This is a genomic window from Rahnella woolbedingensis, from assembly GCF_003602095.1.
In the GTDB taxonomy this organism is placed as follows: Bacteria; Pseudomonadota; Gammaproteobacteria; order Enterobacterales; family Enterobacteriaceae; genus Rahnella; species Rahnella woolbedingensis.
The window spans coordinates 1-57,671 of record NZ_RAHH01000009.1; the positions used below are offsets into that span (position 1 = coordinate 1).

Sequence of the window (57,671 nt, forward strand, 5' to 3'; positions counted from 1 at the left end):
ATGCAAGGGAAGTGAGAGAAAAAAGGTCGAAATATCCTTTAAAAAACAATGCTGGTCACCTTAAGTGACCAGCATTACCCGTTATGGGAGCCGTTATGGAATACACATTCACGAAATTATTCGTCCAGCATCACTACCTTGCCGACATACGGCAGATGGCGATAGCGCTGGGCGTAGTCGATGCCGTAGCCGACAACGAATTCGTCGGGGATCGGGAAGCCGACGTATTCGACTTTTACATCCACTTCGCGGCGTTCTGGTTTATCCAGCAGGGTGCAGATGGCCAGAGATTTCGGGCCGCGCAGTTGCAGGAGTTCACGGACTTTACTCAGCGTGTTGCCGGAGTCGATGATGTCTTCAACGATAAGCACATCTTTGCCACGAATGTCTTCATCGAGGTCTTTGAGGATCTTTACGTCGCGGGTGGTGGACATACCGTTGCCGTAGCTGGAGGCGGTCATGAAGTCGACTTCGTGCGGCACATCCACGGCGCGGCACAGGTCAGCCATAAACATGAAGGAACCGCGCAGCAGCCCAACCAGCACCATCTCGCTGCCGCTGTCGCGGTAGTTTTCGGTGATTTCACGGCCCAGCTCGGCAATTCGGGTTTTGACTTCCTGTTCGGAAATCATGACGTCAACACGATGTTTCATATAAAGACTAACCACCTGATTTAAGAATATTTATCGCCACTTTTAAGCAAAATGGCGACCATATAGTGGAAAGGATTATATCAAAGAACCCGGCGACGGGTCACGCGCCGGGGCTTTTGCAGGCAGGATTATCACGCGGATACTGTAAACCCAAGCATCATGCCGGTGTCTTCGTGTTCCAGTAAATGGCAGTGCGCCATGTAGGCATGTTGTTTTTCGGCCAGATGATTAAAGCGCACCAGCACTTCGCTGCGGGCCCCTTCAACGCGCACGATGTCCTTCCAGCCCTGACGATGTGGTGGAACCGGCTGACCGTTTTCAGAAAGAATGCGGAACTGCGTGCCGTGGATATGGAACGGGTGCAGCATCATGTCGCCTTCGCCTGAAATGGTCCATTTCTCGTACTGGCCCTGTTTCACATCGAATGCGGGCACATTCATGTCATAGGCTTTACCATTGATTTTATTGCCCTGCATGAAGTCATAGCCGCCGGAAGATTTGCTCATGTCCATGCCCGCCATGCCGCCGTGACCGTCATGTTCTGAACCGGACATTCCCGGCATCGCCGCCATATCCCCTCCGCCGTGATCCATACTCATTCCGGCCATCGCATTGTGACCATAACGCTTCATCAGCGCGGCCATGCCCTGCTGATCCAGTTGCGGATCCATCATCAGTTGCAGCCAGCGGGTCGGCAGATTATCGACGGACACCAGCGCCGGAAGCGGCACCAGCGTATCCGGCAGCGAACTGCCACTTTGGGTCAGCGTCGGCTGAATGCGCAGCACTGGCAGCGGTTTGTCGAACGGTGCCAGCGTCATGCCCATTTGCTTCACCGGCAACGTCACCAGATCAAACGCTTTGCCGTCGCTGCAATCGATCAGCACTTCAAAACGCTCGCCCATCAGCAAAGATAAATCGCTGACTTTCACCGGCTCAGGCAGAAAACCACCGTCGCTGGCAATCACATACATCGGCCGCTGGTCACTGGTAGCAATATGCAGCGAGCGCGCATTACAACCGTTGAGCAGACGAAAACGTACCCAGCCGCGGGAAATGCCGTGCTGCGGATAGACCGCGCCGTTGGTGAGCATATGCTGCCCGAACCAGCCGATAGCGGCGGTCATGACGTCCATCTGGTAATCAATCTGCCCGGCGTCGTTCAGGCGTTTATCCTGCAAAATGACCGGGATATCGTCCACGCCCCAGCGTTTGGGGATCTGCAACAGTTCGCTGGCTTCATCTTCGATCAGCACCATGCCCGCCAGCCCCATCGCTACCTGATAACCGCTAGTCTGATGCGGATGCGGATGAAACCAGCAGGTTGAAGCGGGTTGATCCAGCGTGAAACTGACTTTGCGCTTCTCACCCGGTGCGATCAGAGCCTGAGGGCCGCCATCGACTTCACCGGGGATTTCCAGCCCGTGCCAGTGAACGGTGCTGGCGACATCGAGCCGGTTATTGACGGTGACATCCACCTGTTTGCCGCGGCGGATGCGCAGCGCAGGACCGAGAAGATTGCCGTTGACGCCCCAGGTTTCGGTGCTGACGCCGGGCAAAAACGGGCTCTGGCCGCGCTGTAACGTCAGCATAATGGCATTGCGAATGTCCGGCTCAAGCAGCGCAGGAATGGGCAATGCCGGGCGGTCTGCGGCGAGCGCGAAGCGGCTCCAGCCGGGCAGCGTACTGGCGGCACCCATCAGGGTCGTCCACTTTACGAAATCACGACGGTTCATTTTTCAGTCCTTATGAGGGGGCAATTGCCTGACGGATGGCGTAAGCGTGCCATAATTGTACGACAGCCTACCCCTTCCCCTAAGGGGAAGGTCAAGTGGCTCAGCGGGAAAAGAAATTTGGTGCCGCTCAGTGCAAATATGGTAACGTCCTTTTAACTGTTTGTGAGCCAAGTCTTTCTGACTTTCTATCTAAAAGAACAAGAACACGCCGATGAAAAAAACAACATTGTGTTTGCTATTACTGTCGCTGCTTGGCTTTTCCTCTGCCAGTCAGGCGCTGAGTGAATCAGAAGCGGAAGATCTGGCGGATCTGACCGCAGTCTTCGTGTATCTGAAAAATAACTGCGGCTACGAACAACTGCCGAATACCCAAATCAAACGGGCTATCGTGTTTTTCGCCCAGCAAAACCGCTGGGATCTGAGCAACTACAACAGTTTTAATATGCAGTCGATGGGCGAAGACAGTTATCGTGACCTGAGTGGTATCGCTGTGCCTAAGCCGACCAAATGCAAATCTCTGGCGCGTGATTCCCTGAGTTTGCTGGCCTACACCAACTAAATTTTTCAGCCTTTTCACAGGCTCTGTGCTCCGTCATTTTGTTGCCGGAGCCGCTTCCTTTCCCCTCTGTTATCCGCGTCACGCCTGCCTCGGCTACACTTAATCTAAATTGATTTGTCTGAAATTCAACCGTGCATGGACCGGCAGAGTTAGCTATCATGTGTGCCCATTTTTATGGCTGCGATTGATCAGGAGAAACAACAACATGTCCCAGAGCTCGTCATCCAAAGAAATATGGTATGAGACGCTGCACGCCCATTTTGGCCAGTATTTTAGCGTCGATAAAGAGTTATACCGTGACAAAACCGAGCATCAGGATCTGGTGATTTTCGAGAACGCCGCGCTGGGTCGCGTGATGGCGCTCGACGGCGTGGTGCAAACCACCGAACGTGATGAATTCATCTACCACGAAATGCTAACCCACGTGCCCTTGTTCGCCCACGGCAACGCCAGAAAGGTGCTGATCATTGGCGGCGGCGACGGCGGAATGCTGCGCGAAGTATGCCGTCACCAGGGCGTGGAATCAGTGACGATGGTGGAAATTGATGCCGGTGTGGTGGAGTTTTGCCGCCAGTATCTGCCTAATCATAACGCCGGTGCCTATGACGATCCGCGTTTCAAACTGGTGATCGACGATGGCGTAAATTTCGTTAATCAGACTGCTGAAACCTTTGATGTGATCATCTCCGACTGCACCGATCCGATCGGTCCCGGAGAAAGTCTGTTTACGTCCGCATTCTATGAAGGCTGTGCCCGCTGTCTTAAACCGGGTGGCATTTTCGTGGCACAAAATGGCGTCTGTTTCCTCCAGCAGGATGAAGCGGTCAACAGCCACACCAAACTGAGCCACTATTTCAGCGATGTCAGTTTCTATCAGGCCGCGATCCCGACCTATTACGGCGGCATCATGACCTTTGCCTGGGCGACCAACAGCCCGGAATATCGCCAGATTGACGGCAAAACCTTGCAGGCGCGCTTTGACGCCGCAGACATCACCTGTCGCTATTACAATCCGGCGATTCATCACGGCAGCTTTGCCCTGCCGCAATATTTACTGAATGCCCTGTCAGCCACGCGCTGATACTGCATCCATAAGGGGGTGAACTAAATTGCAAAAGCTGAAACTGCATGGCTTCAATAACCTGACCAAAAGCCTGAGTTTTTGTATCTACGATATCTGCTATGCCAAAACCGCAGACGATCGTGATGGCTACATTGCCTACATTGACAAAGAATATAACGCCAACCGTTTAACGGAGATCCTCACCGAAACCTGTTCGATCATCGGTGCCAATGTCCTTAACGTGGCGCGACAGGATTACGAACCACAGGGCGCCAGCGTCACGATTTTAGTGAGCGAAGAGCCGGTCGATCCGCGTGATGTGGATACCACCGAGCATCCTGGCCCGTTACCTAATTCCGTGGTCGCGCATCTGGATAAAAGCCATATCTGCGTTCACACCTACCCGGAAAGCCATCCCGAAGGCGGTTTATGTACCTTCCGCGCTGACATTGAAGTGTCGACCTGTGGTGTGATTTCACCGCTGAAAGCGCTGAACTATCTTATCCACCAGCTCGAATCCGACATCGTCACCATCGATTACCGCGTCCGCGGTTTTACCCGCGACGTGAACGGCGTGAAACACTACATCGACCATTCCATCAACTCGATTCAGAACTTCATGTCGCAGGATATGAAAGCGCTGTACGACATGATGGACGTTAACGTGTATCAGGAAAATATCTTCCACACCAAGATGTTACTGAAGGAATTCGATCTCAAGCATTACCTGTTTAATGCCAGCCCGGATGAACTGAGCGCGCAGGAGCGCAAAGAAATCACCGACTTGCTGTACAAGGAAATGCAGGAAATCTATTACGGCCGCAATCTGCCGTCGGTCTGATCAGGGCTGAATAAAGATAAGGCCGGGCATGAGTAAAATGTCCGGCCTTTTTTTGTATAGACAAATTCTGATATTGAATATTCCCCCGCCTGAAACTCAATAAGCATTACTTAAGTAAAATAACTTTGCCGGTATCAAAACCGGCTATACTCCTTAAGACAAATTAATATTTAAAGACTTATTAAATTCTTATTTAAGTCAAATTAATCGCCAATCGATCTAACAACTAAGCCAAATTCCAAAAACAATGCACAGCCTATAAATCAAATATAATTCACATATAACCAATAATTTAGCTTACGGCCGATCAAAAGATCGCTTTTTTCTTAAAAACAGATAAATCCCTTTATATATCCCCGCCCGACCTTTAGCATCGCGTTATTGCTTACTAAGCAAACAGCTCCATCCACCTGCAAGCAGAAATATAAAATGACGATGAGTAAATTAAAGACCGTATCCAGCCTGCTGGTCACGAGTTCTTTATTGGTTTCCGGGGTTTCCCGGGCCGGGGAAAGTTTGTTAGGCAGCAATACTGAAGGGATGCGGCACTATGTGAGTTATGGTGCTGAATATTATAAGTGGGACGAATCCGTCGATAATATGGACGGTAAATATGTTGCTGAACATGGCCCGCGCCTGCGCGTTAATTTCGGATCCAATAATTACCTTGATGCACCCAGCGGCTTATTAAAAGCCTGGGACATGAGCGTGATGTTCGGGATCGTCAGTTATAAAGGCAGCACGCTTGACGATCAGGCCAACGTACCGAACGGATCGCTGAAAGGCAAAACCTATTACACCGGCTACAGTGCGGACATAACGCGCGGTTACCGTTACCGGGCATCCGACAGTGTTTCTTTCGATATGAAAGGCGCACTCGGCGGCCAGGCGTGGTTGCGAAACATCCGCTCTGACGATGTGTATATTGCCTCACAGGACAGAACACGCCAGTACACCGCCGTGGAAGTGACTTTGCAGCCTTACGCCAAAGCGTCCCTGGGCGCGAACTGGCAGATGACCTCAAATTCACGTCTGAGTCTGGAAGGCGGCGCGTTATATCCGATTAAAACCTGGACGCACAGCAATCAGGGCGCGGTTTGGCTGGAGCCGAAATCTAAGCTCTCGCCGTTCACCAGCCTGACCTGGAACATCAACAACGATGTCTTCGTGAAAGCCAGTTATGTGCACCAGAAATACGGTAAGTCAGACGAGAAACAAGGTGATCTGAACGGCAGCACCGTCGGCTATTATCAGCCTGCGACAACCACCTCGACGATGGGTCTGGAAGTCGGTTTCTACTTCTGATGATGTCAGAAAATAAGCGCCTCAAGCGGATTGTTCCGGTGTAAATCACCGGGACAATCGCTTATCTTAAAAGCCTCCTTTTCCAGAGGCTTACCTTTCTTATGGATCGTTTCGCAACGCTGTTCGGCGTTCTCGCCATTTTATTGTGGAGCATGAGCGTGGCGCTCACCCGCAGTTTGTCTGAATCTCTGGGGCCTTTTGGTGCGGCGGCGTCTATTTATACTGTCAGCGGAATTATGGTCTGGATGGTGGGCGGCAAGCCGACGCTGCGCGGAGAATCCCCCGCCTATCTCATCGTCTGCGGTCTGCTGTTTATCTTTTATATGGTGGCGTTTTCGCTGGCGATTGGACTGGCGCACAGCCGTCAGCAGACGCTGGAACTGGGGCTTATCAATTATTTGTGGCCGAGCCTGACGCTGCTGTTTGCGGTGCCGTTGCTGAAATTACGCGTGCGCTGGTGGATCTGGCCGGGTGTTATTCTGGCGTTTGCCGGTGTGCTGTGGGCCATCAGCGGCGGTCACGGGCTGGATATTCATCAGCTGATGCGCAATGTGCGCGGCAATCCGGTCGCCTACAGTCTGGCGCTTGGCGCTGCTATTTCCTGGGCGCTGTATTCCAATCTGGTACGGGTATTGTGTAAAGGCAAAGGCGTGCTGCCGCTGTTTCTGCTGGCAACCGGGGCGGTGCTTTGGGCGCTTTATTTCACCTATTCATCGAATCGCATCAGCCTGACGCTACCGGCAATTATCGAATTGCTGGCGATGGGTGCAGTGACAGCCATTTCGTATCAGTGCTGGGATATTGCGATGAAAAAAGGCAATGCGACGCTGGTCGCTGCGCTGTCTTATTTCACGCCGCTGTCATCGATTCTGATTGCAGGATTGTGGCTGCACACGTTGCCGGGCGCGAGTTTCTGGCCGGGCGTGCTGATGGTGGTCGGCGGTTCGCTGCTGTGCTGGACCGCCTCACGGGGCAAATAAACGTATCGGTCGGTCATAACCTTATCGATAGGTCGTGACGAAAGAGCGGTATTTGGCGAGGACTTGCAGAAAGTCCTCGACGCCGCAAAACGCCAGGCTCTCTTCGTCGTAGTAACTCATGCCCTCTTCAATCTCATCGCCGTCGAAATCCAGCTGATTGGCGCGGATCATAACTTCATCGTCGGCTAACAGCAGCGTATATTCATGGCCGACCATTTGCGTCTGGCGCTCACTGCCTTTCAGCTCACTCAGCGCCGCTTCGACTTTATCCAGTACGGTTAAATCGCCCTTCACTTCTTCATTGAGCCAGTGACCGAGCACTTCGTGGCCCATTGAGAAACGCACTTTGACCTCACCGGTGATGTCGCGCAAAAAATCGTAATCCATGGTGCTGTCCTCTGAAAAAATCACAATAAAAAAGGGAGCCGAAGCTCCCTTTTCAACACTGGCGCAAATATAACGATTTAGACTGCGGTTTGGAAGATCACGCCGTCAGCTTTATCCGTATATTCACTCAGCTTGTCGAAGTTCAGATAACGGTAAGTATCTGCCGCTGTCTTATCCACTTCAGCCATGTAACCCAGATACTCTTCCGGCGTTGGCAGACGGCCAAGCAGGGAAGCGACAGCCGCCAGTTCAGCCGATGCCAGATACACATTGGCACCGTTGCCCAGACGGTTCGGGAAGTTACGCGTAGAGGTGGAAACGACGGTAGAACCGTCTGCCACACGCGCCTGGTTACCCATGCACAGTGAACAGCCCGGAATTTCTACACGCGCACCGCTCTTACCAAAGACGCTGTAATAGCCTTCTTCGGTCAGCTGAGCCGCATCCATTTTGGTCGGTGGCGCAACCCACAGACGGGTTGGCAACGCGCCTTTATGGCTGTCGAGAAGTTTACCGGCCGCACGGAAGTGACCAATGTTGGTCATGCAGGAACCGATAAACACTTCGTCGATTTTGCTGTTCTGGACGGAAGACAACAGACGCGCATCATCCGGATCGTTTGGCGCACAAAGGATTGGCTCTTTGATGTCAGCCAGATCGATTTCGATCACCGCCGCGTATTCCGCATCGGCATCGGCTTCCAGCAGGTTTGGATTAGCCAGCCACTCTTCCATGCCTTTTATGCGGCGCTCGATGGTACGACGATCGCCGTAACCTTCAGAGATCATCCACTTCAGCAGCACGATGTTAGAGCTCAGGTATTCTTTGATCGGCGCCTGATCCAGTTTGATCGTACAACCTGCCGCTGAACGTTCTGCGGAAGCATCCGCCAGTTCAAATGCCTGTTCTACTTTCAGTTCCGGCAGACCTTCGATTTCCAGAATGCGGCCAGAGAAGAGGTTTTTCTTACCCTTCTTCTCAACGGTCAGATGACCTTCTTTGATCGCGTAGTAAGGGATCGCATGCACCAGGTCACGCAGGGTGATACCCGGCTGCATTTTGCCTTTGAAACGCACCAGAACGGATTCCGGCATATCCAGCGGCATCACGCCGGTCGCTGCGGCAAACGCCACCAGACCAGAACCTGCAGGGAAGGAAATCCCGATCGGGAAACGGGTATGGGAGTCACCGCCGGTACCGACGGTGTCCGGCAGCAGCATACGGTTCAGCCACGAGTGGATGATACCGTCGCCAGGGCGCAGTGAAACACCGCCGCGGTTCATGATGAAATCTGGCAGCGTGTGGTGCGTGGTCACGTCAACCGGCTTAGGATACGCAGCGGTATGACAGAACGACTGCATCACCAGGTCAGCAGAGAAGCCCAGACACGCCAGGTCTTTCAGTTCGTCCCGGGTCATAGGACCTGTGGTGTCCTGAGAACCAACAGACGTCATTTTTGGTTCGCAATATTCGTTCGGACGAATACCGGCAACGCCACAGGCGCGGCCAACCATTTTCTGTGCCAGCGAGAAACCTTTGTTGCTTGCGGCCACCGGTTTGGCAATACGGAACACTTCGCTCTGAGGCAGTTTCAGTGACTCACGGGCTTTGGTGGTTAAACCACGGCCAATGATCAATGGAATACGGCCACCGGCGCGCACTTCATCGAGCAGCACGTCGGTTTTCAGTTCGAAAGTCGCAATCACTTCGTTGGTTTCGTGGTTACGCACTTCGCCTTTGTACGGATAGATGTCGATAACATCGCCCATATTCAGGTCAGACACGTCCACTTCGATAGGCAATGCACCGGCATCTTCCATGGTGTTGAAGAAGATTGGCGCGATTTTACCGCCGAGAACCACACCGCCGCCGCGTTTGTTCGGCACATGAGGAATATCATCGCCCATGAACCACAGCACGGAGTTGGTGGCTGATTTACGTGAGGATCCGGTACCGACTACGTCACCAACGTAAGCCAGCGGGAAGCCTTTTTTGTTCAGTTCATCGATTTGTTTGATCGGACCAACGCTGCCAGGTTGATCCGGATGGATACCTTCGCGTTCGTTCTTCAGCATTGCCAGCGCGTGCAGCGGGATATCTGGACGGGACCAGGCATCCGGAGCCGGTGACAAATCATCGGTGTTGGTTTCGCCCGTCACTTTAAATACAGTCACGGTGATTTTTTCAGCCAGCTGCGGGCGCGCCAGATACCATTCGGCATCAGCCCATGACTGTAGAATTTTTTTCGCGTATTCGTTGCCGGCGTGTGCTTTTTCTTCCACATCGTAGAAGTTATCAAACATCAGCAGCGTATGAGACAGCGCTTTGGCGGCAATAGGTGCCAGCGTTGTACTTTCCAGTGCGTCGATCAGCGGATGAATGTTGTAACCGCCCTGCATGGTACCCAGCAGTTCAACGGCTTTTTCAGGAGTGACCAACGGGGAGGTAGTTTCGCCTTTGGCGACTGCGGCCAGGAACCCGGCTTTAACATAGGCGGCTTCGTCGACGCCCGGTGGAACACGATTAATCAGCAGGTCTAACAGAGTCTCTTCTTCGCCTTTCGGCGGATTTTTCAGGGACTCAACCAACGCTGCCATCTGTGAAGCATCAAGTGGCTTAGGGACGATGCCCTCTGCAGCACGCTCGGCTACGTGCTTACGGTATTCTTCTAGCACGACTTTCTCCTCGCTCTCATTGTCATTTATTATGCCTGGCTTCCCTCATCAGACCGGTAGTAATCCTGCAGGGACAGCGGAATATCGGATTGTCTGATGAGTCGGGGACACTGCGGGTATGATTGTTTCATTGTCGATATACGACACGTCCTGAACCGGAGCACAGTGTCTCTTAGCGCCGAAGCAGCATAGCAGGATTTTCAGGGGGTGTTAATCTGTTTACAAAAAAGCAACATTAAATTCTTGCTGAATCGTTAAGGACAAAATATTCCTTTCCGATATGGCATTCAGGCATCGGCTAACCACCTTGCGATGCGGGTAAAACCAGGCGTGCGGGAAAACATTTTAATGTTTATAATTCATCAACAAGCTTCTGGCCAAACTGTCCGGATGACGCAATGATCTGGCCCTCCGACGAGAAACTTATCTCCCATGAAGACAAACAATAATCTTTCCAGCAATGGCAAAAAATCGCCACCGGGTCAGAAACCTCTGGAGGCTATCACTCGCCTGGTTGAAGTCTGTTTACCCCACGCAACTGCCGTGGTGGCAGACGAGAAAAATATTCCTATCACCATGAATGCTGAAGACGGGAAGCAGCAAATCATTTTGCTGGTCGAAGGGGATATCAAAGGTTATCGCTCTTCTGACAACCTGCTGTACGGCATTGCCAGCGCGCCCGCCATGCTGGGGTTAATGACGTCAGAATACAGCAGCACCTCTTTCATTTTTAAAGCCAATAAGGACAGTAAGGTCTGGGTGTTGCCGCGCGATGTCGCTATCGACCTGATTGCCGAACACGGGCTGGTGAGAGAGCTTATCGCCTATACCACCAGCTTTACCGACTACCGCAGCTACCATTCTGATCTGATGATCAACCGCACCGCCTATGACATTATTTGCGGTTTGCTGCTCGAAATGGAGCGCTTACCGGAAGAATTTCGCCGCAAAAACAGCATGGCTAATTTCATTCTCGAGCGTTCGAATTTAGCGCGCAGTGGCGTCATGAAGATTCTGGCGGATTTACGCGTAGGTGGCTATATCGATATTCAGAACGGTAAACTGATTGCCATCAATAAGCGTCTGCCAGACGAATACTGATTTTCCGCACCGGATACAGGCAAAAAAACGGCCCCGCGGGGCCGTTTCTCTTATCTGCATCAGAAAATTACTGTCATCAGAAAGTTACTTCTTTTTCGCTTTCGGATTTGGCAGGTCGGTAATGCTGCCTTCGTAGATTTCTGCTGCCAGACCCACGGACTCATGCAGAGTCGGGTGAGCATGGATGGTCAGTGCGATATCTTCTGCATCACAACCCATCTCGATAGCCAGACCGATTTCACCCAGCAGCTCGCCGCCGTTAGTACCGACAATCGCACCACCGATTACACGATGAGATTCTTTGTCGAAGATCAGTTTGGTCATACCGTCTGCACAGTCGGAAGCGATAGCACGGCCAGAAGCTGCCCACGGGAAGGTGGCGGTTTCGTAGCTGATGCCTTTTTCTTTCGCTTCTTTCTCAGTCAGGCCAACCCAGGCAACTTCTGGCTCAGTGTAGGCAATGGATGGAATGACTTTCGGGTCGAAGTAGTGTTTCTTGCCAGAGATCACTTCGGCAGCCACGTGACCTTCGTGAACACCTTTGTGCGCCAGCATTGGCTGACCGACGATATCGCCGATGGCAAAGATGTGTGGCACGTTGGTGCGCATTTGTTTGTCGACGTGGATGAAACCACGGTCGTCAACTTCAATGCCCGCAGCGCCCGCTTCCAGCAGTTTACCGTTAGGAACACGGCCGATAGCCACCAGCACGGCGTCATAACGCTGTGGTTCTGCAGGGGCTTTTTTGCCTTCCATTGTAACGTAGATGCCATCTTCTCTGGCTTCTACCGCAGTTACTTTGGTTTCCAGCATCAGGTTGAATTGCTTGCTGATTTTCTTGGTGAAGACTTTCACCACGTCTTTGTCAGCCGCAGGAATAACCTGATCGAACATTTCTACCACATCAATCTGAGAACCCAGCGCGTGGTAAACGGTGCCCATTTCCAGACCGATGATACCGCCACCCATCACGAGCAGACGCTCAGGGACGGTTTTCAGTTCCAGCGCATCGGTAGAATCCCATACGCGCGGGTCATCATGTGGAATGAATGGCAGTTTGATTGGACGGGAACCCGCCGCAATGATGGCATTGTCGAAAGTGATGGTCGTAGGACCGTTTTCGCCTTCAACAACCAGAGTATTTGCGCCAATAAATTTGCCTAAGCCGTTCACGACTTTGACTTTACGGCCTTTCGCCATACCTGCCAGACCACCGGTCAGCTGGTTGATGACTTTTTCTTTCCAGACACGAACTTTGTCGATGTCAGTTTTCGGCTCACCGAAAACAATACCGTGTTCTGCCAGTGCTTTTGCTTCAGAAATCACTTTCGCGACGTGCAGCAGAGCTTTAGAAGGGATACAACCTACGTTCAGGCACACGCCGCCGAGGGTGGCATAACGCTCAACCAGAACAGTTTCAAGACCTAAATCAGCGCAACGGAAAGCAGCAGAATAGCCCGCAGGGCCAGCCCCAAGTACCACGACCTGAGTTTTAATTTCAGTACTCATCATGACCTCTTAATTTATGTCCGGCGGGTCTGACGTCATTTTTATGTCGCAACGCCCATCATCCACCGGGTCGTTCTATCCGCCCGCAGTTTACAAAATTGTTAACAAATTTGAAACAACAAACGGCATACGATTTGTGCTTAGCCCCGGAAAATCTCAAACAGCATGAAGAGATTACCAGAAAAAAGCCGGCCGATTGGCCGGCTTTTCACTTACATCACCAGGCGGCGAATGTCAGACAACACGTTGTTGATGATGGTGATGAAGCGCGCACCATCGGCACCGTCAATAACGCGGTGGTCGAAGGAGAGCGACATTGGCATCATCAGACGCGGTGCGAACTCTTTACCGTTCCAGACTGGCTCGATAGCAGACTTGGAAACACCGAGGATAGCCACTTCCGGCGCGTTGACGATTGGCGCGAAGTGGGTCGTCCCGATACCACCGAGGCTGGAGATAGTGAAGCAACCGCCCTGCATTTCGCCAGCAGTCAGCTTACCGTCACGGGCTTTCTTGGAGATAGCCATCAGCTCACGGGACAACTCGGCGATGCCTTTCTTGTTCACGTCTTTGAAGACCGGAACAACGAGACCGTTTGGCGTATCAACCGCCACGCCAATGTTGATGTATTTTTTCAGGGTCAGTTTCTGACCATCTTCAGACAGGGAACTGTTGAAGCGTGGCATCTGCTCAAGCGCTGCAGCAACGGCTTTCATGATGAAGACCACCGGGGTGAATTTCACGTCCAGTTTGCGTTTAGCGGCTTCATCGTTCTGCTGTTTGCGGAACGCTTCCAGCTCAGTGATATCGGTTTTGTCAAAATGCGTAACGTGCGGGATCATCACCCAGTTACGGCTCAGGTTCGCACCAGAGATTTTCTGGATACGGCCCAGTTCAACTTCTTCAATCTCACCAAACTTGCTGAAGTCCACTTTCGGCCAAGGCAACATGCCTGGCAGACCGCCACCCGTTGCTGCTGCCGGAGCGGCTTCGGCACGTTTGACCGCGTCTTTCACGTAAGTCTGAACGTCTTCGCGCAGGATACGACCTTTACGGCCAGTCCCTTTGACTTTCGCCAGGTTAACGCCGAATTCACGGGCCAGACGACGGATAACCGGCGTGGCGTGAACGTAAGCGTCGTTCTCAGCGAATTCGCCTTTGCTCGCGGCTGAAGCAGCAGGGGCAGTAGCTTTCTGTTCCTGTTTCGCAGGCGCAGCTGCTGCTTCTTTCTTAGCCGCCGGAGCAGCAGGCGCAGCGCCTTCTACTTCGAAGATCATGATCAGAGAGCCGGTGCTGACTTTGTCGCCCGCAGCGATTTTGATTTCTTTCACGGTGCCCGCGAACGGTGCCGGGACTTCCATTGAAGCTTTATCGCCTTCAACGGTGATCAGTGACTGTTCAGCACTGATTTTGTCGCCAACTTTAACCATGATTTCAGTGACTTCGACTTCGTCGCCGCCGATATCAGGTACGTTCACTTCTTTGCTGCCGGACTGAGCCGGTGCAGCAGGTGCTGCGTCTGATTTGGTTTCTGCTGCTGCGACCGGTGCGGCTGCACCAGAACCTGCAACTTCGAAGACCATGATCAGAGAACCGGTGCTGACTTTGTCGCCCGCAGCGATTTTGATTTCTTTCACTTTGCCCGCGAACGGCGCAGGGACTTCCATAGAGGCTTTATCGCCTTCTACGGTGATCAGCGATTGCTCAGCTGTCACGGTGTCGCCTACTTTGACCATGATTTCAGTGACTTCAACTTCGTCGCCACCGATATCAGGCACGTTCACTTCTTTGCTTTCGCTCGAAGCAGGGGCGGCGGCGGCAGGTTTTTCTTCTGCTTTCGCTTCCTGTTTCGCCGGTGCTGCATCAGCAGCACCGTCAGCGGCTTCAAAGATCATGATCAGTTTGCCGGTTTCGATGGTATCACCGACCGCAACTTTAATTTCTTTGACCACGCCAGCCTGTGGAGAAGGCACTTCCATAGAAGCTTTGTCGCCTTCAACGGTGATCAGCGATTGTTCAACAGAAACGGTATCGCCCACCTTCACCATAATTTCGGTGACTTCCACTGCATCTGCACCGATATCCGGTACGTTAATTTCAATAGCCATCTGTCTTTACCTCTTATGCCAGACGCGGGTTAACTTTTTCAGGGTTGATATCGAATTTCTTAATGGCTTCAGCCACTACAGACGTTTCGATTTCACCGCGTTTAGCCAATTCACCCAGCGCAGCAACCACAACGTAGGAAGCATCCACTTCGAAGTGGTGACGCAGGTTTTCGCGGCTGTCTGAACGACCGAAGCCGTCGGTACCCAGTACGCGATAATCGCTGGCCGGAACGTAAGTACGAACCTGTTCAGCAAACAGTTTCATATAGTCAGTAGACGCAACCGCTGGCGCGTCGCTCATCACCTGGGCGATGTACGGAACGCGTGGGGTTTCTGTCGGGTGCAGCATGTTCCAGCGCTCACAGTCCTGACCGTCGCGGGCCAGTTCAGTGAAGGAAGTCACGCTGTATACGTCAGAACCTACGCCGTAATCTTTGGACAGGATTTCAGCCGCTTCACGTACGTGACGCAGAATTGAACCGGAGCCCAGCAGCTGTACTTTACCTTTGCTACCTTCCAGAGTGTCTAACTTGTAGATACCCTTACGGATGCCTTCTTCCGCGCCTTCTGGCATGGCTGGCATATGGTAGTTTTCGTTCAGCGTAGTGATGTAGTAGTAGATGTTTTCCTGCGCGTCGCCGTACATACGAACCAGACCGTCATGCATGATGACAGCGACTTCGTAAGCGTAAGACGGGTCGTAAGAAATACAGTTCGGGATAGTCAGAGACTGAATGTGGCTGTGACCATCTTCGTGCTGCAAACCTTCGCCGTTCAGGGTAGTACGACCTGAAGTACCGCCGATCAGGAAGCCACGCGCCTGTTGGTCACCCGCTGCCCAGCACAGGTCGCCGATACGCTGGAAACCGAACATGGAGTAGTAGATGTAGAACGGGATCATTGGCAGATCGTTGGTGCTGTAAGAAGTTGCTGCGGCAAGCCATGAAGAAGCGGCGCCCAGTTCGTTGATACCTTCCTGCAGAATCTGACCTTTCTCGTCTTCTTTATAGTAAGCAACCTGCTCGCGGTCCTGCGGGGTGTACTGCTGACCGTTCGGGCTGTAAATACCAATCTGACGGAACAGACCTTCCATACCGAATGTACGCGCTTCGTCGGCGATGATCGGGACCAGACGGTCTTTAATGGAGTCGTTTTTCAGCATCACATTCAGGGCACGGACGAAAGCGATAGTGGTAGAGATCTCTTTCTTCTGCTCTTCCAGCAGTTGTGAGAAGTCTTCCAGTTTCGGCATTTCCAGCTTCTGAGTGAAGTTAGGCAGACGAGTCGGCAGGTAGCCTTTCAGCGCAGCACGACGCTCATGCAGGTATTTGGATTCTGCAGAGTCTTTGTCCAGAGTGATGTACGGCAGTTTTTCCAGATTTTCATCGGTAACTGGCACGCTGAAACGATCACGGATATAGCGCACGCCATCCATGTTCATTTTCTTCACCTGGTGAGCAATGTTTTTACCTTCGGCAGCGTCGCCCATGCCATAACCTTTAATGGTATGCGCAAGGATAACGGTCGGCTGGCCTTTGGTGTTCTGTGCTTTGTTCAGTGCAGCGAAGACTTTCTTCGGATCATGGCCGCCACGGTTCAGCGCCCAGATTTCGTCGTCGGTCATATCTTTGACCAGAGCGGCGGTTTCAGGGTATTTGCCGAAGAAGTGTTCACGAACGTATTTGCCGTCGCGGGACTTGAAGGTCTGGTAGTCGCCATCAACGGTTTCGTTCATCAGTTGGATCAGTTTACCGCTGGTATCTTTACGCAGCAGTTCATCCCAACGGTTGCCCCAAATCACTTTAATCACGTTCCAGCCAGCGCCTGCGAAGATGCCGTCCAGTTCGTTGATGATTTTGCCGTTACCGGTTACCGGGCCATCAAGACGCTGTAAGTTACAGTTGATGATGAAGCACAGGTTGTCCAGTTTCTCACGGGTGGCGATGGTGATCGCACCTTTGGATTCTGGTTCGTCCATTTCACCGTCGCCCAGGAACGCGTAAACGCGCTGCGCGGAGGTGTCTTTCAGACCACGGTGTTCCAGATATTTCAGGAACTTAGCCTGATAGATAGCACCGATAGGGCCCAGACCCATAGAAACGGTTGGGAACTGCCAGAATTCAGGCATCAGTTTAGGGTGCGGATAAGAAGACAGACCTTTACCGTGAACTTCCTGACGGAAATTGTTCATCTGGTCTTCTGTCAGGCGGCCTTCAAGGAAAGCACGTGCGTAAACGCCCGGAGAGATGTGGCCCTGGAAGTACACCAGATCGCCGCCATCTTTTTCATTGCGTGCGCGGAAGAAGTGGTTGAAGCACACTTCGTACACGGTCGCAGAAGACTGGAAAGAAGCCATGTGGCCGCCGAGTTCCAGGTCTTTCTTGGACGCACGCAGAACGGTCATGATGGCGTTCCAGCGGATAGCGGTACGAATGTTACGTTCCAGCTCCAGGTTACCCGGGTACTCAGGTTCGTCTTCAACAGCGATGGTATTGACGTAGTTACGGCTGGCTGCACCAGCAGCGACGCTCACGCCGCCCTTACGCGCTTCACTCAGAACCTGATCGATCAGGAACTGTGCACGCTCAACACCTTCTTCACGGATGACCGATTCGATCGCTTGTAGCCAGTCGCGAGTTTCGATCGGATCCACGTCATTATTTACACGTTCTGACATGGTGCTTTTCCTTATCTGTATCTAATACGTTGGTTTATCTGGAGCCTGTCTTCCTGCGCTCTTTCTAAAACGGTCTTGGTGATGAGAAAGCACACGAAGACAGGCCCGTCATGTAGTTGCCGTGAGCCCTCAAATGAAGGCTCTAAAAATTAACCTCGTGGGTTAACTTTCATCTTTTCGTTGCTGGAGTCGTCGTAAAGACCGATCCCGCCGGGTGTGTTCCCTGCTGAGATCCAGCAAAACTTCTTCAATGAACGCCAGGTGACGGTGAGATGCGGCACGTGCTATTTCTGGTTCCCGTGCAACAATCGCCTCGAAAATACTGGCGCGGTGGTTGCTAACCGTCGCCAACATTTCGCGGCGTGAGTATAGCAATTCAAAGTTCTGTCGAACGTTCTTCTCGAGCATCGGTCCCATACAGCGAACCAGATGCAGCAGCACGACATTATGCGCTGCTTCTGTTACAGCAACCTGATACTGCATCACCGCGTCGGCTTCTGCGTCCAGGTCCCCGCTGTCTTGTGCAGTCTGAATGACCACATGACAATCGCGAATGCGCTGCAAATCTTCCTCTGTGCCACGAAGCGCCGCGTAATAGGCAGCGATCCCTTCAAGGGCATGGCGTGTTTCAAGGAGATCGAATTGTGATTCAGGATGGTCGGCCAGTAATTCGGCCAGCGGGTCACTCACGCTTTGCCAGAGATTACTTTGTACGAAAGTACCACCACCCTGACGGCGCAGGAGTAGCCCCTTCCCTTCCAGGCTTTGAATTGCCTCTCTCAGAGAAGGTCGCGATACATCAAACTGTTTGGCCAGTTCGCGCTCTGGCGGAAGCTTTTCCCCGGGTCTCAAGGTGCCTTCGAGGATCAGGAACTCAAGTTGCTGCTCGATCACATCGGATAACTTAGGCTGTCGGATTTTGCTGTAAGCCATATATGTGCTGTTCTCTGCGAGTAGCGACTCTGTAAGTTGCCGGAGTCAATTGGTAATACCAATTTAAAAAACGTGGCCGTAAAGTAACAAAGTATTCACCTTGTGTCCATATGGCTACCCAGTAAATGCGTCGACCCCGCACATTTTAACAAATTCTTATCATTTATCTTTTTTACCCAGCCTCAGATCACATTTTTTAGATCCTGAACAATTTTCCAGTCAATTTGGCTATTTGTTATGCAAATGATGCATAAACCCCGTGCAAACTTTTGCGCATACCACTATTCTTGGCCGAACGGTAGATGATGCTGCTTTTTAGGCACAATCCAGCCGTAAATAATTAAATACAAAAAGTGTAATTATCGCCTTACATTCTTTCTAACACGCAGAATGTTATGGGTTTTGCCCCAATGACAGAGGACAGGTAAATGGTTGATCAACAACAAGGCGATGAGCTGAAGCGCGGTCTGAAAAACCGTCATATTCAGCTGATTGCACTAGGCGGGGCCGTCGGTACAGGGCTGTTTCTGGGCAGCGCTTCCGTCATTCAGTCTGCGGGGCCGGGGATTATTCTGGGCTACGCAATTGCAGGTTTTATTGCCTTTTTAATCATGCGCCAGTTAGGTGAAATGGTAGTTGAGGAGCCGGTTGCCGGCTCGTTCAGCCACTTTGCTTATAAATACTGGGGCGGGTTCGCGGGTTTTGCTTCCGGCTGGAACTACTGGGTTCTGTACGTGCTGGTGGCGATGGCGGAGCTAACCGCCGTCGGTAAATATATTCAATTCTGGTGGCCGGAGATCCCGACCTGGGCCTCTGCGGCAGTGTTCTTTGTCCTGATCAACGCCATCAACCTCACTAACGTAAAAGTGTTCGGTGAGATGGAGTTCTGGTTTGCGATCATCAAAGTGGTTGCCGTGGTGGCGATGATTTTGTTTGGTGGCTGGTTACTGTTCAGCGATACCGCAGGCCCGCAGGCCACTGTTCGCAACCTGTGGGAGCATGGAGGATTCCTGCCGCATGGAATGACGGGACTGGTCATGATGATGGCTATCATTATGTTCTCGTTCGGTGGCCTTGAGCTGGTCGGCATTACCGCTGCTGAAGCGGATAACCCGGAAATCAGCATTCCTAAAGCGACCAATCAGGTTATCTACCGCATCCTGATTTTCTATGTGGGCTCACTGGCCGTGCTGCTTTCCCTGATGCCGTGGACCCGCGTCGGGCCGGACACCAGCCCGTTCGTCCTGATCTTCCATGAACTGGGTGATGCACTGGTGGCGAATGCCCTGAACGTGGTGATCCTGACTGCTGCCCTGTCGGTCTACAACAGCTGTGTTTACTGTAACAGCCGCATGTTGTTCGGTCTGGCTCAGCAAGGTAACGCACCGAAATCCCTGATGAAAGTCGACAAACGCGGCGTGCCGGTGGCTTCCATCCTCGTTTCTGCCACCACCACCGCACTGTGTGTTCTGATTAACTACCTGATGCCGGGAGAAGCGTTTGGTCTGCTGATGGCGCTGGTGGTTTCCGCACTGGTGATCAACTGGGCGATGATCAGCCTTGCGCACATGAAATTCCGTCAGGCGAAACGTCGTGAAGGCGTGGAACCTAAGTTCAAAGCGCTGCTGTATCCGCTGGGTAATTACATCTGTCTGCTGTTTATGGCGGCGATTCTGGTGATCATGGCTATCACTCCGGGCATGGCGATCTCCGTATGGCTGATCCCGGTCTGGCTGGTAGTTCTGGGCATCGGTTACTGGATCAAGAATCAGCAAAGCGGGAAATCCGTTAACGCTTAAGCAATAGTGATTGTTTAAAATCCTCAGACGCCCCGGCTAAGTCACTTACCGGGGCGTCTTGTTATGTAGGTCACACTTTTTTTGAGATGACCAAATTGTCCATCTTCACGACTCTTACCTCCTGACTCATATTCCCTTCCTGAGCCAATACTCTGGGCTATCAAACAGTTTTTTAACAACTGTCCTTTTGACATCTATCCGGAGAGAACATCCATGAAGGAAGGCGGGCTGTCGTTCAAAGAGAAAGTAGCGTACGGCATGGGGGATGCGGGCTGTAATATGATTGGCGGCGCCATCATGCTGTTTCTTAATTATTTTTACACTGACGTTTTCGGTTTAGCGCCAGCGCTGGTCGGCGTATTACTGCTTTCAGTACGCGTCATCGACGCCGTCACCGACCCGATTATGGGTGCAATTGCTGACCGCACGACCACCCGCTGGGGACGGTTCCGCCCGTATTTGTTATGGGTTTCGGTGCCGTATGTTCTGTTCAGCGTACTGATGTTCACCACGCCGGAATGGACCTACAACAGCAAGGTTATCTATGCTTTTGTCACCTACTTCCTGATGTCCCTGACTTACACAGCCATTAACATTCCTTACTGTTCACTGGGCGGCGTGATTACTGCCGATCCGCATGAACGTGTGGCCTGTCAGTCTTACCGCTTCTTTATGGTCGGAATTGCGACACTGATCCTGTCATCGACTCTTCTGCCAATGGCGGACTTTTTCGGCGGCGCGGACAAAGCTAAGGGCTATCAGATGTCGATGGGCGTGATGGCAATCATCGCGCTGTTTATGTTCCTGTTCTGTTTCAGCTCGGTGAAAGAACGTATCCAGCCTGCGGTACCTTCTAAACACGCCCTGAAATCTGATCTGAAAGATGTATGGAAAAATGACCAGTGGGTGCGCATCCTGTTGCTGACATTCTGCAACGTCTGTCCGGGCTTCATCCGTATGGCAGCCACCATGTATTACGTCACCTGGGTGATGGAAAAATCCACGTCGTTCGCCAGTATGTTTATCAGCCTGGGCGTAGTGGGCATGATGATCGGCAGCGCGCTGGCAAAACCGCTGACCGATAAATACTGCAAACTGAAAGTGTTCTTCTGGGCCAACATTATCCTGACTATTTTCTCCTGCGGCTTCTATTTCCTTGATCCGCACGCCACAACGCTGATCCTGGTAGCGTATTTCATCCTGAACATCATGCACCAGCTCCCTTCCCCGCTGCACTGGTCGCTGATGGCCGATGTCGATGATTACGGCGAATGGAAAACCGGTAAACGCGTCACCGGTATCAGCTTCTCCGGCAACCTGTTCTTCCTTAAATGCGGACTGGCAGTCGCCGGCGCGATGGTCGGCTTCCTGCTCTCCTCTTATGGCTATAACGCCGGAGCAGCGCAGCAAAGTGACCACGCAATCAACGGCATTGTGCTGTTGTTCACCATCATCCCTGGCGTGGGATATCTGATTACTGCCGGTGTTGTACGATTACTGAAAGTGGATCGCGAAACCATGCGCACCATTCAGGCTGATCTGGAAATTCGTCGCCGTAATTACCGCGAGCTGAATGAATATCACGACGCAAAAAATGCACAAGATGCGGATATCGCCAGCGTCTCACTGAACAGCAAGGAGCTGAAACATGAGTAATTACCCTAACCCGCTGATTGAGCAACGCGCAGACCCGCATATCTGGCTGCACAGCGACGCAAACTATTACTTTATCGCATCGGTTCCTGAATATGACCGGCTGGAGATCCGCCGCTCGCCAACGCTGACCGGCCTTGCCAGCGCGCCAGCGACCGTCGTCTGGCATAAACCTGAAACCGGCCCGATGAGCGCGCTTATCTGGGCGCCGGAACTGCATTTTATCGACGGGAAATGGGTTATCTATTACGCCGCTGCGCCATCGCAGGAGATTGTGGACGGATTATTCCAGCACCGGATGTATGCACTGGTGTGCGAAGAAGCCGATCCGCTTACGGGAAAATGGCAGGAGAAGGGCCGCATCCAGACGCCAATCGACAGCTTCTCGCTGGATGCCACGCACTTTGAGCATCAGGGCAAAAGCTATTATCTGTGGGCCCAGAAAGACCCGGCAATTCGCGGAAACTCCAATCTGTATCTGGCTGAAATGGAAAACCCGTGGACGCTGAAATCACCGCCCGTGATGCTTACCAAACCTGAACTGGACTGGGAAATCATCGGTTTTTGGGTCAACGAAGGCCCGGCGGTGATTACGCATGGCGATAAAATTTTCATCACTTATTCCGCCAGCGCCACCGACGAAAATTACTGTATCGGTTTGCTTTGGGCAGATCTCAGCAGCAATCTGATGGATCCTGAAAGCTGGCATAAATCTCAGCATCCGGTGTTCACCACTCAGGCGCAGAACAAACAGTTTGGTCCTGGCCACAACAGCTTTACCCGCAACGAACAGGGCGAAGATGTGCTGGTCTATCACGCCAGAAATTACACGGAAATTGAAGGGGATCCGTTGTATGACCCGAACCGGCATACGCGCATCAAAGCCTTCCGCTGGGATGATAACGGGATGCCAGATTTCGGTGAACCCGTCGCCGATAACCGGCCGCTGACCTTACAAAAGCAGCGCGGATAAAAGCAAAAAAGCCCGGACACGAAAATGTACCGGGCTTTTTACTGATGCTTTGCATTGAAAAGAGGTGCAGCAAAATCTCGTTAAATCAGCGTGCCGTAAATCGTCAGAAGCGCAACAACGACCAGAATAATCATCGTCACTTTGCGTGCCAGACTCACCGCAGCGCGTGGCGTTTGTACCGGATCGGTATGCGGATCACGTGCCAGCGAGAACTGCGCCAGACGGGTTAACACCTGATACTGCGACGAGTGAATATCGCCAAGCGAAGCGAACCAGGCCGGCAGAGCTTTCTCACCGTGGCCCAGCAGTGCATAAGCCACACCCGCCAGACGAACCGGGATCCAGTCCAGAATATGCAGCAGAGCATCAACGCCGGATTGCGCACGTTTTAAAGGCGGCATATGGCGCGCCAGCCAGGTCTGATAACCACGCAAAGCCGCATATCCGCCTAATGCCACCGGCCCGAAAGGACCGCACACCACAAACCAGAATAACGGGCCGAGATAATAGCGGTAGTTTATCCATAACAGCGCATTTTGCAGTTCCCGCAGGCGGGCTTCTTCCGTGCAATCTGTCGGCAGGCCATGGATTAGCGCCAGTTCCTCAGCCATTTCGTTACAGGCGTCGGCATCGCCCTGACGGGCTGATTTAAGATAAGCGCGATAATGCTTACGTTTAATCCCTGCGCCAATGCACAACAGGCACAAAATCACCCACAAAATCAGCGTCGGTACACCAAAGAAGATCCCCTGTAGGGCACGCAGAACGCCCCAGATCACCGCCATCCAGATGACCATGATAGCCAGCGTTTTCACTAACGAAGTCTGCCGCCCGCGGCGAAATATCACCTCGAACCGGTGGTCCAGCTGCCAGTGTTCACCCAGTTTGAACAGCCGCTCCCAAGCCAGCACCAGCAGCAAAGTAAATAACGTCATCGATTGTCACTCTCTCTCAACACATCACAGGCTTAAAACACACACCAGAGGCCGCGTTAACTCACTGGTCAGAAGAACTATTCTGCCCTACCGGCAGCGCTATCAGCTTGCGATAAAATGCCCAGTCAAATTCAGGGCCGGGATCGGTCTTACGCCCCGGAGCAATATCACTGTGTCCGGTAATGGCATCAAGATTAATGGGATAGTGCTTAACTAACAACTCAGTAACAGCGGCCAGACTGCGATATTGCGCGTCAGTAAAAGGCTCAAAATCCGTGCCTTCCAGCTCAATGCCGATGGAGAAATCATTGCAACGTTCACGCCCCTGCCAGCTGGAAACCCCAGCATGCCAGGCACGTTTATCAAAAGGGACGTACTGGACAATTTCGCCGTCGCGACGGATCAGGCAATGCGCCGCAACACGCAACTGGTGGATCCCCTCAAAGTAAGGATCGTCCTGCGGATTCAGGGTACCGGTAAAAAGTTGATCAATATAAGGACCGCCGAATTTTCCGGGCGGCAAACTGATGTTGTGGACAACCAGCAATGAGGGGATTTCATCGTCAGGGCGGAGATCAAAATGGGGAGAAACGACCCGCCGGGCTTCGGCTATCCAGCCTTGTTCTAAGTGCATCAAAGACCTCAATGATGTGCTTGTGTGGTACTTATCACAGCAACAGGGTAGCATGTTTTTTTGTCCTTCTTATCCGCCATTTCGGAGTATTTGTATGTCTACCCGCAGCTACAGCCCTGAAAGTCGCCGCGCACAGTTACTCGAACGTATCCAGAATGATATTCCTTCTCTTGTGACTCAAGCCCTGGGCGAAGACCTCGGCGGCGAAGCTAATGCTAACAATGATTTAACGGCGCAATTGTTGCCGCAGGATAAAAACGCGACCGCCACAATCATCACCCGTGAACCCGGTATTTTTTGCGGGCAACGCTGGCTGGATGAAGTCTTTAAGCAACTGGCCGGGGATAAAATCACCGTCAGATGGCATGTTAAAGACGGCGACGCCGTTTCTGAAAACCAGACATTATGCGAACTTTCCGGCTCCGCACGTATGTTGCTGACCGGCGAACGTACCGCGCTGAATTTTGTGCAAACTCTCTCCGGCGTGGCAACCGAAGTGAATCACTATGTGAAGATTCTGCAAGGCACAAAAACCAAGCTGCTGGACACCCGCAAAACGTTGCCGGGTCTGCGTACTGCACTGAAATATGCCGTGCTTTGCGGTGGCGGAAGCAATCACCGTCTGGGTCTGGCCGATGCGTTTCTTATCAAAGAAAACCACATCATTGCCTGTGGCTCAATTAAAGCGGCAGTCGAGCGCGCATTGTGGATCCATGCCGACGTTCCTGTGGAAGTCGAAGTCGAATCCCTCGATGAACTTCAGCAGGCGCTGGATGCTAAAGCGGACATCATCATGCTCGATAACTTTACCGTACCAATGATGCGCGAAGGGGTGGCACTGACCGCCGGTCGCGCGCTGCTGGAAGTTTCCGGTAATGTTACGGAAGCAACGCTGCGTGAGTTCGCAGAAACCGGCGTGGATTACATTTCCGTCGGTGCGCTGACCAAACATGTCAGAGCGATGGATCTCTCCATGCGCTTTAGCTGATCGCAACGCTGTTGCCCCTGGCATCCTTTTCAGGGGCAACTCGACTTCTTCCGGTCTATTTCATCTTGCCGCACTACCCTCGCATTCTCACGGTCTGACTGCTATCCCCTTTTTCATTTCATCTTCATTGTTGCGGGACATCGCGCAAAAATTTTGCCGTCCGTAATGACATACATATTTATCCTGGAAGACATCGCGGAGAAGCCAACAACGGGGCTGGAGTCCGGTGATATCTGCGTTTAGTTTGCTGCCACAGCTTTACCCACGCAGTTTTACTCAACGGAGAACGCCATGCACCGGCAACAAGGATTTACCCTTATTGAACTGATGGTAGTGATCGCGATTATTGCGATTCTCAGCGCCATCGGCATACCCGCTTACCAGAGCTATATCCAGAAAGCCGCCATGACCGACATGCTGCAAACGATGGTGCCGTATAAAACCGGTGTCGAATTGTGTGTGATTGATGCCGGAACCCTGACGGGCTGCAACGCAGGGACTCAGGGGATCCCCGCCGCAACCAGCAGCCGTTACGTCAGCCAGGTACGCGTCAGCGCAGGGGTCATCTCGCTCACCGGGCAACAGGCGCTGGAAGGGCTCAGCGTCGTCATGACGCCGGTGGTCGATAATCTGGCAGGAGGGATCGTCTGGAATCGTAGTTGCACGAACGCCACCAATACTTCGATGGTTGATGCCTGCGAAAGCGTGTTCCGTTTTGACAGTCAGGGAGCCACTCAATGACCGATACCCCCCTGGATCCTGTGTCGCCGGTACGCAGCGAAAGGCAGCAAAGTGAAGCTTCGCTTGAAGCCCTGTGCCAGCGATATAAAGCCGTCATTTTACATCGAGACCCGCAGACCCTTCGCGTTGCCTGTCATGAAAGCGAGGCGGATACGGAATCACTGGGCAACGTGCTGCGTTTCGCCACCGGCTTGAAAGTGCAGCTTGAACGCTGGCCACAGGCGCGGCTGGAACAGGTAATGGAAAAAGGCCATTCCGGCTCGCAGCAAAATGCCGCCCGAGAGGAGTCAACCCCACCTGCTCCCCGTGATGAGAATGAACTAAACGCTCAAAGCGATGCACCGGTCATCAATGTGCTTAACCAGATCCTCAGGCACGCCATTACCCGTCGCGCCTCGGATATTCACTTTGAACCTTTTGAGCACAGCTTCCGGGTTCGCGTGCGGATTGATGGTGTATTACAGGAAATCCCCGGCCCTGAGTTTTCGATGGCCGCCAGCGTATGCGCACGCCTGAAAATTATGGGGCAGCTCAACGTGGCAGAACGTAGATTGCCGCAGGACGGACAGCTTTCAGTGATGCTGCAAAATCAGCGCTATTCGATGCGTGTCTCGTCCCTGCCGACGCTGCACGGTGAAAAGATTGTGCTGCGGATACTCCATATGACGCAGCAGGATCTGTCGATGTCACAGCTGGGATTCACGCCGCGCGATCTCGATTATTTCAAAGCAGCACTGAAACATCCGCAGGGATTGATTCTGGTCACCGGTCCGACAGGCAGCGGAAAAACGGTGACGCTCTACAGCGGCCTGCGCCATCTGAATGCCATTACCCGAAATATCTGCAGCGTTGAGGATCCGATCGAAATCCCGGTCAGCGGCATTAATCAGACGCAGATCAACAGCAAAACGGATCTGAGTTTTGCCGGTGTCCTGCGGGCATTATTACGTCAGGATCCTGATGTGATTATGGTCGGTGAAATCCGGGATAAAGAAACCGCCGAGATTGCTGTAAAAGCGGCGCAGACCGGCCATATGGTGCTTTCTACCCTCCATACCAATTCCACCTGCGAGACGCTGACCCGTCTTCGCCAAATGGGGATCGAGGGCTTTCATATAGCAGCCAGTTTGCGTCTGGTCATCGCTCAGCGACTGGTTCGAAAACTTTGCCCGCATTGTCGCAAAGCACATATGTCACTGGTCGAAAAAGGCCCTGATGGCCGCAGCAGCACAATGCCACTTTGGTTAGCCGCAGGTTGCCATCAGTGTTTTTCCGGCTACTACGGACGAACGGGGATTTACGAGACGCTCAATATTACCCCCCGGTTGCAGCAGGCTCTGGTCGCGGGGGCAGGCGTCACTGAACTGAGTAAAATCGCCCGCGAGCAGGGACAGAAAACCTTGCAGGAAGCGGGAATGTTGCTGGTTGAACAAGGTATTACCTCGCTTGAAGAACTCTACAGAGTCACCGGCGAAGACACCGGCTTATGAGCGAAACCGGGGCTGTTTCTAAAAAGTGGCGGCTTTATCAATGGCAGGCCGTCGATACGCTGGGCAGTATTCAGCAAGGCAACAGCATTGAAATAAATAAAGACGGCATTTACCGGCAGCTTTTTGCCGCAGGTTTACAGCCGGTAAATATCAAAATGAAGCAACGCCTGAGAAGGCAATTTTGGAAGAATCAGGAGCGCGTCGCCTTTGTCAGACAACTGGCGACGCTTCTCCAGGCCGGATTACCCCTGATGAATAGCCTGACGCTGCTGGGCAACGAACATACGAAACCGGCATGGAACTGCGTGCTGTTGAATATCGCCAGAGGAGTCCGCGAGGGAAAACCGCTTTCAGAAATGCTGGGACAGTATCCCGATACCTTCCCTGATATTTACCGGCAAATTATTTCAATAGGCGAACTGACGGGTCAGCTGGACAGATGCTGTCTGCAACTGGCAACTCAGCAGGAACAACAAGCTGAATTGAGAAGCAAAGTGAAAAAGGCTCTGCGTTATCCGCTTATCGTCAGCGCGATTGCCACTGTGGTTACCCTGCTGATGCTGACGCTGGTTCTGCCGGAGTTTGCGAAGATTTATGCATCCTTTGACGCTAAGTTGCCGTGGTTTACTCAGATGCTGATCAACACCTCGGAAGCGTTGGTCACAACAGGCCCGTGGGTAGCAGGAGCGCTTTTGCTAAGTTGTTTTGGATATCTGCAAAAAATGCATCCGCACACGCGCTGGAAACTACGTGAGCAAAAGCTTCTGCTACGGTTGCCCCTGACTTCGCGGCTGGTAACAGACAGCTGCCTCGGCCAGATTTTTCAAACACTGGCCATGACACAACAGGCGGGAATGACGTTAATTGCCGGGCTGGCGGCGGCCTCTGCTTCTGTATCTAATTTGCATTTTCAGGCGGCACTGAGCCAGATACGTGAGCAGATCATGCAAGGGATCCCCTTACACAAAGCGTTTGTTCAGTCACCGCTGTTTCCGACCTTATGCCATCAGCTGATTAAAATCGGCGAAGAGTCAGGTTCTCTCGATGAATTACTGCAAAAACTTGCGCAGCTGCATAACCATAAAGCGAATTCACTGGCGGATACGTTGTCGCAAACCATTGAGCCGGTGCTGATGGCAGTAATGGGGATCATTGTGGGCGGGCTGGTGATTGCGATGTATCTGCCGATATTCCAGCTGGGGTCGGTGATGGGATAGGAGAAAGGGTAAAGCAGAAGGTTGAGGAGCAGAAAGCGGCGAAAACGAGTCTCGCCGCATCAGACATAACTGACTTATTTGCTGCCGAACAGGCGGTTTTCCTGCTCCGCTACACGGATAAAGGTCGTACGTTTGGTCAGTTCTTTTAGACGCTCAGCACCGACATAAGTACAGGCAGAACGCAGGCCACCGAGGACATCACGTACGGTGTTTTCAACCGGACCACGCAGAGGTAATTTTACCGTTTTACCTTCTGCCGCACGGTATTGTGCAACACCACCGACGTGGCGTTTCATGGCAGATTCTGAGCTCATGCCATAGAAAAGCATGAACTTCTCACCATTTTCTTCAACGACCGTGCCTTCACACTCTTCATGCGCAGCCAGCATACCGCCGAGCATGACGAAATCAGCACCGCCGCCGAAGGCTTTCGCCACATCGCCGGGAACCGCGCAACCGCCGTCACTGACAATCTGACCGCCAAGACCGTGAGCGGCATCGGCACATTCAATCACGGCGGAAAGCTGCGGATAACCCACACCGGTTTTCACACGGGTGGTACATACCGACCCCGGCCCGATACCCACTTTAACGATATCTGCACCGGAAAGGATCAGTTCTTCAACCATTTCACCGGTGACCACGTTACCGGCACAGATCACTTTATCCGGGCAGGCTTCACGTACGCGTTGCAGGAAACCGACAAAATGTTCGGAGTACCCGTTCGCGACATCCAGACAAACAAATTTGAGCAGCGGCGAAAGAGCAAGGATTTGCAGAGTTTTAACGAAATCCGCTTCTGACGTTCCGGTCGATACCATCACATTGCGCAGAACGGATTCATCGGCTGAAGTGATGAATGCCTGCCACTGTTCTACGGTGTAATGCTTATGTACAGCGGTCAGAAGGCCGAAAGAAGCCAGAACGGTCGCCATACGGAATGTTCCGACGGTGTCCATGTTCGCGGCAATAATCGGGGTGCCAGACCAGCTGATACCAGAGTGTTTAAATGTGAATGTGCGTTCCAGTTCAACTTCGGAACGGCTTTTGAGAGTAGAACGTTTAGGGCGGATGAGTACGTCTTTAAAACCTAACTTCAAATCTTCTTCAATGCGCATGACGGGTTTGTCCTGGTTTGGCGACGGGTCGCTAGGGTGTACAGCAAATTTTTAGACACCCTTTCCAGTGACTTTATCATACACAGGAAAATGACAACGGCAAGATGGCTTTTGCAATTCACATCACAGACTTTTGATTGTGCTGCTGAATAATTTTCGCATGAAAAGCGGGACGACGACGGCTTGCACTTAATCACAATCTCTTTATCATTTACCTAACTAATTTTATCAGAGCATCAGCATGAGCTATATCGTTGCATTGACCGGAGGTATCGGGAGTGGAAAAAGTACCGTTGCCGAAAGTTTTGCCCGCCACGGTGTGAGCATTGTCGATGCTGATATTATTGCCCGTCAGGTGGTTGCGCCGGGGGAACCTGCGCTAAAACAGCTCCATCAGCGATTTGGTCACGAAATTATTCTTGCGGATGGCTCACTGAACCGCCCGGCTCTGCGGGAGCGCATTTTCAGTTATCCGCCTGATAAAGAATGGGTTAACCACTTACTGCATCCGATTATTCATGCCAGAACACAGCAGCTTTTTGCACAGGCTGATACGCCCTATGTGCTCTGGGTGGTGCCATTGCTTATCGAAAATGGATTACAGACGCGGGTAAATCGCGTACTGGTAGTAGATATTGAGCCTCAGATTCAGCTTTCACGCACCATGCTTCGTGACGGAATTAGTCGGCAGCAGGCTGAAAATATTATTGCTGCGCAGGTCACTCGTGAAAAACGGCTGGCCTGTGCGGATGACATCATTGATAACAGCGGTGACCCGAAATCTATCGAACCGCGTGTTGCCTTATTACATCGCCGCTATCTGGAATTTGCGGCATCAGTAAACAGACAGGATATTGCCAAGCATGACTGATGTAGCTGCAACCGTTCTTTTTGAACATCCATTGAATGAGAAGATGCGCACCTGGCTGCGTATCGAGTTTTTGTTGCAACAGATGCACTCTAATTCGCAAATCACTTCGATTGCTTCTGCCCTGTTATTTTTCCGAACCGCATCCGATTTGCTCGACGTTCTGGAGCGCGGAGAAGTCCGTACTGATCTACTGAAAGAGCTGGAACGCCAGCAACAAAAATTATCTCAGTGGAAAGACGTTCCGGGCGTGGACCTGTCAAGAATTGACGGACTGCGTGCCGACCTCAAACAGTGTGCGACCGTGCTGATGAAAGCCCCGCGTATCGGACAGGCGCTGAAGGAAGATCGCCTGATTGCCCTGGTCCGCCAGCGTCTGAGCATTCCGGGTGGCTGCTGTAGTTTTGATCTTCCGACGCTGCATATCTGGCTGCATCTGGCTCAGTCCCTGCGTGACAGTGAAGTACAAAACTGGCTCGAAACGCTGGCCCCGCTGAATAACTCGCTCACAATGGTTCTCGATCTGATCCGCCAGTCCGGCGTGTTTCGTAATCAGATCAGCCTGAATGGATTTTTCCAGGACAACGCCGAAGGCGCAGATCTGTTACGATTGCGCCTCTCGATGGAAAACCAACTTTATCCGCAAGTATCCGGGCATAAAACCCGTTATGCCATTCGCTTTTTACCCCTGGACAGCGAACATGGCGTGGTTCCCGCGCGACTGAATTTCGAACTTGCCTGCTGCTAGGAGTTGCAAATGAATCCTGAAATTATTGAAGTAAATTGCCCGACGTGTGGCAAAACGGTGGTGTGGGGCGAGCAAAGCCCTTTCCGCCCTTTTTGTTGCAAGCGCTGCCAGTTGATTGATCTCGGTGAATGGGCCGATGAAGAGAAACGCATCCCGAGCAAAGGCGATGTGAATGATCTGGATGACTGGAGCGAAGAAGAGATTTAAGTCAGAAACGGGCATGGAAAAAGGGGCTTTGCCCCCTTTTTTGTGTCTTTAAATTCAACATGTTATCAGTACTGATTGTTTTTTAGGGCAGTAACGATGACTTCGTTAGCCACAGGAAACTCTTCCTCTTTCAAATCAGACTGCGCAACCCAGCGCTTGGGCTGTCCTTCTTTGCCATAAGGTTCACCCTGCCACTCTTCTACCATGAAGAAATACAAAGTGATGATACGGTCAGGGAAACGATGCTCCAGCGTTTTCAACAGCACCGGGGACTTTGCATCTATGCCAACTTCTTCCTGCAACTCGCGGATCACCGCTTGTTCTGGCGTTTCACCTGCTTCGATTTTTCCGCCGGGAAACTCCCAAAAACCTGCCATGTGCGATGACGCATCGCGCTGAGTAATAAAGATTTCTTTCCGAGCATTACGAATAATGCCGACTGAGATATTCAGTTGATTGAGCATCACAATATCCACCTATCCGCTGACTGCAAAGACTGTCCTGTACGAACTTTTAGACAAAATTAAAGGCGGTGATTAGCCGCCTTTAAGATTAACACGATGACTTAGCCTGAGATCTTACTTTTGCAGGCGGCCATGGCATTGTTTGTATTTCTTACCGGAACCGCACGGACAGAGATCGTTACGTCCCACTTTGCGTTCACCAGATGCTGCCAGACGCGCCGCTTCGGCCACTTCGATTTCCTGCTGATCCTGATGGCTCAGGTGCTGCTGACGCGCCAGACGCTCAGCTTCTTCACGACGCTGAAGCTCCATCGCTTCAACTTCTTCAGGCATACGCACCTGAACTTTGCTCAGCACGCTGACCACTTCATATTTCAGGGATTCCAGCATCGCAGCAAACATCGCGAAGGATTCACGTTTGTATTCCTGCTTAGGATCCTTTTGCGCGTAGCCGCGTAAGTGGATGCCCTGGCGCAGGTAATCCATCGCTGCCAGATGCTCTTTCCACAGGGAATCGAGGGTCTGCAACATCACGCCTTTCTCGAAGTTACGCATCATTTCAGCGCCAACGACTTCTTCTTTACGGGCGTAAGATTCTTTCGCGAGCTCCATGATACGTTCGCGCAGGGTTTCTTCATGCAGTTCTGGCTCTTTATCCAGCCACTCTGAAATCGGCATTTCCAGCTCGAAATCGTTCTTCAGGCGCTCTTCCAGACCTTTCACGTCCCACATTTCTTCCAGAGACTGTGGCGGAATGTAGCTGTCGATAGTCACTTTGAACACATCTTCGCGGATGCTGGTGATGGTTTCGCTCACATCAGACACGTCCAGCAGTTCGTTACGCTGACTATAGATCGCACGACGCTGATCGCTCGCCACATCATCATATTCCAGCAATTGCTTACGAATATCGAAGTTACGGCTTTCAACTTTACGCTGAGCGTTGGCAATCGCTTTGGTCACCCAAGGATGCTCAATCGCTTCGCCTGGTTTCATACCCAGTTTGCGCATCATGCTTGATACACGGTCAGAGGCGAAGATACGCATCAGGGCATCTTCCATTGACAGGTAGAAGCGAGATGAACCGGCATCACCCTGACGACCCGCACGGCCGCGCAGCTGGTTATCGATACGGCGTGATTCGTGACGCTCAGTACCAATGATGTGCAAACCACCTGAAGCCAGAACCGCGTCGTGGCGGATCTGCCATGCGGCTTTAATTTCAGCGATTTTCTCGTCGGTGACTTCTTCGCCCAGGTTTTCAACTTCAACCTGCCAGCTGCCACCCAGTACGATATCGGTACCACGACCCGCCATGTTGGTGGCGATGGTGACCGCGCTTGGCTGACCCGCCTGAGCAACAATGTCTGCTTCTTTGGCGTGGAACTTGGCGTTCAGAACGCTATGCGCGATGCCCGCTTTCGTCAGTTCGTTAGAAACCACTTCTGATTTTTCAATCGAGATGGTACCGACCAGAACCGGCTGACCGTTCGCGGTACACTGACGGATATCTTCGATAATCGCGCCAATTTTTTCCATCTCAGTCATGTACACCAGGTCGGCCATATCTTTACGCACCATAGGGCGGTTAGTTGGCACAACAATGGTATCCAGTTTGTAGATAGAGCTGAATTCGAACGCTTCGGTGTCCGCAGTACCGGTCATACCGGCCAGTTTTTCATACAGACGGAAGTAGTTCTGGAAGGTGATCGAAGCCAGCGTCTGGTTTTCGTTCTGAATTTCAACGCCTTCTTTGGCTTCCACAGCCTGATGCAGACCGTCAGACCAGCGACGACCTTGCATGGTACGGCCGGTGTGTTCATCGACGATGATAACTTCACCGTCTTTCACGATGTAATCGACATCGCGGGTGAACAGTACGTGCGCGCGCAGTGCCGCAGTCACGTGGTGCATCAGCATGATGTTGGTCGGGGAATACAAAGATTCGCCTTCTTCCATAATGCCTGCTTCAACCAGCATTTCTTCGATAAGTACCAGACCACGTTCGGTCAGGTGAACCTGACGCGCTTTCTCATCCACAGAGAAGTGGCCTTCACCCTGGAAGGTGTCGGAATCTTCTTTTTCCTGACGGATCAGTTTAGGGATCAGTTTGTCCACGCGGGTGTACATTTCTGAGCTGTCTTCAGCCGGGCCGGAGATGATCAGCGGAGTACGTGCTTCATCGATCAGGATGGAGTCAACCTCATCCACCAGCGCGTAGTGCAGTTTGCGCTGAACACGTTCTTCAGGGCTAAACGCCATGTTGTCGCGCAGGTAGTCAAAGCCGTATTCGTTGTTTGTACCGTAGGTGATGTCAGCAGCGTAAGCCGCGCGCTTAGCCGGTGAAGGCATACCAGGCAAGTTGATGCCGATGCTCAGGCCAAGGAATTCAAACAACGGACGGTTATTTTCGGCGTCACGCTGGGCTAAGTAGTCGTTGACGGTAACGACGTGAACGCCCTTACCGCTCAGTGCGTTCAGGTAGGCTGGCAGCGTTGCGGTCAGCGTTTTACCTTCACCAGTACGCATTTCCGCGATGCAACGTTCGTTCAGTACCATACCGCCGAGTAACTGCACGTCAAAGTGGCGCATACCGAATACACGTTTGCTGGATTCACGAACCACGGCAAAAGCTTCCGGGATCAGGGTTTCCAGTACTTCACCTTTAGCCAGACGCTCACGGAATTCGTTGGTTTTCGCTTGCAGTTGCTCATCCGTCAACTTTTGAACTTCAGGTTCCATGCGGTTGATCAGGTCAACAACTTTACGCATGCGACGCAGTGTACGATCGTTACGGCTACCAAAAACTTTGGTCAATAATTTGATTAACATTATGCTTAATATCTCTTGGAGACCACGTAAAATGGCCACTAATTTATTGATTTATAGATAGAGTTTAAAATTACAGTCTGTTAAATCAGGGAGGTTGGGCCCGCACGGATGCCTTGCACCTGTGCTAACCACAGGCCAGTCTGGTGCGGTAAGTAGAAGGTTAGAAAAGGTTGTTGCGTCTGACGGATGATAACCGGTGGTTTGGATTCATGGGTCAGTAAAGCATTCAGAGTAACCAGCAGAGCCAGTTGCTGAACGTGTAATGGTCCGGCTTCTTCAGCCACCACTTCCGGCGCGGCAACGGTGTAAACTACCTGCGGAGCCAGAGCAAAAGAGAGATGACGGATGACTGTGCGCAACGCATGTTGCTGCCAGTAATCCACACCGAAAGACGGGCGGCGATTCGCCTGGAGCAATGCAAGATTACTCAGCCCTGTACTACCGATGTTAAGACGGTTTAGACTTGAGGACGTATTGGGAACCGCAGGCAGTTCCGTTTGCGACAGGTTCGTTGACACGCCAAGGCTCGCCGCGACCATCCCCAAAAGGAGATGCGGCCAAAAATACCTTCTGCCAAATTGTCGCCAACGATTTAGAATACCAATCACAAGTTTACAATCCGCCGGAGCCCGTCATGCGCGATAGTCGCCCACAATTATTAGATATCCTGTTCGATGACGCCTCTTCCACTGAGCAAAGCCCGCTGCGTATTGTTCAACAGCGTGCGGCGGCGTTATTAAAACTCAACCGCGCAGTGAAAGGTCTGTTACCAACGCCCATGCAACCATGGTGTCGTGTCGGTAATTATCGACAGGGTGTTTTAGTGCTCGAGATTGCTAATGCCAGCTGGATGATGCGATTACGCTATGAACAGCCTGCATTACTCTCTGCACTTCGAGCGCAAATTCTACCATCATTGTCATCAATCGACATCAGGATTAATCCTTCGCTCATGGCGAAAATGGAAAATGCTTCGCAGATTGCGATTAAAAATCAAGCGATCGCTTCACAATCCATGCCGGTCAGACATTTGAGTGCGCAAAGTGCTGAGGAATTAAGAGGACTGGCGAGCCGTAGCCCGGAAAAACTGAGGAAGGCATTAGAACGACTGGCTGGGTTAGCCGGAGAGGGTGCCAAAACAACCAGTCGTAATAAGTAATACGAGTATCGATTACGCCAATACTGTGGAAGGCGCTTTAAAAGCCAGTGGCAATTCAGCTTCATCCTGGAACGTCACTAATTCCCAGGCTTCCTGCTTAGCCAGTACCGCTTGCAATAACTTGTTGTTCAATGCGTGGCCAGACTTGAATGCGGTAAACGCACCAATGATGTTATGTCCACACATGAACAGGTCACCGATAGCATCCAGCATTTTGTGACGAACGAACTCGTCTTCAAAACGCAGGCCATCTTCGTTAAGCACACGGTAATCATCCACAACGATTGCGCAATCAAAGCTGCCACCCAGGCACAAACCACGTGACTGCAGGTACTCGATATCACGCATGAAACCAAAAGTACGTGCGCGGCTAATTTGGCGAACAAATGCTTCTGCGGAGAAGTTCATTTTGTAGCGCTGTGAGCTGGAATCAATCGCCGGGTGATTGAAGTCGATAGTGAAGTCCAGAGAGAAACCATTGAATGGTTTGAACTCAGCCCACTTATCACCGTCTTCAACACGCACGGTTTCTTTGATGCGCAAGAATTTCTTGGCGCTGTTCAGCTCTTCAATCCCTGCGTCCATCAGCAGATAGACGAAAGGTGCAGCACTACCGTCCATAATCGGCACTTCAGGCGCATCGACATCGATAACAATATTATCAATGCCCAGGCCAGCTAATGCCGCATTAAGGTGTTCTACCGTAGAAATACGCACGTCATGCTCATTAACCAGGCAAGTACAGAGCATGGTATCACGCACGGATTTTGCATCTGCCGGGAAATCAACCGGTGGATTCAAGTCAGTGCGACGATAGATGACCCCGGTATTTGCCGGTGCAGGACGCAGAGTCAGGGTGACTTTCTTGCCGGTATGTAAACCGACGCCCGTCGCCTGAACGATACGTTTTAATGTACGTTGTTTGATCATCGTTTTTATCTCGCAATGTTTATCCATCCAACCGACCTAAGCATACCTTAAGGTCGGCGGGACAGTTTAGCACAAAGAGCGGAGATCCTACAATTCGGACTAGTCTGCCTGCTTACGCAGGAAGGCCGGGATGTCCAGATAGTCGGGCTCTTTATTAGATTGCGCGCTTTGATCATTGACCACTTTAGCAGCGGGTTTCGTTTCCTGCGGCAGCGGAGACATCCCGTGCTGCTGGTAACGATGATCCATCACTGGCTGGGCGGCTGGCTTATTGGTCACCAAAGTGATCTCAGGACGTTTATCCATGCCGATACCGGTCGCTACCACGGTGACGCGCAATTCGTCATTCATTTCCGGGTCAAGGGAAGTACCGATAACCACGGTCGCGTTGTCAGAGGCGAAAGCACGGATAGTGTTACCCACAGTTTCGAACTCATCCAGACGCAGGTCGAAGCCAGCGGTGATGTTGACCAGAACGCCGCGAGCGCCTGACAGGTCGATATCTTCCAGCAACGGGCTGGAGATCGCCATTTCAGCCGCTTCTTCAGCACGGTCTTCACCACATGCCACGCCGGAACCCATCATGGCATAACCCATTTCGGACATTACGGTGCGCACGTCAGCGAAGTCGACGTTCATCAGACCCGGACGGGTGATCAGCTCTGCAATACCCTGCACGGCGCCTTTGAGGACGTCGTTGGCCGCACCGAAAGCGTCCAGCAGAGAGATACCGCGACCCAGAACTTTTAACAGCTTGTCGTTCGGGATAGTGATCAGGGAGTCCACATGTTTGGACAGTTCAGCGATACCCTGCTCCGCGAATGCCATGCGTTTTTTGCCTTCGAAATTAAAAGGCTTAGTCACCACAGCAACGGTCAGAATACCTAAATCTTTTGCTACTTCAGCAACCACTGGCGCTGCACCGGTACCGGTACCGCCGCCCATGCCCGCTGCGATAAAGACCATGTCCGCACCTTCAAGCGCAGCGCGCAGGGCTTCACGGTCTTCTTCTGCAGAATTGCGACCCACTTCCGGGTTCGCACCAGCACCCAGACCTTTGGTAATACCACTACCGATCTGAATAGTCTGGCCTACTGCCGTTTTACGTAACGCCTGAGCGTCGGTGTTAACGGCGAAGAATTCAACACCTTCGATGCGCTCGCGCACCATGTGTTCGACAGCGTTGCCGCCGCCACCGCCGACGCCGATGACTTTAATCACCGCGTCATTGGTCAGTTCCATAGGTTCAAACATAGTTTCTCTCCGTTTTGTGCCTGTCGCGTCGGGATCAAAAACCTTAACAGCATGATCCCGTTGTTAAACCATTAAAACTCTTTTCTCAGCCAGCTGTTGATTCGTTTGAACCAGTTGCCCACTGAGGCGCGTTTTTCCACTTCGGCCTCACCACTCAGGTGAGACTCCTTCCCGTAGTGCAGCAGCCCTACAGCCGTTGAGTAGTAAGGTTCCTGCGCATAATCTGTCAGCCCGGTGATGTTCAGGGGTTGCCCGATACGCACCTGGGTATGGAATACCCGCTGCGCACAGGCTGCCAGACCATCAATTTGTGCTGCACCGCCTGTCAGAACAATACCCGCGGCCAGATGATGTTTTACGCCTTGCTGACGTAACTGCTCCTGCAATTGCAAAATTTCGTCGTTCACTAAATTCAGCAATTCTGTGTAGCGTGGCTCGATAACTTCAGCCAGTGTCTGACGTTGCAGACTGCGTGGTGGACGTCCACCTACGCTCGGCACTTCGACGTTTTCGTCTTTGCCGACAATCGATCCTAATGCACAACCGTGGCGAACTTTGATCGCTTCGGCGTCGGTCGGTGGTGTACCAAACGCATAAGCGATGTCGCTGGTGACCACGTTCCCTGCATAAGGGATGACCTTAGTATGACGTAGTGCGCCGCCGGTATAAACCGCGATATCCATGGTTCCACCACCAATATCGACCACACAGACACCTAATTCACGTTCATCTTCGGTCAGAACGGCATAACTGGCTGCCAGACCGGCAAAAATAAGCTGGTCCACTTTTAAGCCGCAGCGTTCTACCGCTTTAACAATGTTCTTCGCCATGTCGTTATGGCAGGTGATCAGGTGAACTTTAGCCTGCATACGCACGCCGGAAAGTCCCACCGGATTTTTGATCCCTTCCTGATAATCGATGGCATATTCCTGAGGGATCACATGCAGAACCCGATGCTCGTCACGCACGCGTACCGATTTTGCGGTATGCACCACGTTCTCTACATCTTCCTGCGTGACTTCCTCTTCTGAAATAGGAACCATCCCTATTTCATTCTGACAACTGATATGTTTACCAGACAAAGCAAGGTAAACAGAGGAAATCTGGCAATCAGCCATCAGTTCAGCCTGATCGATGGCGCGCTGAACGCATTTCACCACCGATTCCAGATCATTCACGCCACCCTTGTCCATGCCACGGGATGGGCAACTGCCCACGCCGATAATATTGACCATGCCATCGGGCAGAACTTCCCCCACCAATGCGGCGACCTTTGCCGTACCGATCTCCAGCCCAACTACCAGTTTTCTGTCCGTCGACTTGATCATTGTTGTTTAGCCTGTGCCTGATTCTGTTGCTGATTACTGTTTTGCTGGTCAATAAACTCTGGCGCCCAACCTACCGACGCACCGCTGTCATAACGTAAATCGACATAAGTGATGCGTTTCTTATCGGCATCTGCCTGTTGCTGGAATCGCGGGTAGAGCTCGATAAAACGTTGTAAACGTCCCATCCGGTCATCTCTTCCTAATTCCAGCCGGACGTCATTATCCAGAGTTAACTGCCACGAGTGACGCGCACTCATTGCCACTGCTTTCAACGTAAACTTACCGGCGGCCAGCGCCTGGCTCATTGTTTGAAAGCCCTGCAAAACATCCTGTTCGCTGCCTTCCGGACCGTAAAGCAACGGCATTTTCTGTTTGACCACACGCTCAGCGGGTATGCTGAAAGATTTGCCATCGGCATCCACCATATGCAAATCATTCCAGTGTGCGACCGGCACATACTCCACCAGGTGTATCTTCAATTCATTCGGCCATTGCTTACGGACGCTGACCTGTTTTATCCAGGGTAAACGCTCAATCTGCTGCTGAATGACGTTTACATCCTGCGTCATGAACGTTCCCGGAGCCCCTAAAGACAGGATCGCCTGACGAATATCATCGTTGGTCGTGTAATGACGGTCCCCTGTAACCACTAACTGGGACAACGGCAACCGGTTCGCATCCTGCATCCAGCCAACTACGGCCCACGCACTCCATAAAATCGTACCTACTACCAACAACAGAAACACGATCCCTGCCAGCTGGCCACCGTTACTGCGACGGCCGTTGTTTTCGACCGTCTCACGCTCTCGGGTATTCAGGGCGGCTTGAGACATATCAGTTCGCCAGTGCCAGAATACGGGAAACGAGCTGCGGGAAACTTAACCCGGCGTGTTTGGCTGCCATCGGCACCAGACTGTGACTGGTCATGCCGGGCGACGTATTCACTTCCAGCAGGTTAAAGCTGCCGTCGCTGTCTTGCATCACGTCAACACGTCCCCAGCCGCTGCAATCAAGCGCCTGATAGGCCTGTAATGCCAGCGCAGATAACTGTTGTTCCTGCTCCTGACTTAAACCGCTTGGGCAGAAATATTGTGTTTCATCAGACAGATATTTTGCCTGATAGTCATAAAATATTCCGGCTGGCTGAATGCGAATGGATGGCATCACTTCGTCACCCACGATGGCGACCGTGTATTCCGGGCCGCTCAGCCATTTTTCGATCAGTACGTTATCGTCATGACGGAAGCCTTCCTGCAGGGCTGGCAGCAACTCTTTTTCAGTTGTCACTTTGCTCATGCCGACGCTGGAACCTTCGCGGCTCGGTTTAACGATCACCGGCAGACCTAATTGGGCGATTTTTGCCGCCAGAGCGCCCTGCCCTGCTTCTTCAATTTGTGAACGATGCAGTGTCACAAACGGGGCGACCGGTAAACCTAATGCCTGCCACACCAGCTTGGTGCGGAATTTATCCATGGTCAGCGCAGACGCCATCACGCCGCTGCCGGTATAAGGCAGGCCAATTTGTTCCAGTAAGCCCTGCAATGTACCGTCTTCGCCACCGCGACCGTGCAGTGCGATGAATACTTTGCTAAAGCCTTCTTGTTTAAGAAGCGCCACATTAAACGTTTTGGTATCGATACCGTGCGCATCAATGCCGGATTCACGTAAGCCAGCCAGCACCGCAGCGCCGGACTGTAATGACACATCGCGTTCTGCGGAAGTACCACCCAACAATACCGCTACTTTCTCAGACATGATGTTCTTCACCTTTCTTTACTGGTTGCAGCTTTTGATCAGCCAATTTACGGGCCACTTTGCCGACATTACCGGCGCCCTGAACCAGAACTAAATCGTCACCTTCGAGGATCTGCGCCAGACTTTCCGGCACGGCTTCAATATCAGAAACCAAAATCGGATCCAGTTTCCCGCGTGCACGGATGGTGCGGCACAGCGAGCGGCTGTCTGCTCCCGGGATTGGCGCTTCTCCGGCCGGATACACATCCAGCATGATCAGCACATCAACCTGAGACAACACATTGGCGAAATCGTCGTACAAATCACGGGTGCGCGTGTAACGGTGCGGCTGGAAAATCATCACCAGACGCTTGTTCGCCCAGCCAGCACGTGCCGCTTTGATCGTCGCATCCACTTCCGTCGGGTGATGGCCGTAGTCATCAACCAGCATTGCGCTGCCGGTTTTGCCATTCACGTTATCCAGCGCATAGTCGCCCAGGAAATCGAAACGACGTCCTGTTCCCTGGAAACCTGCCAGTGCGCGAAGAATAGCGTCATCACTGATCCCCTCGTCTGACGCAACGGCCACGGCGGCTGCGGCATTCAGGGCATTATGACGACCTGGCGCATTCAGCGTAACGCTGATGAGCGGCAAGTCCTGACGGCGGACGGTAAAGTGGCCCTGCGCGCCGACCTGACGGTAATTTTCGATAATCACATCGGCGTCTTCGCTGAAACCGTACGTCGTCATATGACGGCCAACGCGCGGGATCAGCTCGCGGATCACCGGATCATCAATGCACATCACTGCACGTCCGTAGAATGGCAGGTTGTGCAGGAAATTAATGAACGTCTGCTTCAGGATTTCAAAGTCACCCTGATAAGTATCCATATGGTCCGCTTCGATGTTGGTCACAATCGCCACCATCGGTTGCAGATGCAGGAACGACGCATCACTTTCATCAGCTTCGGCAATCAGAAAACGGCTGGAACCCAGACGCGCATGTGTCCCCGCCGCTTTAACCAGTCCGCCGTTCACGAAAGTCGGATCCAGACCCGCTTCGGCATAAATACTGGTGACCATCGCCGTGGTCGTCGTTTTGCCGTGCGTACCTGCCACTGCGATACCGTGACGAAAACGCATCAGCTCAGCGAGCATTTCCGCGCGGCGGATCACAGGTATTCTCGCTTCGCGGGCGGCAACGATTTCCGGGTTATCGGAAGAAATCGCCGTCGATACCACGACTACGCTGGCATCCAGCACGTTCTCAGGGCGGTGATTAAAATAAATCGTCGCGCCCAAAGCCGTCAGTTGCTGTGTTACCGGATTCGGTGCCAGGTCAGACCCACTGATCTGATAGCCTTCGTTTGCCAACACTTCGGCGATACCACCCATGCCGGCACCACCGATGCCAACAAAGTGAATGTGCCGGACACGATGCATCTCGGGCACGAAGGTACGCAGTTTCGCCAATTGTTGTGTATTCACGTTTTTATTCACTATTTCAGGTTACTGATTAATCCGTTTCTTACGGCTGGGACCACACACTGCGTGGCCCGTTCAATTTCATTTTTTGCTGGCGGCAACCACTTCTGCGGCGACACGCTCTGTCGCATCAGGAATAGCGGCCCCACGCGCGGCCTTTGCCATTTCCATCAGATGGGTTCTGTCCCATCCGGCCATCAGATCAGCGACGGCTGCGGCACTAAAATCCTTCTGCTCAATAATCTTTGCAGCACCCGCTTTTTCCAGCGGCAATGCGTTCCAGTACTGCTGGCGGTCTTTATGCTGGAAGGGCACAAAAATGGCCGGCAAACCTGCGGCAGCAATTTCACTGACCGTTAACGCGCCGGAGCGACAAACCACCACATCCGCCCAGGCATAAGCTGCTGCCATGTCATCAATAAATTCGGTGACCTTGTGCTGAGTCTGACCGGCTTTTTCGTAAGCCTGATTCACTGACTCCAGCGCACCTTTACCGACCTGATGCCACAGCGTGATTTTATCGCCCATCAGTGCCGCCACTTCCGGCATGCTCTGATTAAGTACCCGTGCGCCCTGACTGCCACCGATCACTAAGACTCTGATCGGGCCTTCACGTCCGGCTAAGCGCGTTTCTGGCAACTCCAGCGCCAGCACATCGGTGCGCACCGGATTTCCCACCACATCCGCTTTCAAAAAAGCACCGGGGAACGCCTGCAATACTTTGGTAGCAATGTGCGACAGACCTTTGTTAGTCATGCCCGCAATGCCATTTTGTTCGTGCAACACCACCGGAATACCCAGTGACCATGCCGCCAGACCGCCCGGGCCGGAAACGTATCCGCCCATGCCCAACACCACATCGGGCTGAAAGCGTTTCATGATGGCCTTCGCCTGACGCCACGCATGATATATGCGAATCGGGGCGGTGAGTTGCGCTTTCAGACCTTTCCCACGTAATCCTGAGATTTTAATGAAATCAATGTCGATGCCATGTTTAGGCACAAGATCCGCTTCCATCCGGTCTGCTGTACCCAGCCAGCGAACTTCCCAACCTTGCGCGATAAGGTGATGCGCCACAGCCAGCCCTGGGAACACATGCCCGCCGGTACCGCCAGCCATCACCATTAAACGCCGGGTATTGCCACTCATCGGGCACTCCTTACAAACGCCTGGGCTTTTGCCAGCCGCGTTTCAAAATCCACTCGCAGCAATAACACGATTGCCGTCGACATAATGATCAGGCTCGAACCACCGTAACTGATCAGCGGCAGCGTCAGACCTTTGGTCGGCAACATCCCCGCCGCAGCCCCGACATTGACCAGCGCCTGGAAGCTAAACCACACGCCAATTGAGCAGGCCAAAAATCCGGAAAAACGCTGATCAATCTCAAGCGCACGACGTCCGATGGACATCGCGCGAAAAGCGACGAAGAATACCATCAACAGGGCCAAAACCACACCGAAATACCCCAGCTCCTCACCCAGAATGGAGAAGATAAAGTCGGTATGCGCTTCCGGTAAATACTCCAGTTTCTGTACTGAATTTCCTAAGCCCTGCCCCCAGAATTCACCACGGCCAAATGCCATCAGCGACTGGGTTAACTGGTAGCCGCTGCCAAACGGATCGGCCCACGGGTTCCAGAACGAAGTCACACGGCGCATACGGTACGGTTCGGCAAGAACCAGCAGCACAACCGCAAACGCACCGGAACCGATGATGGCCAGGAACTGCCACATTTTCGCCCCCGCCAGGAATAACATCGCCAGCGTGGTAATAAACAGTACAACGACGGTGCCCAGGTCAGGCTGAGCCAGCAGTAAAACGGCCAGCACGACCATCACGCCCATCGGCTTGCAAAAGCCCCAGAAGTTGCTGCGCACTTCATCCACCTTGCGCACCAGATAACTGGCGAGATAGCAAAACAGCGAAAGCTTTGAGAATTCAGCAGGCTGAATACGCAACGGCCCGAGTGAAATCCAGCGCGAGGCCCCGTTGACCGAACTGCCGACCACCAGAACCACCAGCAGCATCACCACCGAAAGCAGCAGCAGAACATTGCTGTACTTCTGCCAGACTGCCATCGGCACCCGAAGCGTCACCAGCGATAAACCAAAAGCCAGACCGAGATAAATGGCGTCACGTTTAGCAAACAAAAACGGATCGTCTGCCAGACGCTGACCGATAGGCATGGAGGCCGACGTCACCATCACAAAACCCACGATCGCCAGACCAAAGGTCAGCCACAATAAAGTCCGGTCGTACAGCACCAGCGTGACGGAGTCGTTTTCCTTTACCCCCATCACCCAGTCATTAAATTTTCCGACGAGGCTCAGCCCCGGAATACGCAACCGCATCAGCCCAGCTCCTTCGCCAGCGCGGTAAAGACATCACCACGTTGTTCAAAACTGCGGAACTGATCCAGACTCGCACATGCCGGAGATAACAGAACCATGTCGCCGGAAGCCACATGCTTACTGATTTCACACATCGCCTGTTCCATCGTTTCAAACAGTGAGGAAACATCAGGACGCAGCTGTGCAAGTTCGGCACCATCACGGCCAAAGCAATAAATACGCAGATTATCGCCCTGCAGATAACGCGTCAGTGGCGCGAAATCGGCAGATTTACCGTCGCCACCCAGCAAGAGATGCAGCGTTCCATCAACCTGTAGCCCGTTCAGCGCCGCTTCGGTGCTGCCCACGTTGGTGGCTTTGGAATCATTAATCCAGCGCACGCCGTTATGATGCCAGGCTATCTGGAAACGGTGAGCCAGACCGGTAAAGGTGGTCAGCGCTTTCAGGCTGGACGCATGAGGAATACCCACCGCATCCGCCAGCGCCAGAGCCGCCAGCGCATTGGTGTAGTTGTGGCGGCCAGTCAGCGGCATTTCACTGGTGTTCAGGACTTTTTCGCCATGAACACGCAGCCAGATATCATCCTGCTGACGGGTCAGATGGTAATCACCCACATCGACACCAAAGCTCACACAACGTTTATCTGCGCCACGCACCGGCATAGTCAGCGCATCGTCTGCGTTAACGACACAAAGCGCAGCGTTCTCATACACTTTCAGTTTTGCCGCACGGTATTGCTGCAAACCAAACGGATAGCGATCCATATGATCTTCCGTCACGTTCAGAATGGTCGCCGCCGCCGCGTGAAGGCTATATGTGGTTTCAAGCTGGAAGCTGGAAAGCTCAAGCACAAACAGACTGTATTCGTGGCCCAGCATGCTCAGCACCGGCAGGCCGATATTGCCGCCTACACCAACACGCCAGCCCGCCGCTTTCGCCATTTCGCCCACCAGCATGGTGACAGTGCTCTTACCGTTAGAACCGGTGATAGCGACAACTGGCGTTTGCGTTTCACGGCAAAACAGCTCGATATCACCGACAATTTCCACACCAGCCTCAGCAGCCGCGCTCAGTGCCGGTGTCGCCAGCGCAACGCCCGGACTGGAAACGATTAAATCGGCATCCAGCAGCCAGTCTTCGTTGAGCGAACCCAGGTGACGCTCAATGTTATCCGCCAGTTTATCGAGTCCTGGCGGGCTGACGCGGGTATCAATGACACGCGGCATCACGCCCCGTGCAACAAAGAAATCAACACAAGACAGGCCGGTCAGACCCAGCCCGATGATGACCACTTTTTTACCCTGATAGTCAGCCATAATTACCGTACCTTCAGAGTCGCCAGGCCAATCAGCACCAGCATCAGCGAAATAATCCAGAAGCGCACGATGACGCGCGGTTCCGGCCAGCCTTTAAGTTCGTAGTGATGATGGATAGGCGCCATACGGAAAATGCGCTGCCCACGTAACTTAAAGGACCCAACCTGCAGGATGACCGACAGTGTTTCGACCACGAACACACCGCCCATAATCACCAGTAAGAATTCCTGACGCAGCAGCACGGCGATAGTACCCAGCGCACCGCCCAGAGCCAGAGAGCCGACGTCGCCCATGAAGACTTGTGCCGGATAGGTGTTAAACCACAGGAACCCAAGCCCTGCGCCGACAATCGCCGTACACACGATAACCAGTTCCCCCGCATGACGCAGATAAGGGATGTGCAAATAGCTGGCGAAATTCATATTACCGGTCGCCCATGCCACCAGCGCAAAGCCTGCTGCGACGAAGACCGTTGGCATGATCGCCAAACCGTCCAGACCATCGGTCAGGTTGACGGCGTTACTGGTTCCCACGATAACGAAGTAGCTCAGCAGGATGTACATCAGACCGAGCTGCGGCATGATGTCTTTAAAGAAAGGCACCACCAGCTCAGTCGCCGGCGTGTCTTTACCAATGGCGTACATGGTGAAAGCTGCGGCCAGCGCGATAACTGACTGCCAGAAGTATTTCCAGCGGGCAATCAGGCCCTTGGTGTCTTTACGGACCACTTTGCGGTAGTCATCGATAAAGCCCACGATGCCGTAGCCAATCAGAACAAACAGCACGCACCACACGTACGGGTTGGACGGATACGCCCACATCAGTACCGAAATGGTGATGGACGCCAGAATCATCAGGCCGCCCATCGTTGGCGTACCGCGTTTACTGAAATGTGATTCCGGGCCGTCGTTACGGACAACCTGACCGAAAGACATTTTTTGCAGACGGGCAATCATGCGAGGCCCGATCCACAGCGACAGGAACAAAGCGGTCAGCAGGCTGACAATGGCGCGAAACGTCAGATAGGAAAAGACGTTGAAGCCGGAATAATATTTGACCAAGTGTTCGGCCAGCCAAACTAACATGTTGCATTCTCCTGTAACGCGCGTACTACCTGCTCCATTGCGGCACTACGTGAACCTTTAATCAAAACGGTAATTACCGCGTGTTCAGACAGTAAGCTCGTTAAACGGGCCGTCAGGGCTGCCTTATCCTCTAAATGCTCACCACATCCGCTGACATCACTGATGATGCGGCTGTCATGGCCAATACTGAATACTTTGTCGATACCTGCGTCGCGGATGGCTTCGCCAACCTGACGGTGACAGCTTGCGCTTTCTGCACCGAGCTCCGCCATATCACCCACCGCCATCACGCGGTAGCCCGGCATTTCTGCCAGCACCTGTGCAGCGGCTGTCATGGAACCGACGTTGGCGTTGTAGCTGTCATCAAGCAGGGTTTTGCCTTCGCAAAGTGCTATCGGGAATAAACGCCCCTTCACAGATTGCAGGGTCGACAGACCGGCACGCACGTTCTGCGCCGATGCACCGACAGACATTGCCAGTGCAGCCGCAGCCAGTGCGTTAGCGATGTTGTGACGCCCCGGAACCGGCAGCGAAACGTCAATGCTGCCCAGAGGAGAATGCAGGGTGAACGCGGTATTCAGCGGGCTGATTTTGACGTCAGTCGCACTGAAGTCGATGCCTTCACCGAAAGCCGGGGAGAAACGCCAGACCCTTTTACCGCTGAGCTTGTGCTGCCAGTTCGCCCAGTCGTTATTATCTGCGTTGATCACAGCAATGCCGTTATCCGGCAGACCATCAAAAATTTCGCCTTTCGCACGAGCCACGCCAGCCAGAGAACCAAAGCCTTCCAGATGCGCGGCTGACAGGTTATTCACCAGTGCCGTTTCAGGTTGTGCCAGCTCAGTGGTATAGGCGATTTCACCAAGATGATTCGCGCCCATTTCGATGACGGCAAAATCATGTTCTGCGGTCAGGCGCAGCAAGGTGAGCGGAACGCCGATGTCGTTATTAAAATTGCCTGCGGTGTAAAGCACGTTGCCACACTCACGCAAAATTGCCGCCGTCATCTCTTTCACAGACGTCTTGCCGGAAGAACCGGTCAGGCCCACTACGCGCGCAGGAACCTGCTGGCGCACCCAGCCACCCAGTTGCCCGAGAGCGATGCGGGTGTCAGCCACCACTAATTGCGGAACGTCTACCGGTAAGCGCTTACTCACCAGCAAAGCCCCTGCTCCGGCTTTTACAGCATCAGCCGCAAAATCGTGAGCATCGAATTTCTCGCCTTTCAGCGCGATAAACAAACAGCCTTCGGTGACCTGACGGGTATCCGTGGTCACGCTGTCGATTTGGGTGTCTGTGCCGGTGAGCTCAGCGTTGAGCGCATCCGCCAGAGTTTGCAGGGAAACGCGGATCATGCGATCACCCCCAGCAAACGGGCGACTGTCACGCGGTCTGAATAATCCAGACGCTGATTACCGACCAGCTGATAATCTTCATGCCCTTTACCGGCAATCAGCACCACGTCTTCTTCTTTGGCCTGCATAATCGCGCTGGTGACAGCTTCTGCACGACCATGAATTTCCTGTGCGCGTCCGGCATCCAGCAGACCGGCCAGAATATCCGCGACGATAGCGCGAGGCTCTTCGCTGCGCGGATTGTCATCAGTGACGATCACACGGTCGGCAAATTGCTCAGCAATACCGCCCATCAGCGGACGTTTACCTTTATCGCGATCACCGCCGCAACCAAACACACACCACAGCGTGCCACGGCAATGCAGACGGGCTGCCGCCAGCGCTTTTTCCAGCGCGTCTGGCGTATGGGCATAATCAACCACCGCGGTAGGTTTACCCGGTGCATTGAAGACTTCCATGCGACCGCAAACCGGTTGCAGCTGAGAAGCCGTTGCCAGTAATTGCGCCAGCGGATAATCCAGGGAAAGCAGCGTTGCCAGCGCAACCAGCAAATTGCTGACGTTGAAAGCGCCCATCAGGCGGCTGTCGAACTTACCTTCGCCCCAGCTTGAATCGATATTTACGGTGGCGCCGTTATCGTGATAATTCACGCTACGCGCCACCAGCCAGCGGCCTTTCCAGCCTGCCGGGATCTTGTCTTCCATACTGACGGCCACGGCATCAGGCGTTTTCGCTAACCAGCGCGCCCCGACGTCGTCGTCAGCATTAATGATTTTTTGGCCGACCTGATGCGAGGAGAAAAGCTGCCATTTGGCCTCTTCGTAACTCTGCATATCACCGTGATAATCAAGATGATCACGGCTCAGGTTGGTGAATGCCGCAGCGGCAAACGGTAATGCGGCGACACGGTGCTGAACCAGCCCGTGGGAAGAAACTTCCATCGCGGCAAAAGTTGCGCCCTGTTTCACCAGGTCAGCCAGAATGTGCTGAACCTGCACGGCTGAACCGGTAGTGTTTTCCGCCGGTATCACGTTATCCAGCAAACCGTTACCCACGGTGCCCATCACTGCGCTGGTTTCGCCCAGTAACTGGCTCCACTGCGCCAGCAGCTGTGTGGTAGTGGTTTTGCCATTGGTGCCTGTTACGCCCACCAGACGTAATGCTTTGCCCGGCTGCTGGTAAAAACGTCCCGCCAGTTCTGACAGCAGAGCATTGAGATCTTCGAGATAAATGACCGGTACACCATGCATCTGGCAGACCGTTCCGTGCTCTTGTTCACCCTTTGCCTCGGCCACGACGGCAGCGACGCCCTGGGCAATTGCCTGGGGAATAAAACGACGCCCGTCACTGGTATGGCCTGAAACCGCGACAAACAGATCGCCGGCAGCCGCAACGCGACTGTCCAGAATCATGTCTTTTAGCGCTACCGCCGGGGCATCACTCACCCAGGGCGCTAAGATGTCGCGCAAATTACGATCTGCCACCTGAAGCCTCTTTTTGATTATTCACTATGTCTGCGTTTTCATCGGCAGTCAGCGCATCCGGTTCGACGTTCATGGTGCGCAACACGCCGCCCATAATGGCGCCAAACACCGGTGCGGAAACGGCCCCACCGTAATATTTCCCTGCTTGCGGATCGTTAATAACCACTACAAGCGCAAATCTTGGATTGCTTGCTGGCGCAACGCCGGCGGTATAGGCAATGTATTTGTTGACGTATTTACCGTCGGGACCGACTTTCTTCGCGGTACCGGTTTTAATCGCGATGCGGTAACCCTTGATCGCAGCTTTCACGCCGCCGCCGCCAGGCAGTGCCACGCTTTCCATCATGTGTACGACGGTGCGCACCAGCGGTTCAGGGAAAATACGTTCGCCGGAGACCGGCGGATCAACTTTCGTGATCGACAATGGGCGATAAATGCCCATGCTGCCGATCGTTGCGTAGACTCGCGCTAGCTGGAGAGGTGTCACCATTAGCCCGTAGCCGAAAGAGAAGGTGGCCCTCTCTATGTCAGACCACCGTTGTTTTTTAGGGTATATGCCACTGCTTTCTCCAACCAGCCCCAAATTGGTCGGTTTTCCCAATCCGAATCGCGAGTAAGTATCTACCAGCTCAGCGGATGGCATCGATAACGCCAGTCGTGAAACACCGACGTTACTCGACTTCTGCAAGATGCCCGTCACGGATAGCTCCGCATAACGCGCAACATCTTTAATCTCATGACCATTAATCCGGTACGGCAGGGTGTTCAGCACGCTGTTTTCACGCACCACGCCGTTTTTCAGTGCCGTCATCACCACCATCGGTTTCACTGTAGAACCCGGTTCAAAAATGTCGGTGATCGCACGGTTACGCATCACATCTTTCGGCGTATCCGGCATGTTGTTTGGGTTGTAAGAAGGGCTATTGGCCATCGCCAGCACTTCACCGGTCTGAACATCCACCAGCACGGCGGTACCTGATTCAGCTTTGTTAAACGCCACCGCATTATTGAGTTCGCGGTAAACCAGCGCCTGCAAACGCTCGTCGATGCTCAGCGCCAGATTGTGCGCAGCCTGACTGTCGACGGTTGAAATATCTTCGATGACGCGACCGAAGCGGTCTTTACGAATGGTACGTTCGCCCGGTTTACCGGTCAGCCAGCGGTCAAAACTCTTCTCAACGCCTTCAATACCTTCGCCGTCGATGTTGGTCACGCCGATAACATGCGACGTCACCTGTCCGGCCGGATAGTAGCGGCGCGATTCCTGACGCAGGGAAATCCCCGGAAGTTTGAGCTTATGGACATATTCGCCAACGGCAGGGTTAACCTGACGGGCAAGATAAACGAAGCGTCCGTTGGGATTGGCGTTGATGCGGGCGGAAAGCTGGGGAAGCGGCATGTTCAGCGCATCAGCCAGCGCTTTCCATTTGGTATCGACGGTGATACCGCCGCGATCGTTAATTTCTTTCGGGTCTGCCCAGATAGCATTGACCGGCACGCTGACCGCCAGAGGGCGGCCGGAACGGTCGGTTATCATGCCACGTGAGGTCGGAATGGTTTGCACGCGCAGGGAACGCAGGTCCCCTTCTCTGACCAGTTTGTCTGGATTAATCACCTGCAGATAGGCCACACGCAACATCAGGCCAACCAATGCCAGCAGGATGCAGGCGCACAACAACGCAAAACGCCAGCTGATAAAGCTGGCTTGATCTTCTGGACGCTTTAACTTCGCGGTGCGTGTTGCTTTCATTAGCTGCCTGTATTCTCCGTGCGCATTTTAAGGCTGAACCACAATAATTTCTTGAGATGGATCAACGTGCTGCATCTGCAATTTCTCCGTTGCGATGCGTTCTACCCGGCTGTGATCGCCGAGGGCATTCTCTTCCAGGATCAGGTTGCGCCATTCGATATCCAGCGCATCCCGTTCCAGTACTAATTGTTCACGCTGAGCCGTCAGCAAGCGCGTACGGTGAGCAGTGGTAACGACTAAAACCGCACTGACCAAAACGGCGATCAGGAGAATCAGGGGAATTTTACCGTTGCGAAGGATATCGCTGGCGATCACTCCCACTAATCCGTGGCGTTCGTTGCCTATCACGCTGTCGTTCTCTCAGCAAAACGCAAAACGGAACTGCGGGCGCGTGGGTTTTCCGCCACTTCAGCCTCAGTAGGCATCATTTTGCCGACGGATTTCAGTGAACGACCGCCGAGCTCAGCGATTTGCGCTTCGGTCATCGGGATACCTGCTGGCACTTGCGCGCCACGACTGTGCTGGCGAATAAAACGCTTCACAATGCGGTCTTCCAGCGAGTGGAAGCTGATGACCGATAAACGCCCTTCAGGTGCCAGAATTTCCAGTGTGCCATCCAGCGCGCGTTCGATTTCTTCCAGCTCGCTGTTGATGTAAATACGGATAGCCTGGAAGCTGCGCGTGGCCGGGTGCTTATGCTTTTCACGAACCGGCGAGGCATTGGCGATCAGATCAGCCAGCTCTTTGGTCCGCGTCATCGGCAACTCACGGTTGCGTTCGACGATCGCGCGCGCAATGCGTTTGGAGAAACGTTCTTCACCGAACGTTTTCAACACCCAGGCAATGTCTTCGGCTTCGGCTTTCATCAGCCATTCAGCAGCAGAATAGCCACGGGTCGGATCCATACGCATATCCAGAGGCCCGTCGCGCATGAACGAGAATCCACGTTCAGGATCGTCGAGTTGCGGAGAGGAAACGCCTAAGTCCAGTAATACGCCGTCGATCTTGCCTTCCAGACCGCGATCACGCACATAATCCGCGAGATCGGAAAAAGGTCCGTGAACAATCGAAAAACGAGGATCATCAATGGATTCTGCGGCTTTGATCGCTTGTGGATCACGGTCAATCGCCAGCAAGCGTCCGTCCGGCCCAAGCTGGGACAGAATCAGACGTGAGTGGCCACCGCGGCCAAAAGTTCCGTCTATGTAAATGCCGTCCTGACGAATATTGAGGCCGTTAACGGCTTCATCCAGCAAAACGGAAGTGTGTTTGTAGTTTTCAACCATGCTTATAATGACAAGTCCTGTAATCGGTCAGAAAGCGGTTCCTGAGACGATTGTTCAGCGTCGATGTCTTCCTTAACTTGTTGATACCAGGTCTGTTCATCCCACAGTTCAAACTTATTGAACTGCCCAACCAGCATCACTTCTTTTGCGAGCCCGGCGTGCTGTCGCAATGTCGTTGCAATCAGCAGGCGCCCGGCGTTATCCATCTGACATTCACTGGCATGCCCGAGTAACAGGCGCTGAATACGGCGCTCTACGGGATTCATGCTCGACAGACGGGACAATTTTTGTTCAATAACTTCCCACTCAGGGAGGGTGTAAAGGAGGAGACATGGGTGATGGAGGTCTATGGTGCAAACCATTTGACCTTGCGATTCTTCGCTCAGCAAATCCCGATAACGGGTGGGTACGGCAAGTCGCCCTTTGCTGTCGAGGTTAACTAACGTCGCGCCACGAAACATGCCCGATCTACCCCTCTGTGACCCTTTTCACCACTTTCCCCCACAAATTCCCACAGAAAAGAGTTTACGGATGGTTTTAAAACCTTGTCAAGCCAGAGCAGAGGCGGTTTGGCAATATTTACGCAGGCACACGAAAATGCAGCGCAATGGTGGGAGGTGTTTTAGAGGCGGAATAGAAAATAACGTCATGATTAGTTGAAGAAATTTCGGAGGGTTAATAATTTCGTTTAAAAAAAAGCCAAACTGAACATTATTTAACTATTTATATTCTTCTGCTATCTAACTCTCATTTCTTAACCTTTTAGCCCTAAGAAAAATCGTCTTTACTTTTTTTCAGGCTATCACTGCTAAATCATCATCATTTTTAATGCCAACCCGCATGACACAGGCGTTTTAAGGATTGTTAAAAACCATAAGAACAGAGGCAAACACTGATCCCAGGAAATTAAGCGGGGAATTCTACAGCACTTTTGCAGGCAACATTAACGTATTTTAGAAATTGATTGGCAGGTTTATATCAGCAAAAGAAAGGCGAAAATATTTGTTAATAATTCAGCAGGCTGAGAATGCTCCTAAATTAACCGCGGAACTTATATGGGATTCTTCACATGCGATTAACAGAACTGGCAAGAACCATTATTCGTTCATGATAAACGCGCTGCTGCGAAGGGGAGCGACGGGCAATCAGGATGAATACCCGTCAGGGATTTATTTACGACTCAGACGTCCACGACGGAACAGGTTGCGGCGGATACGGGTCAGCCCTGCTTTCGGTTTCCTGGGCTCATCAAGACAGGCCAGCACCAGCTCCAGCACGCGTTCAGCCACATCGCGGTGACGCTGCGCTACCGCCAGAACCGGACATTCGAGGAAATCGAGCAGCTCGTTATCGCCGAAGGTGGCAATCGCCAGATCGACCGGCAAACGCCCTTCCGTTTTCAGCGTAACGTCCATCACGCCCTGCAAAAGCTGGAATGAGGTGGTAAATAACGCCTGCGGCATGGGGTTGGTTTTCAGCCATTCGGCAAAAACGACGGCAGCCGATTCGCGATCGTACGCATTCGCATACAAATATTTTGGCTGACGGGGATCTTCAGCCCATGCCTGACGGAATCCCTGTTCGCGCAGGAAACTCACTGATAACTCTGGCAGTGCGCCAAGATAGAGTACCGATTCAGCAGGAAATGTCCGCAGCTCCTGCGCCAGCATCAGGGCGTCTTCCTGATCGGCCCCGACCACGCTGATGAAATGCTCAGGATCCAGGGCGCGGTCAAGCGCAATGATCGGAAAATCATCGTTCGCCCAGCGCTGATAGAATGGATGTTCCGGTGGCAAAGACGTGGAAATAATGATCGCATCGACCTGACGTTGCAGAAGATGTTCGATGCAACGCATTTCATTATCAGGCTGATCTTCAGAGCAGGCGATCAGCAGCTGATAGCCGCGCTGACGGGCCTGACGCTCAAGGAAATTGGCAATTTTGGTATAGCTGGTGTTTTCCAGATCAGGGATCACCAGACCAATAGAGCGGGTACGACCAGCGCGCAAACCCGCTGCCACCGCGTTCGGGTGATAGTTATGTTCCTTCACGACAGCCATGACTTTCTCGACTGTCTTATCGCTGACACGATACTGTTTCGCCTTGCCATTAATCACATAACTGGCAGTGGTACGCGAAACGCCCGCTAACCTCGCGATCTCATCCAGCTTCACTGAGCAAACCCCTTAATAAAGATAATGCTTTATCTAACCGCAGAAGCCCCTGCCGGGCAAGGTGTTTTACCGAATCGCTTCACCTGATTCGCAAAAAAGAAAGCCCGACGTCAAAGTCGGGCTTTCAGTGAGCAAACAAAAGTTACATCTTGCTGATTATTTACGCTTTAACGCATGATTTTATCGCCACGCGAAACACCGACTACGCCGGAACGTGCCACTTCGACAATTTCAGCTACGTCGCGAATGCTGGCTAAAAATGCGTCAAGCTTGTCACTGGTTCCCGCAAGCTGAACGGTGTAAAGCGTTGGGGTAACATCCACAATCTGCCCGCGGAAAATCTCGGTGGAACGTTTCACTTCTTCACGGCCATAACCGGATGCCTGCACCTTCACCAGCATGATTTCACGCTCAACGTGAGCGCCCTGCACCAGTTCAGTCACACGCAGCACGTCCACCAACTTGTGTAGCTGCTTTTCGATTTGCTCGAGCACCTTGGCATCACCGACGGTCTGAATGGTCATGCGCGACAGAGTTGGATCGTCCGTCGGTGCTACGGTCAGGCTTTCAATGTTGTAGCCACGCTGAGAGAACAGGCCGACTACGCGGGACAACGCGCCCGATTCGTTTTCCAGTAATACTGATAAAATCCGGCGCATGATCAGGTCCTCTCCGTTTTGCTTAACCACATTTCGTCCATCGCACCGCCACGGATGTGCATCGGGTAAACGTGTTCTGTTTCATCTATGCTGATATCCACAAATACCAGACGATTTTTCTGTTCCAGCGCCAGCGCCAGTTTGCTTTCCAGCTCATCCGGCGTGCGGATTGCAATACCCACGTGGCCGTAAGCTTCAGCCAGTTTCACGAAATCAGGCAGCGATTGCATGTAGGACTGGGAATGGCGACCGGAGTAAATCATGTCCTGCCACTGCTTCACCATGCCGAGGTAACCGTTGTTCAGGTTCACCACGATCACCGGTAAATCGTATTGCAGCGCAGTCGACAGTTCCTGAATGTTCATCTGAATACTGCCGTCACCGGTTACGCAAATCACCGTTTCATCCGGCAGGCCGAGTTTCACACCCAGCGCGGCTGGCAGACCAAAGCCCATCGTGCCCAGACCGCCGGAGTTGATCCAGTGGCGCGGCTTGTCGAATTTGTAATACAGCGCAGCAAACATCTGATGCTGGCCGACGTCGGACGTCACATAGGCCTCGCCTTTGGTCAGACGGTGCAATGTTTCGATAACCGCCTGAGGCTTGATGGTGCCGGTATTTTTGTCATAGCTCAGGCATTCACGCCCACGCCAGTTTTCGATATTTTGCCACCAGTCGCGAAGTGCATCGAATTCCTGCTTCTCATCGCTTTGCGCCAGCAGTTCCAGCATCTGAACCAATGTTTGTTTCGCGTCGCCGACAATCGGGATATCCGCATTCACGGTTTTGGAGATTGACGTCGGGTCGATATCAATGTGCATGACCGTCGCATTCGGGCAGTATTTCGCCAGATTATTAGTAGTACGGTCGTCGAAGCGCACACCCACGCCGAAAATCAGATCCGCGTTGTGCATCGCCATATTGGCTTCGTAAGTGCCGTGCATACCCAGCATGCCCAGACTCTGACGATGAGTGCCCGGGAAAGCGCCAAGCCCCATCAGGGAACTGGTCACCGGCAGATTCAGTTTCTCTGCCAGCTGGAGCAACTCAGCATCACACTCAGAATTGATCGCACCACCGCCGACGTACAGCACCGGTTTTTTAGCCGCCAGTAAGGTTTGCA

At 52.7% G+C, this 57,671-nt stretch carries 50 protein-coding genes (1 of these 50 running past the window's edge); 17 read left to right on the top strand and 33 right to left on the bottom strand.

Annotation, left to right across the window (positions count from 1 at the left end):
- Positions 1–116: 116 nt before the first annotated feature.
- Positions 117–653, bottom strand: coding sequence for a hypoxanthine phosphoribosyltransferase (gene hpt, locus D6C13_RS08915; RefSeq protein ID WP_120132435.1), 537 nt, complete (start codon positions 651–653; stop codon positions 117–119).
- Positions 654–784: 131 nt separating this feature from the next.
- Positions 785–2,389 (bottom strand): multicopper oxidase CueO, encoded by a 1,605-nt coding sequence (cueO, locus tag D6C13_RS08920; protein WP_120132436.1) that lies wholly within the window; start codon positions 2,387–2,389, stop codon positions 785–787.
- A 211-nt stretch (positions 2,390–2,600) separates the two neighbouring features.
- Here cueO and D6C13_RS08925 point away from each other — a divergent pair, with 211 nt between their 5' ends.
- From D6C13_RS08925 to yddG, 5 genes are all read left to right on the top strand, one after another.
- Positions 2,601–2,948 carry a YacC family pilotin-like protein gene (locus D6C13_RS08925; protein WP_095924682.1) on the top strand — a complete coding sequence of 116 codons (348 nt, stop codon included), beginning with the start codon at positions 2,601–2,603 and terminating at the stop codon, positions 2,946–2,948.
- A 205-nt stretch (positions 2,949–3,153) separates the two neighbouring features.
- Positions 3,154–4,029, top strand: a complete 876-nt coding sequence (speE, locus tag D6C13_RS08930) for a polyamine aminopropyltransferase (protein ID WP_120132437.1) — start codon at positions 3,154–3,156, stop codon at positions 4,027–4,029.
- A gap of 28 nt (positions 4,030–4,057) precedes the next feature.
- Positions 4,058–4,852: an adenosylmethionine decarboxylase gene (gene speD, locus D6C13_RS08935; RefSeq protein ID WP_120132438.1), complete on the top strand. Its 795-nt coding sequence runs from the start codon at positions 4,058–4,060 to the stop codon at positions 4,850–4,852.
- 435 nt (positions 4,853–5,287) lie between these two features.
- Positions 5,288–6,157, top strand: coding sequence for a hypothetical protein (locus D6C13_RS08940; protein WP_244212660.1), 870 nt, complete (start codon positions 5,288–5,290; stop codon positions 6,155–6,157).
- A 101-nt stretch (positions 6,158–6,258) separates the two neighbouring features.
- A complete protein-coding gene (gene yddG, locus D6C13_RS08945) occupies positions 6,259–7,137 on the top strand; it encodes an aromatic amino acid DMT transporter YddG (protein ID WP_120132440.1) in 879 nt (292 codons plus the stop codon).
- Between the two features lie 21 nt (positions 7,138–7,158).
- On the opposite strand, the gene yacL is transcribed toward yddG, so the two are convergent.
- Both yacL and acnB read right to left on the bottom strand, forming a co-directional pair.
- Positions 7,159–7,524 carry a protein YacL gene (yacL, locus tag D6C13_RS08950; RefSeq protein ID WP_120132441.1) on the bottom strand — a complete coding sequence of 122 codons (366 nt, stop codon included), beginning with the start codon at positions 7,522–7,524 and terminating at the stop codon, positions 7,159–7,161.
- Between the two features lie 77 nt (positions 7,525–7,601).
- A complete protein-coding gene (gene acnB, locus D6C13_RS08955; RefSeq protein ID WP_120132442.1) occupies positions 7,602–10,199 on the bottom strand; it encodes a bifunctional aconitate hydratase 2/2-methylisocitrate dehydratase in 2,598 nt (865 codons plus the stop codon).
- 432 nt (positions 10,200–10,631) lie between these two features.
- Here acnB and D6C13_RS08960 point away from each other — a divergent pair, with 432 nt between their 5' ends.
- Positions 10,632–11,300 (top strand): helix-turn-helix domain-containing protein, encoded by a 669-nt coding sequence (locus D6C13_RS08960; protein ID WP_120132443.1) that lies wholly within the window; start codon positions 10,632–10,634, stop codon positions 11,298–11,300.
- Positions 11,301–11,384: 84 nt separating this feature from the next.
- On the opposite strand, the gene lpdA is transcribed toward D6C13_RS08960, so the two are convergent.
- The 4 genes from lpdA to pdhR form a co-directional block, all read right to left on the bottom strand.
- Positions 11,385–12,809 (bottom strand): dihydrolipoyl dehydrogenase, encoded by a 1,425-nt coding sequence (gene lpdA / locus D6C13_RS08965; RefSeq protein ID WP_167458009.1) that lies wholly within the window; start codon positions 12,807–12,809, stop codon positions 11,385–11,387.
- Positions 12,810–13,021: 212 nt separating this feature from the next.
- Positions 13,022–14,917 (bottom strand): pyruvate dehydrogenase complex dihydrolipoyllysine-residue acetyltransferase, encoded by a 1,896-nt coding sequence (aceF, locus tag D6C13_RS08970; RefSeq protein WP_120132445.1) that lies wholly within the window; start codon positions 14,915–14,917, stop codon positions 13,022–13,024.
- A 13-nt stretch (positions 14,918–14,930) separates the two neighbouring features.
- On the bottom strand, positions 14,931–17,594 hold the full coding sequence (aceE, locus tag D6C13_RS08975; RefSeq protein ID WP_120132446.1) for a pyruvate dehydrogenase (acetyl-transferring), homodimeric type: 2,664 nt from the start codon (positions 17,592–17,594) through the stop codon (positions 14,931–14,933).
- Between the two features lie 162 nt (positions 17,595–17,756).
- Complete coding sequence (gene pdhR, locus D6C13_RS08980; RefSeq protein WP_013576986.1) at positions 17,757–18,527, bottom strand: pyruvate dehydrogenase complex transcriptional repressor PdhR; 771 nt, start codon at positions 18,525–18,527, stop codon at positions 17,757–17,759.
- Between the two features lie 428 nt (positions 18,528–18,955).
- Here pdhR and aroP point away from each other — a divergent pair, with 428 nt between their 5' ends.
- From aroP to D6C13_RS08995, 3 genes are all read left to right on the top strand, one after another.
- On the top strand, positions 18,956–20,326 hold the full coding sequence (aroP, locus tag D6C13_RS08985) for an aromatic amino acid transporter AroP (RefSeq protein WP_120132447.1): 1,371 nt from the start codon (positions 18,956–18,958) through the stop codon (positions 20,324–20,326).
- A gap of 213 nt (positions 20,327–20,539) precedes the next feature.
- Entirely contained in the window at positions 20,540–21,982 is a 1,443-nt protein-coding gene (locus D6C13_RS08990; RefSeq protein ID WP_120132448.1) for a glycoside-pentoside-hexuronide (GPH):cation symporter, read from the top strand.
- Positions 21,975–22,952: a glycoside hydrolase family 43 protein gene (locus D6C13_RS08995; RefSeq protein WP_120132449.1), complete on the top strand. Its 978-nt coding sequence runs from the start codon at positions 21,975–21,977 to the stop codon at positions 22,950–22,952. Before D6C13_RS08990 ends, D6C13_RS08995 begins: the two co-directional genes overlap by 8 nt.
- Before the next feature lie 80 nt (positions 22,953–23,032).
- Here the strand turns inward: D6C13_RS08995 and ampE are convergent, their stop codons facing one another.
- Together ampE and ampD are read right to left on the bottom strand one after the other, a co-directional pair.
- On the bottom strand, positions 23,033–23,887 hold the full coding sequence (ampE, locus tag D6C13_RS09000; RefSeq protein WP_120132450.1) for a beta-lactamase regulator AmpE: 855 nt from the start codon (positions 23,885–23,887) through the stop codon (positions 23,033–23,035).
- 61 nt (positions 23,888–23,948) lie between these two features.
- Entirely contained in the window at positions 23,949–24,521 is a 573-nt protein-coding gene (gene ampD, locus D6C13_RS09005) for a 1,6-anhydro-N-acetylmuramyl-L-alanine amidase AmpD (protein ID WP_120132451.1), read from the bottom strand.
- A gap of 94 nt (positions 24,522–24,615) precedes the next feature.
- Here ampD and nadC point away from each other — a divergent pair, with 94 nt between their 5' ends.
- From nadC to hofC, 4 genes are all read left to right on the top strand, one after another.
- On the top strand, positions 24,616–25,509 hold the full coding sequence (nadC, locus tag D6C13_RS09010) for a carboxylating nicotinate-nucleotide diphosphorylase (RefSeq protein WP_120132452.1): 894 nt from the start codon (positions 24,616–24,618) through the stop codon (positions 25,507–25,509).
- A 291-nt stretch (positions 25,510–25,800) separates the two neighbouring features.
- Positions 25,801–26,250 carry a prepilin peptidase-dependent pilin gene (gene ppdD / locus D6C13_RS09015; RefSeq protein WP_120132453.1) on the top strand — a complete coding sequence of 150 codons (450 nt, stop codon included), beginning with the start codon at positions 25,801–25,803 and terminating at the stop codon, positions 26,248–26,250.
- Complete coding sequence (gspE, locus tag D6C13_RS09020) at positions 26,247–27,740, top strand: type II secretion system protein GspE (protein WP_120132454.1); 1,494 nt, start codon at positions 26,247–26,249, stop codon at positions 27,738–27,740. Before ppdD ends, gspE begins: the two co-directional genes overlap by 4 nt.
- Positions 27,737–28,957: a protein transport protein HofC gene (hofC, locus tag D6C13_RS09025; protein ID WP_120132455.1), complete on the top strand. Its 1,221-nt coding sequence runs from the start codon at positions 27,737–27,739 to the stop codon at positions 28,955–28,957. Before gspE ends, hofC begins: the two co-directional genes overlap by 4 nt.
- Positions 28,958–29,031: 74 nt before the next feature.
- Here the strand turns inward: hofC and D6C13_RS09030 are convergent, their stop codons facing one another.
- On the bottom strand, positions 29,032–30,075 hold the full coding sequence (locus D6C13_RS09030) for a GMP reductase (protein WP_120132456.1): 1,044 nt from the start codon (positions 30,073–30,075) through the stop codon (positions 29,032–29,034).
- Positions 30,076–30,316: 241 nt separating this feature from the next.
- Here D6C13_RS09030 and coaE point away from each other — a divergent pair, with 241 nt between their 5' ends.
- From coaE to yacG, 3 genes are read left to right on the top strand one after another with little or no spacing between them, the layout of a single operon-like run.
- Positions 30,317–30,946: a dephospho-CoA kinase gene (coaE, locus tag D6C13_RS09035; protein ID WP_120132457.1), complete on the top strand. Its 630-nt coding sequence runs from the start codon at positions 30,317–30,319 to the stop codon at positions 30,944–30,946.
- A complete protein-coding gene (gene zapD, locus D6C13_RS09040) occupies positions 30,939–31,691 on the top strand; it encodes a cell division protein ZapD (protein ID WP_120132458.1) in 753 nt (250 codons plus the stop codon). Before coaE ends, zapD begins: the two co-directional genes overlap by 8 nt.
- 9 nt (positions 31,692–31,700) lie before the next feature.
- Positions 31,701–31,898 carry a DNA gyrase inhibitor YacG gene (gene yacG, locus D6C13_RS09045; RefSeq protein WP_120132459.1) on the top strand — a complete coding sequence of 66 codons (198 nt, stop codon included), beginning with the start codon at positions 31,701–31,703 and terminating at the stop codon, positions 31,896–31,898.
- Between the two features lie 65 nt (positions 31,899–31,963).
- Here the strand turns inward: yacG and mutT are convergent, their stop codons facing one another.
- The 3 genes from mutT to secM form a co-directional block, all read right to left on the bottom strand.
- Positions 31,964–32,362: an 8-oxo-dGTP diphosphatase MutT gene (gene mutT, locus D6C13_RS09050; RefSeq protein ID WP_167458010.1), complete on the bottom strand. Its 399-nt coding sequence runs from the start codon at positions 32,360–32,362 to the stop codon at positions 31,964–31,966.
- 114 nt (positions 32,363–32,476) lie between these two features.
- Complete coding sequence (secA, locus tag D6C13_RS09055; RefSeq protein WP_120132460.1) at positions 32,477–35,194, bottom strand: preprotein translocase subunit SecA; 2,718 nt, start codon at positions 35,192–35,194, stop codon at positions 32,477–32,479.
- Positions 35,195–35,274: 80 nt separating this feature from the next.
- Positions 35,275–35,802 carry a secA translation cis-regulator SecM gene (secM, locus tag D6C13_RS09060; RefSeq protein WP_120132461.1) on the bottom strand — a complete coding sequence of 176 codons (528 nt, stop codon included), beginning with the start codon at positions 35,800–35,802 and terminating at the stop codon, positions 35,275–35,277.
- A gap of 26 nt (positions 35,803–35,828) precedes the next feature.
- On the opposite strand from secM, the gene D6C13_RS09065 reads away from it, so the two are divergent.
- The gene (locus tag D6C13_RS09065; protein WP_120132462.1) at positions 35,829–36,353 is read left to right on the top strand and encodes a DUF721 domain-containing protein; all 525 of its coding nucleotides are present in this window, start codon (positions 35,829–35,831) and stop codon (positions 36,351–36,353) included.
- A 12-nt stretch (positions 36,354–36,365) separates the two neighbouring features.
- Here the strand turns inward: D6C13_RS09065 and lpxC are convergent, their stop codons facing one another.
- The 19 genes from lpxC to ilvI all read right to left on the bottom strand — a co-directional run.
- On the bottom strand, positions 36,366–37,283 hold the full coding sequence (gene lpxC, locus D6C13_RS09070) for a UDP-3-O-acyl-N-acetylglucosamine deacetylase (RefSeq protein WP_120132463.1): 918 nt from the start codon (positions 37,281–37,283) through the stop codon (positions 36,366–36,368).
- A gap of 99 nt (positions 37,284–37,382) precedes the next feature.
- A complete protein-coding gene (gene ftsZ / locus D6C13_RS09075; protein WP_112286943.1) occupies positions 37,383–38,537 on the bottom strand; it encodes a cell division protein FtsZ in 1,155 nt (384 codons plus the stop codon).
- Between the two features lie 71 nt (positions 38,538–38,608).
- Positions 38,609–39,865 (bottom strand): cell division protein FtsA, encoded by a 1,257-nt coding sequence (gene ftsA, locus D6C13_RS09080; protein WP_009634688.1) that lies wholly within the window; start codon positions 39,863–39,865, stop codon positions 38,609–38,611.
- Entirely contained in the window at positions 39,862–40,698 is an 837-nt protein-coding gene (ftsQ, locus tag D6C13_RS09085; protein WP_120132464.1) for a cell division protein FtsQ, read from the bottom strand. Before ftsQ ends, ftsA begins: the two co-directional genes overlap by 4 nt.
- Before the next feature lies 1 nt (position 40,699).
- Positions 40,700–41,620 (bottom strand): D-alanine--D-alanine ligase, encoded by a 921-nt coding sequence (locus tag D6C13_RS09090; protein ID WP_120132465.1) that lies wholly within the window; start codon positions 41,618–41,620, stop codon positions 40,700–40,702.
- Positions 41,613–43,088 carry a UDP-N-acetylmuramate--L-alanine ligase gene (murC, locus tag D6C13_RS09095; protein WP_120132592.1) on the bottom strand — a complete coding sequence of 492 codons (1,476 nt, stop codon included), beginning with the start codon at positions 43,086–43,088 and terminating at the stop codon, positions 41,613–41,615. The genes D6C13_RS09090 and murC overlap by 8 nt, the downstream gene beginning before the upstream one ends.
- A 78-nt stretch (positions 43,089–43,166) precedes the next feature.
- Complete coding sequence (gene murG / locus D6C13_RS09100) at positions 43,167–44,234, bottom strand: undecaprenyldiphospho-muramoylpentapeptide beta-N-acetylglucosaminyltransferase (RefSeq protein ID WP_120132466.1); 1,068 nt, start codon at positions 44,232–44,234, stop codon at positions 43,167–43,169.
- Positions 44,231–45,433 (bottom strand): cell division protein FtsW, encoded by a 1,203-nt coding sequence (gene ftsW, locus D6C13_RS09105; RefSeq protein WP_425272708.1) that lies wholly within the window; start codon positions 45,431–45,433, stop codon positions 44,231–44,233. The genes murG and ftsW overlap by 4 nt, the downstream gene beginning before the upstream one ends.
- A gap of 5 nt (positions 45,434–45,438) precedes the next feature.
- Positions 45,439–46,755 carry a UDP-N-acetylmuramoyl-L-alanine--D-glutamate ligase gene (murD, locus tag D6C13_RS09110; protein ID WP_120132468.1) on the bottom strand — a complete coding sequence of 439 codons (1,317 nt, stop codon included), beginning with the start codon at positions 46,753–46,755 and terminating at the stop codon, positions 45,439–45,441.
- 2 nt (positions 46,756–46,757) lie between these two features.
- Positions 46,758–47,840 carry a phospho-N-acetylmuramoyl-pentapeptide-transferase gene (gene mraY, locus D6C13_RS09115; RefSeq protein ID WP_112286949.1) on the bottom strand — a complete coding sequence of 361 codons (1,083 nt, stop codon included), beginning with the start codon at positions 47,838–47,840 and terminating at the stop codon, positions 46,758–46,760.
- Positions 47,834–49,195, bottom strand: coding sequence for a UDP-N-acetylmuramoyl-tripeptide--D-alanyl-D-alanine ligase (gene murF / locus D6C13_RS09120; RefSeq protein WP_120132469.1), 1,362 nt, complete (start codon positions 49,193–49,195; stop codon positions 47,834–47,836). Before murF ends, mraY begins: the two co-directional genes overlap by 7 nt.
- A complete protein-coding gene (gene murE, locus D6C13_RS09125; RefSeq protein ID WP_120132470.1) occupies positions 49,192–50,679 on the bottom strand; it encodes a UDP-N-acetylmuramoyl-L-alanyl-D-glutamate--2,6-diaminopimelate ligase in 1,488 nt (495 codons plus the stop codon). The genes murF and murE overlap by 4 nt, the downstream gene beginning before the upstream one ends.
- Positions 50,666–52,429, bottom strand: a complete 1,764-nt coding sequence (locus D6C13_RS09130) for a peptidoglycan glycosyltransferase FtsI (RefSeq protein ID WP_120132471.1) — start codon at positions 52,427–52,429, stop codon at positions 50,666–50,668. Before D6C13_RS09130 ends, murE begins: the two co-directional genes overlap by 14 nt.
- A 27-nt stretch (positions 52,430–52,456) precedes the next feature.
- Positions 52,457–52,777: a cell division protein FtsL gene (gene ftsL / locus D6C13_RS09135; protein ID WP_120132472.1), complete on the bottom strand. Its 321-nt coding sequence runs from the start codon at positions 52,775–52,777 to the stop codon at positions 52,457–52,459.
- Positions 52,774–53,715: a 16S rRNA (cytosine(1402)-N(4))-methyltransferase RsmH gene (gene rsmH / locus D6C13_RS09140; protein ID WP_120132473.1), complete on the bottom strand. Its 942-nt coding sequence runs from the start codon at positions 53,713–53,715 to the stop codon at positions 52,774–52,776. The genes ftsL and rsmH overlap by 4 nt, the downstream gene beginning before the upstream one ends.
- 2 nt (positions 53,716–53,717) lie before the next feature.
- Positions 53,718–54,176 carry a division/cell wall cluster transcriptional repressor MraZ gene (mraZ, locus tag D6C13_RS09145; RefSeq protein ID WP_120132474.1) on the bottom strand — a complete coding sequence of 153 codons (459 nt, stop codon included), beginning with the start codon at positions 54,174–54,176 and terminating at the stop codon, positions 53,718–53,720.
- 708 nt (positions 54,177–54,884) lie between these two features.
- Entirely contained in the window at positions 54,885–55,889 is a 1,005-nt protein-coding gene (gene cra, locus D6C13_RS09150; RefSeq protein WP_120132475.1) for a catabolite repressor/activator, read from the bottom strand.
- Between the two features lie 167 nt (positions 55,890–56,056).
- Positions 56,057–56,548, bottom strand: coding sequence for an acetolactate synthase small subunit (ilvN, locus tag D6C13_RS09155; protein WP_120132476.1), 492 nt, complete (start codon positions 56,546–56,548; stop codon positions 56,057–56,059).
- Between the two features lie 2 nt (positions 56,549–56,550).
- Positions 56,551–57,671, bottom strand: the 3' portion of a protein-coding gene (ilvI, locus tag D6C13_RS09160) for an acetolactate synthase 3 large subunit (protein WP_120132477.1). Its footprint extends 598 nt past the window's final position; the window shows 1,121 of its 1,719 coding nt (coding positions 599–1,719); its start codon lies off the right edge, out of view; its stop codon occupies positions 56,551–56,553.

Coding starts and splice junctions, on each gene's coding strand:
- hpt (WP_120132435.1), bottom strand. CDS start 653: ATGAAACATCGTGTTGACGTCATGATTTCCGAACAGGAAGTCAAAACC.
- cueO (WP_120132436.1), bottom strand. CDS start 2,389: ATGAACCGTCGTGATTTCGTAAAGTGGACGACCCTGATGGGTGCCGCC.
- D6C13_RS08925 (WP_095924682.1), top strand. CDS start 2,601: ATGAAAAAAACAACATTGTGTTTGCTATTACTGTCGCTGCTTGGCTTT.
- speE (WP_120132437.1), top strand. CDS start 3,154: ATGTCCCAGAGCTCGTCATCCAAAGAAATATGGTATGAGACGCTGCAC.
- D6C13_RS08940 (WP_244212660.1), top strand. CDS start 5,288: ATGAGTAAATTAAAGACCGTATCCAGCCTGCTGGTCACGAGTTCTTTA.
- yddG (WP_120132440.1), top strand. CDS start 6,259: ATGGATCGTTTCGCAACGCTGTTCGGCGTTCTCGCCATTTTATTGTGG.
- yacL (WP_120132441.1), bottom strand. CDS start 7,524: ATGGATTACGATTTTTTGCGCGACATCACCGGTGAGGTCAAAGTGCGT.
- D6C13_RS08960 (WP_120132443.1), top strand. CDS start 10,632: ATGAAGACAAACAATAATCTTTCCAGCAATGGCAAAAAATCGCCACCG.
- lpdA (WP_167458009.1), bottom strand. CDS start 12,809: ATGAGTACTGAAATTAAAACTCAGGTCGTGGTACTTGGGGCTGGCCCT.
- aceF (WP_120132445.1), bottom strand. CDS start 14,917: ATGGCTATTGAAATTAACGTACCGGATATCGGTGCAGATGCAGTGGAA.
- aceE (WP_120132446.1), bottom strand. CDS start 17,594: ATGTCAGAACGTGTAAATAATGACGTGGATCCGATCGAAACTCGCGAC.
- pdhR (WP_013576986.1), bottom strand. CDS start 18,527: ATGGCTTACAGCAAAATCCGACAGCCTAAGTTATCCGATGTGATCGAG.
- aroP (WP_120132447.1), top strand. CDS start 18,956: ATGGTTGATCAACAACAAGGCGATGAGCTGAAGCGCGGTCTGAAAAAC.
- D6C13_RS08990 (WP_120132448.1), top strand. CDS start 20,540: ATGAAGGAAGGCGGGCTGTCGTTCAAAGAGAAAGTAGCGTACGGCATG.
- D6C13_RS08995 (WP_120132449.1), top strand. CDS start 21,975: ATGAGTAATTACCCTAACCCGCTGATTGAGCAACGCGCAGACCCGCAT.
- ampE (WP_120132450.1), bottom strand. CDS start 23,887: ATGACGTTATTTACTTTGCTGCTGGTGCTGGCTTGGGAGCGGCTGTTC.
- ampD (WP_120132451.1), bottom strand. CDS start 24,521: ATGCACTTAGAACAAGGCTGGATAGCCGAAGCCCGGCGGGTCGTTTCT.
- nadC (WP_120132452.1), top strand. CDS start 24,616: ATGTCTACCCGCAGCTACAGCCCTGAAAGTCGCCGCGCACAGTTACTC.
- ppdD (WP_120132453.1), top strand. CDS start 25,801: ATGCACCGGCAACAAGGATTTACCCTTATTGAACTGATGGTAGTGATC.
- gspE (WP_120132454.1), top strand. CDS start 26,247: ATGACCGATACCCCCCTGGATCCTGTGTCGCCGGTACGCAGCGAAAGG.
- hofC (WP_120132455.1), top strand. CDS start 27,737: ATGAGCGAAACCGGGGCTGTTTCTAAAAAGTGGCGGCTTTATCAATGG.
- D6C13_RS09030 (WP_120132456.1), bottom strand. CDS start 30,075: ATGCGCATTGAAGAAGATTTGAAGTTAGGTTTTAAAGACGTACTCATC.
- coaE (WP_120132457.1), top strand. CDS start 30,317: ATGAGCTATATCGTTGCATTGACCGGAGGTATCGGGAGTGGAAAAAGT.
- zapD (WP_120132458.1), top strand. CDS start 30,939: ATGACTGATGTAGCTGCAACCGTTCTTTTTGAACATCCATTGAATGAG.
- yacG (WP_120132459.1), top strand. CDS start 31,701: ATGAATCCTGAAATTATTGAAGTAAATTGCCCGACGTGTGGCAAAACG.
- mutT (WP_167458010.1), bottom strand. CDS start 32,362: ATGCTCAATCAACTGAATATCTCAGTCGGCATTATTCGTAATGCTCGG.
- secA (WP_120132460.1), bottom strand. CDS start 35,194: ATGTTAATCAAATTATTGACCAAAGTTTTTGGTAGCCGTAACGATCGT.
- D6C13_RS09065 (WP_120132462.1), top strand. CDS start 35,829: ATGCGCGATAGTCGCCCACAATTATTAGATATCCTGTTCGATGACGCC.
- lpxC (WP_120132463.1), bottom strand. CDS start 37,283: ATGATCAAACAACGTACATTAAAACGTATCGTTCAGGCGACGGGCGTC.
- ftsZ (WP_112286943.1), bottom strand. CDS start 38,537: ATGTTTGAACCTATGGAACTGACCAATGACGCGGTGATTAAAGTCATC.
- ftsA (WP_009634688.1), bottom strand. CDS start 39,865: ATGATCAAGTCGACGGACAGAAAACTGGTAGTTGGGCTGGAGATCGGT.
- ftsQ (WP_120132464.1), bottom strand. CDS start 40,698: ATGTCTCAAGCCGCCCTGAATACCCGAGAGCGTGAGACGGTCGAAAAC.
- D6C13_RS09090 (WP_120132465.1), bottom strand. CDS start 41,620: ATGTCTGAGAAAGTAGCGGTATTGTTGGGTGGTACTTCCGCAGAACGC.
- murG (WP_120132466.1), bottom strand. CDS start 44,234: ATGAGTGGCAATACCCGGCGTTTAATGGTGATGGCTGGCGGTACCGGC.
- murD (WP_120132468.1), bottom strand. CDS start 46,755: ATGGCTGACTATCAGGGTAAAAAAGTGGTCATCATCGGGCTGGGTCTG.
- mraY (WP_112286949.1), bottom strand. CDS start 47,840: ATGTTAGTTTGGCTGGCCGAACACTTGGTCAAATATTATTCCGGCTTC.
- murF (WP_120132469.1), bottom strand. CDS start 49,195: ATGATCCGCGTTTCCCTGCAAACTCTGGCGGATGCGCTCAACGCTGAG.
- D6C13_RS09130 (WP_120132471.1), bottom strand. CDS start 52,429: ATGAAAGCAACACGCACCGCGAAGTTAAAGCGTCCAGAAGATCAAGCC.
- rsmH (WP_120132473.1), bottom strand. CDS start 53,715: ATGGTTGAAAACTACAAACACACTTCCGTTTTGCTGGATGAAGCCGTT.
- mraZ (WP_120132474.1), bottom strand. CDS start 54,176: ATGTTTCGTGGCGCGACGTTAGTTAACCTCGACAGCAAAGGGCGACTT.
- ilvN (WP_120132476.1), bottom strand. CDS start 56,548: ATGCGCCGGATTTTATCAGTATTACTGGAAAACGAATCGGGCGCGTTG.